The organism is Geotalea sp. SG265, assembly GCF_022808985.1.
Classification (GTDB): Bacteria; Desulfobacterota; Desulfuromonadia; order Geobacterales; family Geobacteraceae; genus Geotalea.
The window spans coordinates 114,281-166,648 of record NZ_JAKZFT010000008.1; the positions used below are offsets into that span (position 1 = coordinate 114,281).

Annotated in this window: 56 protein-coding genes and 1 pseudogene (1 of these 57 running past the window's edge); 12 read left to right on the forward strand and 45 right to left on the reverse strand. The window is 54.9% G+C overall.

Annotated features, from left to right (window positions below; translation table 11 throughout):
* The 16 genes from ML541_RS11515 to ML541_RS11590 form a co-directional block, all read right to left on the reverse strand.
* On the reverse strand, positions 1–1,441 hold the 5' portion of the coding sequence (locus ML541_RS11515; RefSeq protein WP_243373058.1) for a chemotaxis protein CheA. It extends 662 nt beyond the left edge of the window; 1,441 of the gene's 2,103 nt are visible here — the first part of the coding sequence; its start codon is at positions 1,439–1,441; its stop codon lies off the left edge, out of view.
* Complete coding sequence (locus ML541_RS11520; protein WP_243373059.1) at positions 1,438–1,803, reverse strand: response regulator; 366 nt, start codon at positions 1,801–1,803, stop codon at positions 1,438–1,440. The genes ML541_RS11515 and ML541_RS11520 overlap by 4 nt, the downstream gene beginning before the upstream one ends.
* Positions 1,803–2,165, reverse strand: coding sequence for an STAS domain-containing protein (locus tag ML541_RS11525; RefSeq protein WP_243373060.1), 363 nt, complete (start codon positions 2,163–2,165; stop codon positions 1,803–1,805). The genes ML541_RS11520 and ML541_RS11525 overlap by 1 nt, the downstream gene beginning before the upstream one ends.
* A gap of 32 nt (positions 2,166–2,197) precedes the next feature.
* A complete protein-coding gene (locus ML541_RS11530; protein ID WP_243373061.1) occupies positions 2,198–3,931 on the reverse strand; it encodes a methyl-accepting chemotaxis protein in 1,734 nt (577 codons plus the stop codon).
* Between the two features lie 253 nt (positions 3,932–4,184).
* The gene (locus ML541_RS11535; RefSeq protein ID WP_243373062.1) at positions 4,185–4,658 is read right to left on the reverse strand and encodes a cytochrome P460 family protein; all 474 of its coding nucleotides are present in this window, start codon (positions 4,656–4,658) and stop codon (positions 4,185–4,187) included.
* A gap of 170 nt (positions 4,659–4,828) precedes the next feature.
* Positions 4,829–5,473 (reverse strand): metal-dependent transcriptional regulator, encoded by a 645-nt coding sequence (locus tag ML541_RS11540; RefSeq protein WP_243373063.1) that lies wholly within the window; start codon positions 5,471–5,473, stop codon positions 4,829–4,831.
* A 29-nt stretch (positions 5,474–5,502) separates the two neighbouring features.
* A complete protein-coding gene (locus ML541_RS11545) occupies positions 5,503–5,685 on the reverse strand; it encodes a hypothetical protein (RefSeq protein WP_243373064.1) in 183 nt (60 codons plus the stop codon).
* Positions 5,686–5,697: 12 nt separating this feature from the next.
* Positions 5,698–7,689, reverse strand: coding sequence for a ferrous iron transport protein B (feoB, locus tag ML541_RS11550; protein WP_243373065.1), 1,992 nt, complete (start codon positions 7,687–7,689; stop codon positions 5,698–5,700).
* A gap of 64 nt (positions 7,690–7,753) precedes the next feature.
* Positions 7,754–8,185 carry a transcriptional repressor gene (locus tag ML541_RS11555; RefSeq protein WP_243373066.1) on the reverse strand — a complete coding sequence of 144 codons (432 nt, stop codon included), beginning with the start codon at positions 8,183–8,185 and terminating at the stop codon, positions 7,754–7,756.
* Between the two features lie 355 nt (positions 8,186–8,540).
* Positions 8,541–9,326, reverse strand: coding sequence for a DsbC family protein (locus ML541_RS11560; RefSeq protein WP_243373068.1), 786 nt, complete (start codon positions 9,324–9,326; stop codon positions 8,541–8,543).
* Positions 9,327–9,428: 102 nt separating this feature from the next.
* Positions 9,429–10,823 (reverse strand): adenosylhomocysteinase, encoded by a 1,395-nt coding sequence (ahcY, locus tag ML541_RS11565; RefSeq protein ID WP_243373069.1) that lies wholly within the window; start codon positions 10,821–10,823, stop codon positions 9,429–9,431.
* 32 nt (positions 10,824–10,855) lie between these two features.
* The gene (locus ML541_RS11570; RefSeq protein WP_243373070.1) at positions 10,856–11,773 is read right to left on the reverse strand and encodes a metalloregulator ArsR/SmtB family transcription factor; all 918 of its coding nucleotides are present in this window, start codon (positions 11,771–11,773) and stop codon (positions 10,856–10,858) included.
* A 147-nt stretch (positions 11,774–11,920) separates the two neighbouring features.
* On the reverse strand, positions 11,921–13,249 hold the full coding sequence (locus ML541_RS11575; RefSeq protein ID WP_243373071.1) for an anaerobic C4-dicarboxylate transporter: 1,329 nt from the start codon (positions 13,247–13,249) through the stop codon (positions 11,921–11,923).
* 259 nt (positions 13,250–13,508) lie between these two features.
* Positions 13,509–14,930 carry a sigma-54 dependent transcriptional regulator gene (locus ML541_RS11580; RefSeq protein WP_243373072.1) on the reverse strand — a complete coding sequence of 474 codons (1,422 nt, stop codon included), beginning with the start codon at positions 14,928–14,930 and terminating at the stop codon, positions 13,509–13,511.
* A complete protein-coding gene (locus tag ML541_RS11585; protein ID WP_243373073.1) occupies positions 14,927–16,678 on the reverse strand; it encodes a transporter substrate-binding domain-containing protein in 1,752 nt (583 codons plus the stop codon). The genes ML541_RS11580 and ML541_RS11585 overlap by 4 nt, the downstream gene beginning before the upstream one ends.
* Before the next feature lie 166 nt (positions 16,679–16,844).
* Complete coding sequence (locus ML541_RS11590; protein WP_243373074.1) at positions 16,845–17,930, reverse strand: nitronate monooxygenase family protein; 1,086 nt, start codon at positions 17,928–17,930, stop codon at positions 16,845–16,847.
* A 178-nt stretch (positions 17,931–18,108) separates the two neighbouring features.
* On the opposite strand from ML541_RS11590, the gene ML541_RS11595 reads away from it, so the two are divergent.
* Positions 18,109–19,071 (forward strand): HAMP domain-containing sensor histidine kinase, encoded by a 963-nt coding sequence (locus ML541_RS11595; RefSeq protein WP_243373075.1) that lies wholly within the window; start codon positions 18,109–18,111, stop codon positions 19,069–19,071.
* On the forward strand, positions 19,068–19,772 hold the full coding sequence (locus ML541_RS11600; RefSeq protein ID WP_243373076.1) for a response regulator transcription factor: 705 nt from the start codon (positions 19,068–19,070) through the stop codon (positions 19,770–19,772). The genes ML541_RS11595 and ML541_RS11600 overlap by 4 nt, the downstream gene beginning before the upstream one ends.
* Before the next feature lie 129 nt (positions 19,773–19,901).
* On the opposite strand, the gene metK is transcribed toward ML541_RS11600, so the two are convergent.
* The 8 genes from metK to ML541_RS11640 all read right to left on the reverse strand — a co-directional run bounded on the left by metK (position 19,902) and on the right by ML541_RS11640 (position 26,772).
* The gene (metK, locus tag ML541_RS11605; protein WP_243373077.1) at positions 19,902–21,071 is read right to left on the reverse strand and encodes a methionine adenosyltransferase; all 1,170 of its coding nucleotides are present in this window, start codon (positions 21,069–21,071) and stop codon (positions 19,902–19,904) included.
* A 111-nt stretch (positions 21,072–21,182) separates the two neighbouring features.
* Positions 21,183–22,457, reverse strand: coding sequence for a DUF6178 family protein (locus ML541_RS11610; RefSeq protein ID WP_243373078.1), 1,275 nt, complete (start codon positions 22,455–22,457; stop codon positions 21,183–21,185).
* A 34-nt stretch (positions 22,458–22,491) separates the two neighbouring features.
* Positions 22,492–22,797, reverse strand: coding sequence for a YcgN family cysteine cluster protein (locus tag ML541_RS11615; protein WP_243373080.1), 306 nt, complete (start codon positions 22,795–22,797; stop codon positions 22,492–22,494).
* A gap of 9 nt (positions 22,798–22,806) precedes the next feature.
* Positions 22,807–23,493: a general secretion pathway protein GspB gene (locus ML541_RS11620; protein WP_243373082.1), complete on the reverse strand. Its 687-nt coding sequence runs from the start codon at positions 23,491–23,493 to the stop codon at positions 22,807–22,809.
* Positions 23,494–23,520: 27 nt separating this feature from the next.
* On the reverse strand, positions 23,521–24,369 hold the full coding sequence (locus ML541_RS11625) for an AAA family ATPase (protein ID WP_243373084.1): 849 nt from the start codon (positions 24,367–24,369) through the stop codon (positions 23,521–23,523).
* A gap of 86 nt (positions 24,370–24,455) precedes the next feature.
* Positions 24,456–25,439, reverse strand: a complete 984-nt coding sequence (locus ML541_RS11630; RefSeq protein WP_243373086.1) for an FmdE family protein — start codon at positions 25,437–25,439, stop codon at positions 24,456–24,458.
* A gap of 85 nt (positions 25,440–25,524) precedes the next feature.
* The gene (locus tag ML541_RS11635) at positions 25,525–26,052 is read right to left on the reverse strand and encodes an HPP family protein (protein WP_243373088.1); all 528 of its coding nucleotides are present in this window, start codon (positions 26,050–26,052) and stop codon (positions 25,525–25,527) included.
* A gap of 168 nt (positions 26,053–26,220) precedes the next feature.
* On the reverse strand, positions 26,221–26,772 hold the full coding sequence (locus tag ML541_RS11640) for a DUF998 domain-containing protein (protein WP_243373089.1): 552 nt from the start codon (positions 26,770–26,772) through the stop codon (positions 26,221–26,223).
* A 621-nt stretch (positions 26,773–27,393) separates the two neighbouring features.
* Here ML541_RS11640 and ML541_RS11645 point away from each other — a divergent pair.
* Positions 27,394–27,780 carry a DUF1622 domain-containing protein gene (locus tag ML541_RS11645; protein ID WP_243373090.1) on the forward strand — a complete coding sequence of 129 codons (387 nt, stop codon included), beginning with the start codon at positions 27,394–27,396 and terminating at the stop codon, positions 27,778–27,780.
* 136 nt (positions 27,781–27,916) lie between these two features.
* Here the strand turns inward: ML541_RS11645 and ML541_RS11650 are convergent, their stop codons facing one another.
* Together ML541_RS11650 and pal are read right to left on the reverse strand one after the other, a co-directional pair.
* Complete coding sequence (locus tag ML541_RS11650; RefSeq protein ID WP_243373091.1) at positions 27,917–29,284, reverse strand: chloride channel protein; 1,368 nt, start codon at positions 29,282–29,284, stop codon at positions 27,917–27,919.
* A gap of 94 nt (positions 29,285–29,378) precedes the next feature.
* Complete coding sequence (pal, locus tag ML541_RS11655; protein WP_243373092.1) at positions 29,379–29,951, reverse strand: peptidoglycan-associated lipoprotein Pal; 573 nt, start codon at positions 29,949–29,951, stop codon at positions 29,379–29,381.
* A gap of 123 nt (positions 29,952–30,074) precedes the next feature.
* On the opposite strand from pal, the gene ML541_RS11660 reads away from it, so the two are divergent.
* Positions 30,075–30,536, forward strand: coding sequence for a MarR family transcriptional regulator (locus ML541_RS11660; RefSeq protein ID WP_243373093.1), 462 nt, complete (start codon positions 30,075–30,077; stop codon positions 30,534–30,536).
* Between the two features lie 85 nt (positions 30,537–30,621).
* On the opposite strand, the gene ML541_RS11665 is transcribed toward ML541_RS11660, so the two are convergent.
* Together ML541_RS11665 and ML541_RS11670 are read right to left on the reverse strand one after the other, a co-directional pair.
* Entirely contained in the window at positions 30,622–30,960 is a 339-nt protein-coding gene (locus ML541_RS11665; RefSeq protein WP_243373094.1) for a BON domain-containing protein, read from the reverse strand.
* A gap of 61 nt (positions 30,961–31,021) precedes the next feature.
* Positions 31,022–32,554, reverse strand: a complete 1,533-nt coding sequence (locus ML541_RS11670; protein ID WP_243373095.1) for a cytochrome B6 — start codon at positions 32,552–32,554, stop codon at positions 31,022–31,024.
* Positions 32,555–32,771: 217 nt separating this feature from the next.
* Here ML541_RS11670 and ric point away from each other — a divergent pair, with 217 nt between their 5' ends.
* Complete coding sequence (gene ric, locus ML541_RS11675) at positions 32,772–33,497, forward strand: iron-sulfur cluster repair di-iron protein (protein WP_243373096.1); 726 nt, start codon at positions 32,772–32,774, stop codon at positions 33,495–33,497.
* A 62-nt stretch (positions 33,498–33,559) separates the two neighbouring features.
* The gene (locus ML541_RS11680) at positions 33,560–34,048 is read left to right on the forward strand and encodes a universal stress protein (RefSeq protein ID WP_243373097.1); all 489 of its coding nucleotides are present in this window, start codon (positions 33,560–33,562) and stop codon (positions 34,046–34,048) included.
* Between the two features lie 7 nt (positions 34,049–34,055).
* Here the strand turns inward: ML541_RS11680 and ML541_RS11685 are convergent, their stop codons facing one another.
* Genes ML541_RS11685 through ML541_RS11695 form a run of 3 tightly spaced genes read right to left on the reverse strand, consistent with a single transcriptional unit; the run spans position 34,056 to position 36,691 of the window.
* Complete coding sequence (locus tag ML541_RS11685) at positions 34,056–34,733, reverse strand: metallophosphoesterase (RefSeq protein WP_243373099.1); 678 nt, start codon at positions 34,731–34,733, stop codon at positions 34,056–34,058.
* Positions 34,734–34,741: 8 nt separating this feature from the next.
* Positions 34,742–35,158 carry an HIT family protein gene (locus tag ML541_RS11690; RefSeq protein WP_243373101.1) on the reverse strand — a complete coding sequence of 139 codons (417 nt, stop codon included), beginning with the start codon at positions 35,156–35,158 and terminating at the stop codon, positions 34,742–34,744.
* A 9-nt stretch (positions 35,159–35,167) separates the two neighbouring features.
* Positions 35,168–36,691: a R3H domain-containing nucleic acid-binding protein gene (locus ML541_RS11695; protein ID WP_243373103.1), complete on the reverse strand. Its 1,524-nt coding sequence runs from the start codon at positions 36,689–36,691 to the stop codon at positions 35,168–35,170.
* A 141-nt stretch (positions 36,692–36,832) separates the two neighbouring features.
* Between ML541_RS11695 and ML541_RS11700 the strand changes: the two genes are divergently transcribed.
* From ML541_RS11700 to ML541_RS11710, 3 genes are read left to right on the forward strand one after another with little or no spacing between them, the layout of a single operon-like run.
* Entirely contained in the window at positions 36,833–37,573 is a 741-nt protein-coding gene (locus tag ML541_RS11700; protein ID WP_243373105.1) for a nucleotidyltransferase family protein, read from the forward strand.
* Complete coding sequence (locus tag ML541_RS11705) at positions 37,573–38,343, forward strand: sugar phosphate isomerase/epimerase family protein (RefSeq protein ID WP_243373107.1); 771 nt, start codon at positions 37,573–37,575, stop codon at positions 38,341–38,343. Before ML541_RS11700 ends, ML541_RS11705 begins: the two co-directional genes overlap by 1 nt.
* Positions 38,344–38,382: 39 nt before the next feature.
* Positions 38,383–39,783, forward strand: a complete 1,401-nt coding sequence (locus tag ML541_RS11710; RefSeq protein WP_243373109.1) for a sigma 54-interacting transcriptional regulator — start codon at positions 38,383–38,385, stop codon at positions 39,781–39,783.
* On the opposite strand, the gene ML541_RS11715 is transcribed toward ML541_RS11710, so the two are convergent.
* The 8 genes from ML541_RS11715 to ML541_RS18980 all read right to left on the reverse strand — a co-directional run bounded on the left by ML541_RS11715 (position 39,777) and on the right by ML541_RS18980 (position 47,075).
* Positions 39,777–40,505 (reverse strand): amidohydrolase family protein, encoded by a 729-nt coding sequence (locus ML541_RS11715; protein WP_243373110.1) that lies wholly within the window; start codon positions 40,503–40,505, stop codon positions 39,777–39,779. The genes ML541_RS11710 and ML541_RS11715 overlap by 7 nt on opposite strands.
* A 92-nt stretch (positions 40,506–40,597) precedes the next feature.
* Positions 40,598–41,203 (reverse strand): GIY-YIG nuclease family protein, encoded by a 606-nt coding sequence (locus ML541_RS11720; protein ID WP_243373111.1) that lies wholly within the window; start codon positions 41,201–41,203, stop codon positions 40,598–40,600.
* Positions 41,204–41,228: 25 nt separating this feature from the next.
* Complete coding sequence (locus ML541_RS11725) at positions 41,229–42,206, reverse strand: aminotransferase class I/II-fold pyridoxal phosphate-dependent enzyme (protein ID WP_243373112.1); 978 nt, start codon at positions 42,204–42,206, stop codon at positions 41,229–41,231.
* Between the two features lie 87 nt (positions 42,207–42,293).
* Positions 42,294–43,832: a hypothetical protein gene (locus ML541_RS11730; protein ID WP_243373113.1), complete on the reverse strand. Its 1,539-nt coding sequence runs from the start codon at positions 43,830–43,832 to the stop codon at positions 42,294–42,296.
* Positions 43,829–45,175, reverse strand: a complete 1,347-nt coding sequence (locus ML541_RS11735) for a hypothetical protein (protein ID WP_243373114.1) — start codon at positions 45,173–45,175, stop codon at positions 43,829–43,831. Before ML541_RS11735 ends, ML541_RS11730 begins: the two co-directional genes overlap by 4 nt.
* A gap of 22 nt (positions 45,176–45,197) precedes the next feature.
* A complete protein-coding gene (locus ML541_RS11740; RefSeq protein ID WP_243373115.1) occupies positions 45,198–45,890 on the reverse strand; it encodes a hypothetical protein in 693 nt (230 codons plus the stop codon).
* Between the two features lie 44 nt (positions 45,891–45,934).
* A complete protein-coding gene (locus tag ML541_RS11745; protein ID WP_243373116.1) occupies positions 45,935–46,582 on the reverse strand; it encodes a hypothetical protein in 648 nt (215 codons plus the stop codon).
* A 313-nt stretch (positions 46,583–46,895) separates the two neighbouring features.
* Entirely contained in the window at positions 46,896–47,075 is a 180-nt protein-coding gene (locus tag ML541_RS18980; RefSeq protein ID WP_347710804.1) for a maltose acetyltransferase domain-containing protein, read from the reverse strand.
* Positions 47,076–47,232: 157 nt separating this feature from the next.
* Between ML541_RS18980 and ML541_RS11750 the strand changes: the two genes are divergently transcribed.
* Together ML541_RS11750 and ML541_RS11755 are read left to right on the forward strand one after the other, a co-directional pair.
* Complete coding sequence (locus ML541_RS11750; RefSeq protein WP_243373117.1) at positions 47,233–47,571, forward strand: type II toxin-antitoxin system RelE/ParE family toxin; 339 nt, start codon at positions 47,233–47,235, stop codon at positions 47,569–47,571.
* Positions 47,558–47,869 carry a helix-turn-helix domain-containing protein gene (locus ML541_RS11755; protein WP_243373118.1) on the forward strand — a complete coding sequence of 104 codons (312 nt, stop codon included), beginning with the start codon at positions 47,558–47,560 and terminating at the stop codon, positions 47,867–47,869. Before ML541_RS11750 ends, ML541_RS11755 begins: the two co-directional genes overlap by 14 nt.
* A 288-nt stretch (positions 47,870–48,157) precedes the next feature.
* On the opposite strand, the gene ML541_RS11760 is transcribed toward ML541_RS11755, so the two are convergent.
* The 6 genes from ML541_RS11760 to ML541_RS11785 form a co-directional block, all read right to left on the reverse strand.
* Positions 48,158–48,814 (reverse strand): hypothetical protein, encoded by a 657-nt coding sequence (locus ML541_RS11760; RefSeq protein WP_243373130.1) that lies wholly within the window; start codon positions 48,812–48,814, stop codon positions 48,158–48,160.
* Positions 48,739–49,149 carry a transposase gene (locus ML541_RS11765; protein ID WP_243373120.1) on the reverse strand — a complete coding sequence of 137 codons (411 nt, stop codon included), beginning with the start codon at positions 49,147–49,149 and terminating at the stop codon, positions 48,739–48,741. The genes ML541_RS11760 and ML541_RS11765 overlap by 76 nt, the downstream gene beginning before the upstream one ends.
* Before the next feature lie 78 nt (positions 49,150–49,227).
* Complete coding sequence (locus tag ML541_RS11770) at positions 49,228–49,710, reverse strand: hypothetical protein (protein ID WP_243373122.1); 483 nt, start codon at positions 49,708–49,710, stop codon at positions 49,228–49,230.
* Positions 49,711–49,801: 91 nt separating this feature from the next.
* Positions 49,802–50,200, reverse strand: coding sequence for a DUF4279 domain-containing protein (locus tag ML541_RS11775; protein WP_243373123.1), 399 nt, complete (start codon positions 50,198–50,200; stop codon positions 49,802–49,804).
* Between the two features lie 93 nt (positions 50,201–50,293).
* Positions 50,294–50,770: a hypothetical protein gene (locus ML541_RS11780; RefSeq protein WP_243373125.1), complete on the reverse strand. Its 477-nt coding sequence runs from the start codon at positions 50,768–50,770 to the stop codon at positions 50,294–50,296.
* 310 nt (positions 50,771–51,080) lie between these two features.
* Positions 51,081–51,746, reverse strand: coding sequence for a hypothetical protein (locus tag ML541_RS11785; protein ID WP_243373126.1), 666 nt, complete (start codon positions 51,744–51,746; stop codon positions 51,081–51,083).
* A 175-nt stretch (positions 51,747–51,921) separates the two neighbouring features.
* On the opposite strand from ML541_RS11785, the pseudogene ML541_RS11790 reads away from it, so the two are divergent.
* Positions 51,922–52,368, forward strand: a pseudogene (locus tag ML541_RS11790) (transposase); the annotation flags it as partial.

The following is a 52,368-nucleotide window of genomic DNA, read 5'->3' on the forward strand; positions in this document are numbered from 1 at the left end:
CCTCCTTGTCCAGCCCTGCGCCGTCGTCGGTGATGGTGATGAAGACGCTGTCCCCCGAGTGGACTGCACCCAGATGTATGGTCCCCTGGGCCGGCTTGCCCGCCGCCGCCCGCTCCTCGGGCATCTCGATGCCGTGGTCGATGCTGTTGCGGATCAGGTGCACCAGCGGGTCGTTGAGCTTTTCGATAACCGTCTTGTCCAGTTCCGTCTCCGCACCTGATGTCTCCATTTCGATCTTTTTCCCCAATTCATTGGAGAGGTCGCGGACCAGGCGCTTGAACTTGCTGAATGTGGTGCCTATGGGGAGCATGCGGATATTGAGGGCGTTATCCCTCAGTTCCGCCGTCAAGCGTTCCACCTCTTCGGCAATGGACAAGAGCTCGGCATCCTTGCGCCCGGCGGAGGTCTGACTGAGGCGGGCCTGCACCGTGACCAGTTCTCCCACCAGGTTCACCAGCACATCCAGCTTTTCCGCCGGGACCCTAATGCTCGACGCCGATTCCTGTGATTGTCGTTCCTGGCGGACCTCCTTCACATGCTGCTGCTCCACCAGGGCTGAAACAATCTTCTCCGGTTCCACGAGCCCGTTTGCAACGGCAATTTCCCCGAACTTCTTCTGCTGGGACAGTATGCTCTTCAGCTCTTCAGGGCTCAGGTCTCCCCGCTCCATCAGTATCTCGCCAAGCCTCTTGCTTCCCGCTTCCCCGCCAAAAGCATCGCCACTGTCGATGGCATCGATTTTCAGTTCGCAGTCGTCCTCCACAAAGATGAATACGTCCCGAATAGCGTCGATCCCCTGTTTTGTCGTCAGGATCACATCCCAATAAACATAGCAGCTTTCAGCATCCATCTCCTCAAGCGGAAGCAGGTTCGCCAGCTGGGCAACCACCCTGCACGGGCCCAGTTCTCTGAGCTCCTTGATCAGGCTCAGTGGATTGATGCCGCGCATGAAAATCCCTCGGTCCGGCTCGAAACGGATGCGATAGGTTACTTCGAAGGATTCCTTCGGCTCTTTCGTTGCCTCTTTCGCCGGTTGCGGATCTTCCGGGCTGCTCGACTCCGCTTCGGGAAGCATCCCCTTTAACACCCCAATGATCTCCGCAGTTCGGAATTCGTCAACCATCCCCCCTTCTGCTGAAGCATCGAGCATGGCCTTTATCTGGTCCCGGGCGGCAAGGGTAATATTGACAAGGTTTTTCGTCACCGGAATCTTCCCGTTACGCACCAGATCGAAGACCGTCTCCACCTCGTGGGTGAAAGCGGCAATGTCCTCGAAACCGAACATGGCACCCGACCCTTTGATGGTGTGCATGGCCCGGAAGACCCGGCCGATTACTTCCTCATCCTCCGGCCTCTCTTCCAGTTCCAGAAGCGACGTTTCCAACTCCGCCAGAAGCTCATAGGCTTCTTCCTTGAATGCCTGTTGATGTTGGTCCATCATCCGAGCACCTTCTTCACCACCGCCATCAGCTGTTCAGGCTTGAAAGGCTTGACGATCCAGCCGGTGGCTCCGGCGGCCTTTCCTTCCTGTTTCTTGCTGTCCTGGGATTCCGTGGTTAACATAACTATAGGAATGAATTTGCATGACGGCAGGGCTCGTGCCCCCTTGATCAAGCCGATGCCGTCCAAATTGGGCATGTTAAGGTCGGTGATGAGCATGTCCACCTTCTGTCCTCCCAGTTTCTGCAGTGCATCTTTGCCGTCCACCGCCTCGACCACCTCGTACCCGTTCTGTTTCAGGGTAAAGCTGACCATCTGCCGGACACTGGCGGAATCGTCCGCCGTCATGATTATCTTTCCCATCAATCGTTCCCCCCCACCCAAAAGCAAGTTTTATCCCTGTCCTGGGCACACCCCACGTGGCGTTGAAAACCTGCTTCAATGCTGACCGCATGAATAAGATCGTTGTCGCCTGTGGCAATACTGAGCTGTTTGTTCAGCTGTAAGACACTGCGGTGGGTTGCGCAGAGCACTTGCAACCCTGCCAGGTCGATCTCCGTCACATCGGCCAGATTAATGAAGAGTTGCTCCGCTCCCGCCAATGCCTGCAAGAGGGCAGCCCTCAAATCCCCCACGTTCTGGACCGATACCGGTCCGCTGACGTTTACCGTCAACGCGGCTGGGGTACCTTCCCCTTTCGCCACCGTTACCTTCAATTCATCCATGCCGATTCTCCCTGCCAAACTGGCGCTGAACGTCAAAAAAGCTCCACATTATCCCCTAGGTCGTCCCCCGATGGCAGCACATAAACGTCGGCAGGCGGACCGGCAGACCCAGACTTCTCCATTGCACCCTCATCTTTTTGCATAATAGAATTATGGATCTTGCGTTCGCTGTCCATGGTGTAGCGATCGGCAAGCTGCATCAGTGTGTCTTCCCCTTTGGATGCAGGAGCAATGGTCAGCGCCTCACCAATGATGGCATTCAGTTCTTCCATTACCTGGTCTATCACCGATGACACCTGGTGGTGAGCAGTTATGCCGTTGGTTGCCGTGTCAATGTCTGAACACAATATCTGCACCGCACCCCGCATGCTGGCCAGACACCCGCTCAGGGAATCATTAACCCCCTGCAGGGACTGGAGCAGCGCCGGCAGAGAGTTCACCATCTCTTCGACTTCCACGTCCAGTTCGGTGACATCGGCCCGTGCGCTGGTACAAAGCCCTTCGGTAGCATCGGTGACCTGGGTCAACATTGCGGAAACAGCAGAGGTCTGGGCAATGGCATCCACAGACAGGCGTTGAATCGCCTCGGCAAGAACCCCCAGGGCTGCACCCTCTTCACCAGTCAATGCCGCCTTCACCTGGGCGTTGAGGGCAATAAGCTCGATCTCTTCGCCGATGAATTCGATATCGTTGACAAAATTTGTGATCTCCATCACCGTTTCGGCTACGGTGCCCATGGCCTTGGTTAACGTGCGGTTCAGCTGGGAGCTCTGGTCGAGAACGGCAGCAACCATGGTAAGATCGGCCTCAAGACCGGTCAGAAACGAGCTTCCCGTCTGATCGGCGACCCCAGCCATGGCACGTGTGTCCTCGGAAAGGCGCGATTGCTTTGCTGCAATGTTGTGGAGATTATCGACGATCCGCCCGACGGCGTTATTGAGTTCGTCCCGGGCGTGGGCCAGCTGGGCAGTCTGCAACTGGCAGATACCTGCAGCCTTCCGGGCCAGGTCCTGTACATCTTCCCGGTCGTCCGTCCCGGACTCCAGGCTATTTTGCAGGTCATCAAGCGCCTCAGCCACATGCTCGATCTGCTGGCGAACGATGTCGTGAAACTGCATGGACATGACCACTTCGCCAATATTCCGGGAAACCACTCCCGATGCTTCGGCAATGGCCGATGCCGATTTGGAGCAGCGGGAATTGACCTGGGTCAGGGCGGCGAGGCTGGTCTGGGTACGCTCCAGGGTTCCCTGGACTTGATGCCGCTGCTCCATGCCCAGATCGAGGACCTGGTTCAAAGTCTGTCGAATGACCGTGTTCAGCTGGTCCTTCTGCTCCAGTATGGTCCCCGCCTTTTCCAGCACCTGTATGGAGAGCTGTCCCACGTCATTCGCAAGGGTATCGAATCCGGCTGCGCTTTGGCCAAGGCGGGCGCTTTCGATTTTGGTGGAAATGCCCAGCATGCGCAGCGACTTGTTGATCTTTCGAAAGCCGGAAAGGGGGGTCGCGGTTTTATCGAGAAGCTCCAGAATGGAGCGCAAGGTCTTGGAACTCTGTTCAGTCTCCTTCTCGCCATGGACCAGGTACTCTTCCATCTGCTGCAGTATCTCCTGGAGTCGCTGAATGGTGCGGGAAATCTCCTCACCTGAAACCTGGCCTGCCATCTCCGAAGATTTTTCGGAAATCTGCCCCGCCCTGCCGTAGAAATCGTGCAGATTAGCCCCGGTGGCGAGAAATTCCTCCTCGGTGGCACCTGCTATTTCCATCAATTGATTTCGCGCACAGGCCAGTCTTTCTGACCAGGAAGAAGACAGGGAATGGGCATTTGCTGCAGGAACGGAATGATCCATGAACATAGGTTTTTGACCAGCTTGCAGGAGTATAGCCGCCAAGGCAGCCTCTTTTTGTTAACGTATCGTCATTTGAATTAATAGCTTGAGGGATAAATTGGGTTGGCAGGGACAAAAAAAAGCACCACGGGAATCCGTGATGCTTTCTGAGGCGCAGGAAAGGCAAGTTTTACTTGAAGTCTGCATACCTGGAGATCACATAATCCCGGTCCCTCGCCTCTTTCAAGTGGCATTCATAACAGTTCGTCACCGGGTCCAGTTTCGAAGGCTTACCCTCTGCGGTAAAGCCGGCGAATTGCCAGCCACCGGTCTCCTTGAATTTTTTGTCCTTTTTCATCAGGACGATCATGTTTTTCTTTCCTTTAACCGGCTTGCCGTTTTCTTCCTTCATCTTGTAATAATCCACGACGAAACGGCTCCCTTCGGGATATTTCCCTCCGGCCTTATAGGCAGGCATGGCCTTCTTGTCCACATAGATGTAATGAACGCCGTAAAAAAGGGAACTCTTGTCGGTGACGACCTTTTCCTTGCTCTTTTCCCATTTTTCGTAACCCTTCGGCAGTGCTGCATTGCCGGCGGCCCATGCCGAACCGGCGGCCAGCAGAAGGGAAACAGCCGTCAGCATGGCAGATTTTTTCTTCATAGATGTGTCCTCCAAAGATGATTTTTGCGCTGAGCCTTGGCGGCTCGGAGCCGGTGAAGGGTAATAAATTTGCACCCGTTATTCAAGAAAAACATCACATTGCCGGCAGGTACACATCTATAATTATACTTAGCCACGGGGAATCGGCACCCCTCAAAGGAATTGTTCGTCTATTTTCGGACAAATATCTCCCGTGCCATGGCCGAATCGATGGCAAACTCGGAAAACCCGACCCGGAAAATATAGGAAGGAAAGGTCTGGGAAAGGACGATACGGTTGCCGGGCAAAACCCCCATAGCCATCAATTTCTGCATCTTTTTGCTGTCTTCGGTCTGGATGTAGGCAATTTCTCCCTCTTCTCCAGACTTCAGCTCGGTGAGGGGAACCACCCCTAAATCGCCGCTCCTTCTCGCCTCTTCGCAGCAGTCTCCTGGTGGAATATGCTTGCCGTGGGGACAGGTGGTGGGGTGGTTGAGCATGGTGCAGACCTTGGCATCGACCCCTTCGTTGAGCAGGTGCTCGAACTGGCATGCCTTGTCGTCTCCCGCTTCTCCACGGACATTCAGCACATCCATGAGCAGCCGTTCCGCCAGCCGATGACGTCGGATCGTCCGGCGGCCTTCTTCTCTCCCCTCGGGGCGGAAGTAGACTCTCCCTTCCTTCACTTCGATCAGGGTCCGGGAAGCCAGCTCCTGATAGGCAGGGTCCCCAGCCGGGATACCCAGCTGGTCAATCTCGGCAAACCCCTTTCCTTCCTCCTCGACGGCGATCCACAGCGCCTCCAGAATCTCTTCCGCTTTATCCGATAACTTCATCATTTAACTCCTTGCCGTAATATCATCTGCTAGTGTTTATCGTTCTTTGTCAATATTTCCTTAATTTTCTTCACGACGGTCAGTTCGGGAGGGTTTTCATAGTAGCAACGGGGGCAGCGCACCATCCTGCATTTCATCGGTTTGCCGCATTTTCCGCAACCCGTGATGCCTTCTTCCTGGCTGAATTCGTGTCCGCAATAACCGCATTTCATGGAATACCTCTGTTATACCAATTTCGTAACGAGCAGGAACTGATTGAGCAGATAACCGCTGCCAAAGGCAAGGGTGCTGACGAAAACACCGATGGCCAATGCGACCTTCAATCCCCGCTCCCGCTTCATGACCAGGAATTGGGCCACGCAGGGAATGAAGAGGGTCAGGGTAACAGCCGCCACGGTCAATTGCCGTCCATCCAGTATACCCTTGGTCTGCAGGTCGTAAAGACCCGCAGCGCCGTAATCGCGACGGAAAAATCCAAAGATGAATGCCACTGCCACATCCTTGGGCAGCCCCATCATGCCCATCACCGGGCTCAACCATTCCACCGCCATTTCAAAGAAGTGGGTAAGCTTGCCGATCCAGAGCAGCACCGAAGCCAGGATAAAGAGTGGCAATATCTCCATGAAGTACCACTGCATCCTGGTATAAGTCTTGGTCAGGACATTGGATAACTGGGGCAACCGCATGGGGGGTAGCTCCATGTAGAACATGGGGGTCTCGCCCGGCATGAGGCGCGCGGCCAGGAAACCGATGAGGAGAAAAATGAGTATCAGACAGACCCCCCAGACCAGAAGCGCCCCGGGTGCCTTGGACAGCAGCGCCAGAATCACCCCGAGCTGGGCGGAACAGGGAATGGCCAGAGCCAGCAGCAGGGTGGCAAGGACCCGTTCCCGCACCGTCTCCAGGGTACGGGTAACCATGGTGGCCATGGTGTCGCACCCGAAACCGAGCACGATGGGGATGACGGCTCGACCGGTAAGACCGATCTTCTTGAAGACCCGGTCCACCAGGAGCGCCAGCCGGGGAAAATAGCCGCTATCCTCAAGTATGGAAAAAAAGAGGAAAAAGGTGGCGACGATAGGAAGAATAATGCCCACGGCATAGCGCAGTCCCAGCGTCAGGACGCCATACTCCCCCACGAACAGTTCCTGAATGGGTATCCATGGTATGATGCCCTTGACGAGCCCGGTTACCCACGGGTTGAAATATTGCTCGAAAAGGGTCCCTTCGAGAAAATCTACCAGCGTCCCGGCACCGAAATCGCCGACAAATTTATAGAGGCCATAGTAGAGCACCAACAGAAGCAATGGTATGCCGGTCAACGGCCGCACTGCCCAGCGGGAAAGACGTTCGCTGAAGGTGACCACCCGCTTGTCGGGCAGACTGAAGACCCCCGCCAACAATCCCTTGACGACCCCCTTCCGCTCCATGGAAAGGTCAAGATGAAAGGACTCACGGCGCTCAAAGGTCTTCTCGCGCACCTTTCCGGCGATGGCGGCAAAACCCTCCCCTTCCCGCTCTGCCACCAGGGCTGAAACTTCCTCATCCCGCTGCAGAAGCAGCAGGGCCACGGATTTCTTCGATAAGGCATAATCACCATTGATCAGCTGGGAGACACTGTCGATATCGGCCTCAAGCCTCTTGCTGTAAGCGAAAACAGCATGCTTCCGCCGGCTGTAGACGGCAATGGCCTTCCTGATCTCGTCCAGACCACGTTTTTTTGCCGTGGCAGCGCCGATCACCGGGATGCCCAGCTTTTCCTGCAAAAGCGGCAGATCGATGGAGAGGCCCATCCGCTCCGCCTCATCCATGATGTTGACCACCAGCACCACCGGCAACTGGGCATCGATCAGCTGCAGGGTCATGACCAGCATCCGCTCCAGGTTCCGTGCATCCAGCACATGCAGAACCACGTCGGGAGATTCCTTGAGCAGGATCTCCCGGGCCACCCGTTCCTCCTCGGTTATGGGCAACAGCGAGTACATTCCCGGAGTGTCGATAATTTCACAGGTTGTACCGTTAATGGCAGCAGAACCGCGGGCAACCTCCACGGAAGTGCCGGGATAATTGGAGACCGTCACATAGGCGCCGGTCAGGGCATTGAAAAGGACGCTTTTCCCCACATTCGGATTTCCCACGAGAGCGACCTTTTTGACAGCACCGGTTACGACACCTGCATTTGAGTGACAAGAGCTCTTTTTCTTGAATAAACCCATTTCCCTAGTTCCTTTTGTTGTAATTGATAATCATTTTCAAATATTTCGCAAAAAATTTTTGTGCCTATTTTCTGCATTTGGCACATAGGCCATACAGCTCCAACTTATGTGTTTTGATAAGAAAGCCGTAACTGTCAGCTATCTCATCCTGCAGCTTTTCGATGGTCGCGTTCTCGAATTCGGCAATTGCGCCGCAACGGGTGCAGACCAGGTGGTCATGGTGCTCCCCTTCGGTCACATGCTCGTAGCGGGTCTGCCCATCACCGAACTGTATTTCACGGGCAATGCCCGATTCGGCAAAAAGCTTCAGCGTCCGATAGACCGTTGCGTAGCCGATGGCTGGATGCTTGGCGCGAAGCTTGAGATATAGCTCTTCCAGGCTCATGTGTTCGGAGGTGGAAAGGAAGAAATCGAGAATAATGTCCCGCTGGCGTGTGGACTTGAGTCCCTTTTGGGCTATGAAGTCACTGAAGGTTTTTTTCTTGGCGCGCTTCACGGGGTTCTCCAAATTGAAAGTGATTTTCACTATACTGACAGGCGCGGCGGGTGTCAACTACTTTTTCAGCTGAAGAATATTTCCAAGTATGCAGTTATCGCAATATATGATACCTTATGTGTAAAAGGAGGTTCGTATGCAGGAGATATTGATGCTTCTCGGCTTTCTGGTCCTGTGGATCGCACTGCAGAAATTCATTCTTCCACGCTTAGGCGTCTCCACCTGAATGGCCGAGTCATGCTCCCCCGCGGGTCGGGGGAAAAAGGACGAAGAGCAACGCAGGAAAGAATCCGCACCATGAAGACAAGGCCTGTCATGGCGACAGGCCTCAATCACTTGCGTAGCAACCCAGCCGTCATCTGTTCGTTTTCTTACCGTTGAAGAGGGCCTGTATTTCCGCAGCAGTCCTTGCACCGGCCAAAAGCCTTCCGTCAGAAAAAATCAGCGTCGGAGTAGAGTTCACCCCCAGTTTGGCGGCAAGCCTGATATTTTCATCGACCCCTGCCCGCGGCGTATTGGGGCCGGGCGCCGGCAAAGCAACCTTGGCAAAAGCATCATCAAGGAGCTTGGCCGAAGGGCCCTGCATTATGACCCTGGATTTGTCATAGGCGGTGGGATGAATTTTCAGGGGAAAGAGCTTCACATAGACCGCCACCGACCTGTCCATGGCGACGAGCTTCTTCAGCTCCCCGTGCAGCTTGGCGCAAAAGGGACAATCGGGATCGGTAAAGACGAAGAGCCTCTTTTTCCCCTGGGGATTGCCGAGTATTATGGAGTTGCCGGGGGTGAGAAGAGCCGGATTCACCTTGGTCACCGCAGCCTGGGGAGCAGCACCGCCGCCGATGGGCTTTTTCGTCGCCAGGCTGAAGATGGGTCCCGGAATAATATGCTTCTTCCCGTAGTCAACGTAGGCGACCCCCTTTTTGCCGTCCTTTTCCATATCCAACTCCCAGACTCCGCGCATGGCCGGAAACTTCACCTGGGTCACCCTGCCCCCCAGCCCCTTCACCAGCGTATTGGCCTCTTTCACGGATAGGGAATGACAGCCGGCACAGTTGCCGCCGCAACCCTCCTTTGGCATGGCCGACGCGCTGCCGGCGAAAAGGACTGACATGATCAGGGCTGTTGCCAATTTGTTCATTGCATGCTCCTTTACCGCGTTTTCATGCGAAAGCCGCCGGGCTGCCCCGACGGCTTCGATGTTTTCGACTATACTCCAGATGGGCTGATAAAGTCCAGCCTGCTAATAACGGTAGTGCTCCGACTTGTATGGCCCATCAACACTGACACCGATGTAAGCAGCCTGCTTCTCCGTCAGCGTCGTTAATTGGGCGTTCAGCTTCTTCAGCTGCAGCCGTGCCACCTTCTCGTCCAGGTGCTTCGGCAGGGTATAGACCCCGACCACATATTTTCCAGGATTGGTAAAGATCTCGATCTGGGCAATAGTCTGGTTGGCGAAGGAAGAGGACATGACGTAGCTGGGGTGCCCCGTGGCGCAGCCCAGATTGACCAGTCGTCCCTTGGCCAGCAGAATGATTCTGTTGCCCGACGGCATGATGATGTGATCCACCTGGGGTTTGATCTCTTCCCACTGATATTTTTCGATGCTCGCCACGTCGATCTCGTTGTCGAAATGGCCGATGTTGCAGACGATGGCCTGGTCCTTCATCTTTATCATGTGCTCATGTGTAATGACATGGTAGTTGCCGGTACAGGTAACAAAGATATCGGCCTTGTCGGCGGCATAGTCCATGGTCACGACCCGGTAGCCTTCCATGGCCGCCTGCAGTGCACAGATGGGATCTACCTCCGTGACCCAGACCTGGGCGGAAAGAGCACGCAGCGCCTGGGCAGAACCTTTCCCCACATCACCATAACCGCAGACCAAGGCGATCTTGCCGGCAACCATGACGTCGGTGGCCCGCTTGATGCCATCCACCAGCGACTCACGACAGCCATAGAGGTTGTCGAATTTGGACTTGGTCACCGAATCATTGACGTTGATGGCCGGAAAACGGAGCTCCCCCCGCTCGTGCATCTGGTAGAGACGGTGAACGCCGGTGGTCGTCTCCTCGGTCACCCCTTTGATCTGGGCAATGCGGGTGGAGTACCAGGCGGGATCGGTGGCCAGCTTGTTCCTGATGGCGGCAAAAAGGACGGTCTCTTCCTCGGAACACGGCTTTTCGAGAACGGAAGCATCCTTCTCCGCCTTGGTGCCGAGATGCAGCAACAGAGTAGCATCGCCGCCATCATCCAGAATCATATTGGAGAAGCCACCGTCGGGCCACTCAAAGATACGGTGCGTATAATCCCAGTATTCCGTCAGGGATTCCCCCTTGTAAGCAAAGACCGGAATGCTCTGGGCAGCGATGGCAGCAGCCGCATGGTCCTGGGTGGAAAAGATGTTGCAGGAAGCCCAGCGAACTTCTGCCCCTAGGGCCTTCAGAGTCTCAATAAGGACGGCGGTCTGGATGGTCATGTGCAGCGAACCGGTGATACGTGCGCCCTTGAGTGGCTGTTTTCCGGCATATTCTTCCCGGATGGCCATGAGTCCAGGCATTTCGGTCTCGGCAATCCTGATTTCCTTCTTCCCCCATTCGGCCAGAGAGAGATCGGCGACTTTAAAATCCTGTGACATGGTGCTTTCTCCTTTTATTGATGTATTTCCATCTATTTTTTTGAAGCAGATGCCAACAAAATCGCCACCTGCCCAGCATGTCCATCCAGACGTCTGCACGTCACAGCGGTAAACCCTGCTGCCTCAAGCCACGAACAAAGTTCATGTTTTTCAAAGCCCAGCCACTGGTCTGCCAGCTGTTCCCGGGCTAGCTCCCGTTCATGTCGAGCCAGGTCGGCAATGAGCAATGCGCCACCGGCAGTGAGTACCCTCTTTATCTCTTGAAGCACCGCGACCGGGTCCGCGGCATGATGCAGCACCATGTTGGCAACCACACACCCAGCACCGCCGTCGGCGATCGGCAGGTGGGTCATTTCTCCCAGGCGTAGCTCGACTCCGGTAAGGCCTGCCTCGGCTACTCGACGACCGGCTTCTTCCAGCATGGCAGGAGAATGATCGACGCCGATAACCCGCGATGCCACGGCAGCAAGCTGAGGAAGCAGGCTACCGGTACCGACGCCTATCTCAACAACTTCTGCGTGCGAAGGGACCGATCGGACCAACTGCGGCAGGTATTCCGGTACCGGCAAAAGGGTCTGGGCCAACTCATCCCACTGGCGGGCATGGCGGTCGAAAAACTCCTGGCTGCGCCGGCGACGGCCTTCCAGCACCCTGGCCACGGCGGCCACATCCTCGGCACGATGAGGCAGTCCATCGGCCTGTTCTTTGAATACCGGATAAATGGCGCTGAAAAAGGCGTTACCGTCCCCGACCCGGTAGTAACTCCAGGTTCCTTGCCGCTTCACCGCGAGCACACCTGCCTCCGTCAAAATCTTCAGGTGCCTGGAAATGCGGGACTGTCCCATACCGAGAATTGCGGTCAATTCCTGGACGGTGAATTCACCTCCGCCTAGAATCGCCAGAAGCCGCAACCGGCAAGGATCTGCAAGGGCTTTGAAAGTTTCGAGCATGGCTATATCAAAAACATCGGATAAGATAAATCAACTTTTCTTGATATAGCATCTCACCCTCACCAGGTCAAGCCATTAATCCCTCACTCGGCAAAAAAAAAGGCTGCAGATCGCTGCAGCCCTTTCCGAATTGAAGTTACCTGTTAGTTACAGTATGGCGCTGGAGATAAGGTAGGCCGTTACCGTTGACACGCCGACACCAATCAGTCCAGGGATCATGAAGCTGTGGTTGAGCAGATACTTCCCGATGCGGGTGGTGCCGGTCCGGTCAAAGTTGATGGCGGCCAGGTCGCTGGGGTAGAAGGCAAAGAAGAAGTAGGCATAACTGGCTGGCATGAGCCCAAGCAGCAGGGGAATCGGCAGACCGAGGGCAAGGCCGAGCGGCAGGGTAATGGCCAAGGTCGCTGCCTGGCTCTTGACGAAGGCCGAGATGCAGAATGTGGCAATGGCAAATGTCCAGGGTGCGATCTTCACCATGATGCCGATATTGTCCACCAGGAACTTCTTGTTGGCTGAGATGAAGGTATCGCTCATCCAGGCAATGCCGAAGATGGAGACAACGGCGATCATCCCGGCGATGAAGACGCTGGAGTGGGCGATATCCTTGGCTTTGACATTGGCGGCAAACATGATGAAGGCTCCGTAGGCCAGCATGACGAATTGTACGACCGTGGTCATGGCAACGGGCTTTTTATCAGCCCCCATGGGCAGCAATTCAGGACAGACGGCGAAGAGGATGATGGTGGCAACGCCGGTAAAAAAGAGGGCAACGGACACCTTTGCAGTGGTAGAGATCTTCTTGTCCAGGGTCGTTACATCGGCATCGAGAGACTTACGGAAATCAGGATCCTGCAGACGGGCTTGAAACTCCTGATCCTTGTCCAGGTCCTTGCCCCGGTTGAAACTCCAGGCGGCAGCGGCAAGCACGCCGATGATCCCTGCGGGCATGGTTACGCAGATGATGTCGATCAGGGTCACCGGATGACCGGCTTTGGCGGCAAAGCCGAGGAAGAAGGTGACAGCGGCAGCGACAGGGCTTGCCGTTATGCCCATTTGGGAGGCCACGCTGGAAATAGCCATGGGACGTTCCGGCCTGATGCCGGTCTTGATTGCTACGTCGGAAATAACCGGGAGCAGCGCATATACCGCATGTCCGGTCCCGACGCAAACGGTGAGGAAGAAGGTGCTGAGTGGTGCCAGGATGGTCACGTATTTCGGATGGGCACGGAGCATCCGTTCCGTCAACTGCACCAGGTAGTCGAGCCCGCCTGCCACCTGCAAGGTTGCCGAAGCGGTAACGACAGCCAGGATGATCAGCATGACGGCGATGGGGGGCTCGGAAGGAGAACTGCGAAAGCCGATGGTCAGCACCGTCACGCCGAGACCACCGATCAGGCCGAGGGCTACCCCGCCCCTGCGGATACCGATGAGAACGGCACCGAGGACGAGCACGAATTGGATCCAGAACATTGCCATGGTACACCTCCATGTTTGGCTATGGGTGATGGAGCGAAGCTCCTTTCGAATCTAGACCCATATGAGCATGGAGGGTGCCAAGGGCCTGGCCACCCGCTATCTAGTTATAATAACAAGGTAAAAAGCAAAAAAGGACACAGGTGCGGAGAGTGAAGTCTCATGGCGTAAGGTTATAAAGATCCCTCTCACAGGAGGGTAAACCACAATAACATCATCAAGTTAGACATCAAATAGCCGGAAGCTATAGTATAACCCCAGGTTATACCAGTTCAGAACGCATCATCTTGAGGCGCTTGTTGAGGGCCGGCTGGGAAATACCGAGAAGGCGTGCTGCCATGGTCTGGTTGCCGTTGGCGCGATGCATCGCTTCCGACACCAGGAAGGCGGCGGCGTCACTGAAGGTGGGCAGATCGACAAAGCCGGCAAAGGGGTTCTGCCGAGGAGGAGCGGAAGACGGTTTGCCGGCAGGCTGCCCCTGCCCTACCGCCTTGACGAAAGACTCCATGGAGAGCATCCGGCCACGATGGATACTGACTCCGTCGTAAACCATCCCCTTCAATTCCCTCACATTACCTGGGAAACTGTAGGTCGTGAGGAACTGTGCCAGCTCTTTTGGGGGAGTCGGCTTTTTTCTCCCCAAGGCCTCTGCTGCCTCTCCAAGGAAATAATCCAAGAGCAGGGGTATGTCACCGGGGCGCTCCCGCAGTGGTGGAATATGCACCTGGTGGGTGCGCAGGCGGTAGAACAAGTCGCGGCGGAAGGTCCCGGCCCCTTCCTTTTCCGCAAGGTTTTGATGGGTGGCGACGATGGTCCGTGCTTTCAGGCGCCTCGGCTGGTCGCAGCCAAGAGGGAAGAACTCCCCCTCCTGCAAGAGGCGCAGCAGCTTCACCTGTGAAGGGATGCTGAGATCACCGATTTCGTCGAGAAAGAGTGTACCATCGGCCGCTTCCTCGACCATCCCCCGCCGCAGTTGATCGGCACCGGTGAAGGCACCACGGACGTGGCCAAAAAGGGTATCGGCAAAGACCGTGTCATCAAGACCGGCAACGTTGACCGTCACCAGTTTGCCGCGACAGCCGCTCAACCTATGGAGCGCCTGGGCGATCAGTTCCTTGCCGACGCCGCTTTCTCCGGTGATCAGAAGAGGCTGAGGGCTTTTGGCCACCGCTTCCACATAGGCAAAGACATTGAGCATGGCTCGATCGGCGGTGACGATATTGGCAAAGGCCTCAGGATGCTTCAACTCTCCGGACGCAAGCCTGGTGGACATTTCCAGGTAATCCCGCTGCATCTCCTTCATCCGCACCGCCCGCAAGACCCCGCTAACGATCCTATCCTCTTCATCGGTCTTGATGAAGTAATCGAAGGCGCCCAGCTTCATGCAGCGGACCGCCGTTTCCAGCTGATTAAGGCCGCTGACAACGATGGTGGTAATATCGGGATGCTGCTCGGCGATCTGCTGCAGCAGGTCTTCGCCAGACAGATGGGGCATGGTCAGGTCAAGGAGTACCAGCCCTATATTTGCTTCTGCCAGGATTCCCATAACTTCACGGCTTTCCTGGCAGGTTTTGATATTGCCGAGACCGGCACAGCTTCTCAAGGTAAGGGAAAGAGATTTCAGCCAGGCAGGCTCATCATCCACCAGCAGGATACCAAAGGCTGGATACACTTGGTCGTTCACGTCATCTGCTCCTCTCTGATAACAGGCAACGAAAGGGTAACGGTGGTACCGGTGCCGGGACTGGATTTGAAATGCAACTGGCCGCCATGATCTTTGATGATGCCGTCGGAAACGGACAAGCCCAGCCCGGTCCCGCCGCTCTCCCGCTTGGTGGTAAAGAAAGGGTCGGTAAGGCGTGACAGGTTTTCAGGAGCGATGCCGATCCCTTCATCGTGGACCGAGACAATGGCACTGGCGGTGGCCCGGTTATAGCGGGTCGTGATATAGATCCCTCGCTCCGGGTCAGGAAGAGCCTGGCAGGCATTCAGCACGAGATTAACCACCACCTGCTCGATCCGCTGGCTGTTAGCGAGAATCGGCGGAATCCAATCCGCATATTCGACTTGGAGGTGACGGGTCGCCTTGCGAATGGTGGGCTCCACAAGTCGTAATGCCGTCTCGACAACAGTGTTGAAATCCACTTGCTGCTTTTCCGCCACATCGTCACGTCGGGCAAAATCTTTGAGATCGTTGACAATCCGCTTGATCCGCTTGGCCCCATCCTGCATCTCATCCAGAACCCGCGGAATCTCCTGGCGCATTTCCGAATAGGGAAGTCCACCTACCATGAAGTCGCCATGGGCTTGGTAAAACTCCTCCAGAATGCCATCGATATCGCCGTGGGCACGCTTCAGGATCGGCACATCCAGGAGGATGAGCCCGGTGGGGTTGTTGATCTCATGGGCCACCCCCGAGACAAGGACGCCCAATGCGGCCAGTTTGTCCGCCTGAACAAGCTGCTGCTGATTGAGGCGTAGCTCCTCTTCCGCATGCTTCCGTTCGGCAATCTCACGGGTCAGGTCGGCAGTCCGCACCGCCACCTGCCTGTGGAGAGTCCGTGACCAGAGGGCAAAACCGCCCAAAAGCAGCACCAGGGGAATGACCACCACGGCCCCATACTTTGCGACCGTCTTCCAGTCCACATGCTCCGGTTCCAGCACCCCGAGCCACTTGTTGTAAATCACCTGATATTGGCCGGTCTTCCTGACAATGGCCAACCCTTCGTTGAACCGGGACAAGAGCTCGTCGTTCCCCTTTTTCACCGCAAAACAGTAGCGGTGGGTCGCCACGTTCCTGATAGTCGGGTGAATGTTCGATAGTTTCAACTCACGTATGATGTACATGCCCGGCAGGATTGCGACAATGGCATAATCGGTCTTCCCCGCAGCCAGAAGCCGCAAGGCGTCGGCAGGGGTATCGGTGAGTTCCAGCCTGCCCGAAAAGCCCTGCTGTCGCAGGATGTCGTGCATGATACCGCTCCGGTGCACGGCTACCGATCGGTTCCGCAGTTCTTCGACCGACGTTATCACCGGCGAATCACTGCGGGCAAAGACGGCGTGGTTGACCAGCGCGTGTGGGAGGGAAAAATCCACCTCACTGGCTCGTTCTTCCGAATAGGACATCCCTTCCAGAACGTCTACCCGGCCACTCTGCAGTGCCGAACGCATCTCGGCCCAGCCACCAAGCCTGAACTGCACCTTCATCCCCATAACTTCGGCAATGGCCCTGGTCAACTCGACGTTGAATCCTGCCGGTTGGCCATTCTTGTCGATAAACTCGTAGGGAGGGTAGTCACGGTCACCACCAACTATGACGGAAGCCGGTACACCCGACCCTTTGTCGGCAAAGGCAGGCGATGACCAGGTAAGAACCTGCAGCACGCAGACACAGAGGTACAGAGGCCATATGAAAAGCTTGTTTAAATGCAACAGTTTCTCCACTTGCTCCCTTTTCGTCAGGTGTGGATAAGCATAGCACAAATGTCCATTCCGTACAGGTGCTTGTGGAGCAACACGGGGAAGGAACAGAGCCGGAAATGAAAACGGCCCCGCGGAGATTCCGGAGGGCCGTCACAGGCGGTTGCTAAAATTGATTTTAAGCAGCTTGATCCTCGGCTGCAGACTCGGCAAACAATTCGTCGAAGATTTCCTGGACGGTGGTGATCCGATCCGCTTTCCAGGCATTGGTGCCGCAGAAAATAAGCCCCGTTGCCACATCTCCCCGCTGAGCCCGGTCCAGGGCCTTAACGATACAGAAGCGCTCGCCGCTCTCCTTGTAGGAACATTTCTTCAGGCATCCGGTGGTGCAGGCCGAGCTTCTCATTTGATCATAGAGAACGATGTCGTCCTGGTTCTTGAGGATGGCGCGACCGGGAAGGCCGGCCGGGCTCATGATCAGACCAATATCCTCCTTCTTGCAATCCAGATATGCCTGCTTGAAGGCATCATCCGCATCACACTCCACGGTCGGAACAAAGCGGCTGGCCATCTGCACCCCGTCAGCCCCCTGCTCCAGGGCGTTCATCAGGTCGGCGCGGTCCCAGATGCCGCCTGCGGCAATTATCGGTATATCAAGGTCATATTCGGTGCAGAAAAATTCCTTCACCCCTCGGACGGTTGCATACTGATCATAGTCGCCGGTGCCGATATTCTCCAGTTTCTCCCCCAGGTGCCCCCCCGCCGTATCGGGGTCTTCCACCACCACTGCGTCGGGAAGGCGGTTGTAGCTCTTCTCCCACTTCTTGGCAATCAGCTGTGCCGCCCGGACAGAGGAAACGATGGGAACCAGCGCCACATCAGGCGCATGGGCAGCCAAGCCCGGCAGGGTCATGGGAAGGCCGGCACCGCAGACAATGACCTTCGCCCCTCCCTCGATTGCAGCCCCTACCAGGTTCTCGTAATCGGAAAGAGCAACCATGACGTTGACGCCGATCACCCCGTCAGGAGCGATTTCGTATGCCCTGTTCAGTTCAGCCTTAAATGCCGCCAGATCAGCATCGAAATAGTTGGACCCATCATACAGGCCGCTGTTGAGAGCAATGCCCGGTGCAGCCACCAGCCCAACCCCGCCGCACTTGGCCACATGCCCTGCCAGCGAGCCGGCCGAAATACGGACCCCCATTCCACCCTGAATCAGGGGATATTTGGCCTCGTATTTTCCGATTTTCAAGGGCTTGCACATGATCGTCTCCTTCGGTGCCAACGCGGCGTATACGCTATCTTGCCCCTGAACCATAGCAGATTACGAATCTTTTTAATGTAATAGTATTGTAAAAGGGGAGACGGAAAGGGGCAGCAGGAACGCTTGACACAGGCTAAATCCCCTTGCAAATGAAAGATGCCGATGTTAAACAGGATGCATGAAATGGTATAAAAAAGTCTTTACGCCGCTCGCTGCCCTGATCGGTATCCAGCTGGTCTGGATCCTGCTGGTGGTCTTCTGGGTTTACTGGTTTCTTGGCCGGAACCGTGAATTTCGTGATCTGGCCCAGCGGTACAAGCCGGAGCTGATCGGCCACGGGCTCAACTGGGTCGTACTGGTTGAGGGACTGATCCTGCTGGTGGCGATTCTGGCGGGCGTCTATGTCATGTTTCTCTACTGGCGACGGCAGGCAAAGCTCTACCGGCAGCAGCGGAGCTTCATTTCCCAGCTTACCCACGAACTCAAATCGCCGCTGGCCTCCATACAGCTGCACCTGCAGACAATCAAGCTGCGCAAGCCCCCCCAGGAAAAGTTGGACATATTTCTCGACACCATGCTCTCGGACACGGGAAGGTTGAATAACCTCATCAGCAACCTTTTGATGGCGACCCGCATTGAGTATCGCCAGCTGGGAGTCGAGCAGAAGACGGTGGATTTTTCCGAGTTCGTAAAGGATTACATGGAGAAAAAACGGCCTGAACTGCCTGAGGGGGGCAGGCTGCATGTGGAGGTGGAGGAGGGACTGATGGCGCAGATCGACAGCGAAGGGATGGAGATGGCATTGCGCAACCTCTTCGAGAACGCCCTTCTCTATTCCCCGGTCTCACCGGACATCAGAGTTACCTTGCGAAAAAGCGGCAAGAACTGCCATCTCCAGTTTCAAGACCACGGCAAGGGCCTGGATAAAGGGGATCTGAAAAAAATCTTCGCCCTTTTCTACCGGGTGAGGACTCCGGGAGAGAATATTCGCGGCACAGGCTTGGGGCTCTATATAGTGAAATCGGTTGTAAACGCCCACGGCGGAAAAATTGGCGTCTCCAGCGAAGGTCTGGGGAAAGGTTGCACCTTCCATATCACCCTGCCCCTTGCTGATCCCGAGAACAGGAGGAAGCCGGCATGAGCAACGACAAGGCCCATATCCTGCTGGTGGAGGACGAAATTCATCTGGCACGGGGCATCTGTTTCAATCTGGAGCTTGAAGAGTTCCGGGTAAGCCATGTGGAGAGCGGCGAGGAAGCACTGGAACGGGTGAAGTTCGAGCGCTTCGACCTGATCATCCTGGACGTGATGCTGCCTGGAATAGACGGCTTTGCCGTCTGCAAGAAGATAAGGGAGTTGGATACACGGGTGCCGGTACTGATGCTGACAGCCCGTTCCGACGAACGGGATCGGATCGCCGGACTGGCCGGAGGCGCAGATGATTATCTGACCAAGCCGTTCAACCTGGACGAATTTCTGCTACGGGTGAGGGGCATGCTGCGCCGCTCGGCCTGGTACCGACCCGAGCCGGTGGAGGAAGGCTACCGCTTCGGTGAAAACCAGGTCTACCTCCTCTCCTACCGGGCAAAGACTCCCCAGGGGGAGATCGATCTGACCGACCTGGAGGTGAAGATGCTGTCGCTGTTCTTTCAGAAAGAGGGAGAGGCGATACCGCGGAAAGTGCTGCTTGAGAGTGTTTGGGGTTACGCTTCCGATGCAGAAACCAGAACCCTGGACAACTTCATAGTCCGGCTGCGAAAATACTTCGAGCCTGATCCCACGAAGCCCAGATATTTTCAGACCGTACGTGGTGTGGGGTACCGCTTTTCTCGCGGCGCGTGAAAAGCGGGGTTCGAGGTTCGAAGTTCGACGTTCTACGTTCCCCAAAAATCAGCTTAATAGAAAAGGCCGGAAGAAATCTCTCCCGGCCTTTTAAACACGTCACATATTACTAGTCACTCGTCACCGCCTTTAAAGCCCTGCTTTCTCCCTTATGATGGAGACCTTATCGGTCCTCTCCCAGGTGAATTCAGGCAACTCACGGCCGAAGTGGCCATAAGCGGCGGTTTTTTTGTAGATGGGGCGGAGCAGGTCCAGTTGTTCGATGATAGCCCGGGGGCGCAGGTCAAAGACCTCCCGGACGATCTGGGCGATCCTGGCGGAAGGGATTTTACCGGTGCCGGAGGTATCCACCATGACGGAGACCGGCTCGGCAACACCGATGGCGTAGGCCACCTGCACTTCGCATTTCTCGGCAAGGCCGGCAGCAACCAGGTTCTTGGCAACATAGCGCCCCATGTAGGCGGCGGAACGGTCAACCTTGGAGGGGTCTTTGCCGGAGAAGGCACCGCCGCCATGGGCACCATGGCCGCCGTAGCTGTCGACGATTATCTTCCGCCCGGTCAGGCCGCAGTCACCCATGGGGCCACCGATGACGAAACGGCCGGTTGGGTTGATGAGAAAGCGGGTGGATGCATCCATCAGCTCGGTGGGAATGATCTTCTTGACGACCTCTTCTATGATCCCTTCCTTGATGGTCTCGTAGGAGACTTCGGGAGTATGCTGGGAGGAGATAACCACCGTATCCACGTGAACCGGCTTGTCATTCTCGTATTTGATGGAAACCTGGGATTTGGAGTCGGGACGGAGGAAATCGAGAACGCCGGATTTACGCACGTCGGCGAGTTTTTTCACCAGCTTGTGGGAGAGAAGAATCGACATGGGCATCAGTTCAGGGGTTTCGTTGCAGGCATAGCCGAACATGAGCCCCTGGTCGCCGGCCCCCTGGTCCTTGAAAAGTCCGGCTCCTTCGTCCACACCCTGGGCGATGTCGGGAGACTGCTTATCGATGGAAGTAAGAACGGCGCAGGTTTCCCAATCGAAGCCCATGGCCGAATCGTTGTAGCCGATTTCCTTAATGGTCTCGCGGACAATTTTGGGATAGTCGACAATGGCATTGGTGGTGATCTCGCCGGCAATTACAGCCATACCGGTCGTGACTAGAGTTTCACAGGCAACCCGAGATCTGGGATCCTGGGCAAGAATAGCATCGAGAATGGCATCCGAAACCTGGTCGGCAACCTTGTCGGGATGCCCCTCGGAAACCGACTCGGAGGTAAAAATGTAATCCTTCATTTCCATCGTGCAAATCCTCCTCAACGATATTTATAAAATAGAAAAAGTCAGAAAAAGACTTTGAATTTTATAGCCACCAAAATTGTTTGTCAATCTTTAATAAAACAACCAGAATCCTCAAACCCCAAGACCACGCAGAAAAGCATCGACCCTCTCCACATCGGCCATGGAATGGAATTCCCGGTATCCATCGGCAGTATCGGCATCCAGACCGCGATAGAACCGAGGACGCTTATGTTTCAGGCCATTGAGGAGCTTATTGGCCGCGTAATCCTCCGTCGAAAAGTTTTCCGCGCGGCTCTTAAGATCGAGGAGGACGCTGTAGCCCAGCTGGAAGAGCCGCTTCAGGTATTCGCCCGTTAAAACCTCAGCGGCTTTTTTCACATCATCACCGCAGATGGTCTCAAGGGCGATATTAAGGTAGCCATACACGCGGTTGGCGATGATGCGCATGGACTCCGTATCGGCAAGGGCTGTCCCGTCTGCCACCAGCGCGCTGTTGATCAGGTAGTTAAGCTCCAAATAAATATCATCGGCATCAATAAGCGCAAGTGCCCGCTGCAGAAGAGCGTTTTCGGAACCGACCGCCACCGGCAGAGCGGCAACGGAACTGGTTGAAAGATGGCTTTTGTCACCGTCCAGGGTAAAGGAAGAAGGCTTCACCCGGGCATATATGGAAAGTGCTTCGTCAAGGGGAGGAAAACCCAGATCGGCTAGGCGGCCCGAGCGGAAGCGATAGCAGGTATCCTCAAGCTCCAGATCCACGTCGCTCTTCACCCCCTCCATGAGCGCCACATAGAGCTGATTGTCGATGCGGCGGATGCTCTCGATCAGCCTGCCGACCAGCTGGCTGTGTTTAGGATTTTTGAAGCTTATCATAAAGGTGTCGTCGAAGGTATGATCCCAGTCGGCAAGGCGTTCTTCGTCGTTGGACAGGTCGCCGATCCCGCCGCCGACGATCACCTCGCGGTTGAGGAAAAGCTGCAGCAGCTCGAAATCCAGGCTTGGCAGCAGTTCCCTGAGCTTTTCATCGCCCCCCTCCAACAGATAACCGAACCACTCCACTGCCTTATCTTGAGAAAAGGACCACTTTGACCACAGCTCCATATCCAGCAGGAACAGGGTCTGTTCAGGAGAGGCAAGCTGGACTAACTCCAGGGCGTCCGTCTCTCCCACATCCTTCACCATCCAGAAAAATTCCTGGGACTCCATCCCTCTGACCAGGCGCTCTCCATCGGCATCCCCGAGAATGAGATCCATCCGCTCCTTAGCGCCAAGCCTTTTCAAATGGCGAGCCTTCTCTTCGAATGTAAGACCGGCGAAGGGAAGGGAAGATGCGCGCCCCCCCTTTACCAGTTTCAGTATTGCAGTGTCATCGTTTTTTTTTGGCAATTCCAACTCCTCTTCACTCTTCACTCTTCACTCTTCACTCTTCACTCTTCACTCTTCTCTGCCTTTTAAGCCCCAGCGCCTTGCGATAGCCGCAGTCGTCATGAAGCCAGTTCAGCTCCCTGACCAGCTCCTCGGTCAACTGGATGCACTCCGGGCAGATTTCAAATCGCCGCTCGTAAATCTTGCACTCCCGGGTAACCACATCCAGATAGCGGCATGGGGTGGAGGTGAAAAAGATGGTTCCCGCCTCATCCTCGATCTTTTCGAAACAGCACAGGCCGCACTGTTCACAGAGGGACTCCCATTCTTCACGGTTCTTTGCCTGGCTTTCCTTTGTCATCTGAACCTTTCACCGGTATTGGTTGATCTTGCCCAGCAAAATCTCGAATGTCCGCCCCCCATGGGAAAGGCGGACCCTGTCAGGAAGAATTTCCACCACCTTCGCCCCATCCACCGTCGCCCCCTGGGTGACGGCAATGCCGTTGACCACAGCTAGACGGGATGAGCTCTCCTTCTGCCAGGCGATTCCGCTGACCTTGAAGCCGACGTGATCCTCCCCGATGGAAACAGCCCCAGTCGTCGTCCGAAGAAAGGGCTGCATGCCGCTTTTAACGGCCACTGCCGGGACAGCAACTGCAGATCCGGTCAGAGATGGAGCTGCTTTTGCGGCAGCCGGCGTCGATTGCTGAACGGGCTTGGCCTGCCCGTTCAGTCCCTGGGCCGAAACCGCAACAGCCTGGGCCGGCTGAACCTGAACTGCAGGTGATGACACGCCGGTCTTGATTGTGCTTTCAGCAGGATTGCCGGCAGGCCGCGGGGCGGTTCCCTGCTTGCCGACGGAGAAACCTCCCATTGCGGCATAAGTCGTCAGTACCGCCAGTACGGCAACGGCTGCCAGTGCTGCGAGGATCTTCCAGCGCGATTTCTGTTGCCGGCTGCGATACTTTCCCGCTACATCGCCGGCCAGGGGCGCCGTCGTGCGTTGAGCCGCCTTCTCCTCCTCGACTTTTTTCAGGGCCTTCAGAATAGAACTCATAACTGGTCCCCCATCACCCTACAGTAATCAGGCAAATCCAAACCTGCACCACAAGCGCCTCCACAACCCTTTTCTGCTTGTATCCAGTTCGGCAATGGCAGTCCCGGCCATCCGGCCGGTGATCTCTCGGCTTCCATCTCCAAAACCCACGAGCAGGGCCCTGTCGCAAACTATGTTTATAAGCCGCGGAATGCCCCGGGAATAGCGGAAAACCCGTTTCATTGCCTGGTTCGAAAAGATAACCCCACCGCTGGCCAGCTCCAGGCGATGCTCCGCATAGCCAAAGGTGTCATCGAAATCCATGGGAAGCAGATGATAACGGACAAGGATGCGCTGCTTCAGTTGCCGCAGCTCAGTCCGCCCCAGCAGTTTGTCAAGCTCCGGCTGCCCGGCGAGAACGATCTGGATCAGTTTCTCCGTCTCGGTCTCCAGGTTTGAAATCAACCGAATCTGTTCCAGCACCTCCGGGGCAAGGTTCTGTGCCTCGTCAATAACCAGGATGACTATGCGTCCCGCCTCCCGCTGTTCCAGAAGGAAAGCATTCAGCACCTCCAAAAGCTGCGCCCGGGTCAGGCCATCATGGGATATGGCGAAGTCGCGATTGATGGTGCGGAGCAACTCTTCGGACGACAGGCAGGGATTGAAGATGAGGGCAGTTCGATAGCCGTCCTCGTCCAGCCGGTTGAGGAAGGTTCGTAGAACCGTCGTCTTGCCGGTCCCCACCTCGCCGGTCAGCTGGATGAAACCGCAACGGCTGTTTACGCCGTACAGAAGATGGGCAAAGGCTTCCTGGTGGTTTTTGCTGAGGAAAATAAAGCGGGGATTGGGCGTTATGGAAAAAGGTTTCTCTCTGAAGCCGTAATATTCCAGATACATGTCTTACCTGCCCCCGGCACGGTTTTCAGCCAAGCGCATACCATACCATGACCGTGAGTTCACCGCAACCGCTACGTGATTAGAATTTAATGGGCAGTCTTTCCTTCTGCACAGGGAATGCAGAGGCGCTCCCCAGCCACTTCCCTCAGACGGGTTTCCATCACTTCCTCGCCACACCAGGCGCATAAAACAGAAGGGCGGCTTTGCGCTCGTTCCGGCTCAGCAATGGTCACCTCGGTAATGGACAGAATCAGCTCAGTTGGAGCACCGAGAATGAACGCTGTCCGGGCGGCGCGATCACCGGACAGCTCTGCCGGAATGCCCTCGCCACGGTACACGACCCGCACGCCCCTGCCGTCAGCACGGTTGAACAAGGTATAGACCTGCTTTCCGTAGTCGCGGAAGACAAGGTTCCCCTTGCCGAAGGTGCAGCCGCTTATGCACTGCAAGGCATCGACACCGCAGGCATCATTTTCCACTATGGCGACGATTTCCTCATCCCCGGCCCGCATCGCCTTGAGGGCTTCCATGGCTGCAGCAGCCATACGGTAGCCGATGGCAAGCCCCGGGCAGTCATGGCCGTGGAATCTGACGATATCCTCATACTTCATACACCCTCCCCTGTCGGCACTGTCGCTTCCCGGCTCCCACTCGCGGACCTCAAAGCCGCCGCTGCCATCCATGCGCACGTACCAAAGCTCGTCAAATCCCTCGTCAAGACTCGGCAGTTCCAGGCGGCCGGCAATGCCCCTCACCCCGCCATCGGGAATTCGCTCCCTGCCCTGCCGCTGGCGGTTAAGCTTGAGAGCCTCCTCCAGCCGAGAGGAAAAATAATAGCCGATAATGCGAAAACCGGCGGCCCTGGCAGGCTCCATGAAGCGGCGACGCACCTCCCTCGTGGCATTGGTGTCATCCACCACGAAGGATTGTCGAGCGTCTATACATGCCTGCAGCAGGAGCCTTTCCCGATGCCGGGTCCGCAGCATATCAAGGCTGATGCGCACATGGCTTTCGAAAAAATTAAGGCGGCAGAAGGTGCTCTTGCCTGCGGCCGGAATTCCTATTAGCATGATTCCCGTCATATGAGAGGGTCATACCACACTATGGCTGAAGTCAGGATGATACTGATCGGCCACGGCCAGAGCAAACCGCATATCATGGCTGTTTCTTGCCTTGTTGCAAGCCGGTGGCAATGAAAAGACGGTGCACTCCGTACATGATCAGGATGGCTGTCATGATGAAGATGGCATCGACAAGGGTAGACAGCAAGCCAAGCGAGACAATCATCGTCGTCGCACAGGCGGGTGCATGCTGCATACGTCCTGTCACCATCAGGACCGTAGTCAGTACTACCGAGACAATGCCGCTGGCAGCAAGGCGCAGCAGAGAGAGCGATAGTGCATCGGGAAAATGGCTGGCTGTAAAACCATGGGCAAGAGCATTAAAGGAAAGAAAGCCACAGATAGCGCCGATCAGGTGCCCCCCCAGCACGTGCCTGGCCGTGATCTCCCCCTGCCGGTCCATGACCAGGGCAAAGGCCGACGGGCCAAGACTAGGAAAGATAAATGGCCTGCCGGTAATCCAGGCAATCAGGGCAGGGACTGACAGCAGACAGCCCACTTTTACCCCTTCCCCAATAGCTGTCAGTGGCGATTTCGGTTTACCTCGAACCGTAGTGGCCATGGAACGGTGCTCTCAAGACGTATACATTGCAATGTATTAATCTTAACAATACAAGAAAAGTAGTCAACCAAGTGGCACCGTGAAATGTGCCCTCCTTATGGCCGTATTTTGGTCTGTCCCTGGGAAGGAACGTATCAACACATGTCTCTGACTGAGCCTGTGAATATATCAATTTCTTTTTCTGATTTTACTTATTCCTATCCATAAAAGCCATGCACCGACACAGACAGCTGCAGCCCTTTGACTGACCCCGTCCGGCACTGTTCCACTAAGAGCAATACTTACTGTTGCACATCCTGAAGACAGCCATGACGCCATCCGCGCAGATTTAGATGAAAACTGTCCTACGCAAACAGGTAAAAGATACATTGATATCACGAGCAGAGCAAATGCCAACGCAACCAGTGATACATGCAACTCTACTGCCTGATCCATGGTGAATATGCCGGCACCGACCATACTTATTGCCGCACATGACAACAGGGCTCTAAATCCTTTCGGTGCTGCAGAAGCCGCAAGGCCGACCTGAGCAGAGTAGATTGATATGCCGAGACCGCAGAAGCCTATCAGCAAGACTGCGCCGGAACGGCCCATGACCAGCTCGCTCATGTATTGATGAATCGGGTCGTACTGGGGTTGCACCAGTTGGAGCCACCCAATAGTGACGGCAAATACTATGACACCTCCTATGGTCACGGCTCCAGCCAGGAAATCTCTCATTTTTCGCCTGCCATCTCAGGGGCGACACAGTGATTCCGAGCTCAAGCTCGGTTTTATGCCGAAGCATTATCAGGAGAATTCCAGACGAGCCGCTTGTCAAAGACGATTGAAGCAGAAATGGTGAGGACGACAAAAGCGGCGTAGCAGAAAAGACCTGGCCCCGGTTGGACCGTTGCAACTTGGCGCTTGTCGTTGCCATTCCTTCATGACTTTGAGATGGCAACGAGCCTAAAACGCCGAGGATCACGGACGATCTTCCCTGGCGATCGCGGTCAGGCATGTTCCCTCTACAACGAGAAGTTATCACGATTATGGAATACGTTACGCTTCCACTGCTTGTCCTGTTCATCATTCCCACATAGGAATAAGACATAACCAAAACTGAGACCTGCAATACCTATTAAAATTTTAGTTGTTGTTAAAGCAAAAGCAATTGCTGAGGCAGCAGCATCCCTTAAACTTTAAGAAAGAAGGTTGGAACATTACCTCCCCCACCCGCAGCAATGGCTCTTCGACCCGTGCGGCTGGTTTCAGGTCTCTTTCGTGTTGAGCAAGATACGGGGGTGATTCTAATGACAAAGCAGCGGACGACATCATGAGTTACCTGGAAGAGGAGCGATAATGGAGAACGTACAGCCACTGATACAGGTGACAGCTACAAGCCTTGAAGCCTCAGGAATTGCTGTCATCGCCATGGGAGCACTATTTTCAACGATTCATGCCGCTCTTGGTTACTTTAGGAAAACTGCGACAGTTGATCTCTACTCGGCCTATCGTCGGCAACTCAGCAGAGCCATCTTGTTGGGCCTGGAATTTCTGGTCGCCGCCGACATCATCCGCACCGTGGCAATCGAGCCAACCTTTACCAGCGTCGGCATCCTCGGCGCCATTGTCGTCATAAGGACCTTCCTCAGTTTTACGCTTGAGGTGGAAGTAACAGGCCGATGGCCATGGAGCCATCCTGCGGCGGCTCAGGAAAAGCCCATCGAGGAGCGGAAGGGATCATGATTCCATTGAACGAAAGTCATCGTTCCGTCCGGAAGGTAGAATTTTGGATGCCTGTTTCAGTATTGTCAGCGCATCGTCCAGATTTGCTTTCTTTGCGTATAGGACCAGGACCGGCAGCAGCGATGAAATTTTTCGCTTACCCATTCTTTTTCCCTTGTCTATGGTTCCTCAGGGAACGATAGATGTCCCTGGCAGTGCCCATGAGTGTGTGTTCCCGTGGTGTCAGCTTCGCGTGACGAAGTTCTCCTACAGGTACCCCCGTTGGTGCTGTGAGCGAAGCGCTCTTCTGTATTCCGAGAAGTTGGCTGGGATAAATGCTTCGATAACCAGAGATGAGAAAACTGACCATGCAGGCAACGGCTGCATAGGGGGCGATCGCCGGGCCGAACAGTTCCATGGCCATTATGGAAGCGGCTATAGGCGTATTGGCCGCTCCGGCAAGAACGGCGGCCATACCTATGGCCGAAAATGCGGCAATAAAAGGTTCATGGAAGAGTTGGGCAAAAATGTTTCCTGCTGCCGTACCGATAAAGAATATGGGTGTAACGACGCCGCCACTTCCGCCACAGCCCAGAGTGATTGCCGTAGCGATGCTCTTCCAGGCAAAGGCACCGGCAGGCAGCGGGTTTCCTTTAAGGCCGGAGGCAATGGTGTCAAGGCCGAGCCCCAGGTAGGAATCGGAGACAAACAGGCCGATCAGTATGAGCAGGAGGCCTCCCAGTATGGCCTTGAAGGCATAATGGCAACGCAGCCGGCTGAAAAGATGATGGGTGAGCTTCATGACCTCGATAAGCAGTAATGCCACCAGCCCACACCAGATACCGAGAAGGAGCATCTCAAACAGGCTCCATTCGGTCAGTTTCGGCAGGAAACATGCTGACTGGGGAGGGTAGATAACCCCCAGGGAAGCGGCCACATGATAACCGACAATGCCGGCAACGAAGGAAGGGAAGAGCACCTCGTACATCATCTGACCAAGCACAAGCACTTCGATGCCGAAGAGTGCCCCAGCTATGGGGGTACCGAAGACTGAGGCAAAGCCGGCACTGATCCCGCAGATGACCAACTTTCTGCGGTCGACGTCCTCCAATCGTAGAAGATCCGCAAAACCAGAAGCCAATCCAGCACCGATCTGGGCACAAGGACCCTCCTTGCCCGCAGAGCCGCCGCTGGCCAGAGTAATCACCGTAGCCACTAATTTTACCGGCACCACCTTGAGGGCAATTTTCCCCATCCGCTGATGAACGGCCTCAATGACTTTCTCGGTGCCATGGCCGGCAGCATCGGGGGCGAGCCACCTGACGATCATGGTACTGACAAGGAGTGTAAGAGGAAGAAAATAAACATAATTAGGAAAGGAAGAAAACACTGCAGAAGTATGGTTCAGGCACCATAAAAAAATAGCGGTTCCAGATCCGACCAGGATGCCGACCACAGTGGCATAAAAAGCCCATTTGGTAACACTGGCAAAAAGAGTTAGTTCTTCGGTAAGTTTTGACTTCATCAGGGCATCCTTGCAAGGCTGGCGTAAAACGAATGAAAACTAAAAAAGGCCCGCGCGGTGAAGGAAGCCGTGCGGGCCACCAAAAGAGGCGGAGTTATCGGACAATGACGAAATCGTCGCGCCGGTTCTGCGACCACGCTGCTTCGTTATGTTCTGGGTCAGCAGGCTTTTCTTTCCCGTAGCTGATGGTGGAAAGGCGTTCGGCTGGGATACCCATTGTTATCAGATACTGTTTCGCAGCCTGGGCTCGCTTTTCCCCCAAGGCCAGGTTATACTCATCGGCACCCCGCTCGTCACAGTTGCCTGCAATCAATATTTTCATGGCGGCATCACCTTTCAAGATCTCGGCATTTTTGGCCAGGGCTTGCCGGGCATCGCCCGAAAGAACGAAGGAGTCAAAGGCAAAGAAAACTTTTTCCAGAGCGGCTTTTATCTCAGAGGCTTGCGGCAAAGGCTGTATGGCCGGCTGCTTCGCTTCATGCTTTTGCTGAGGCTGTTTTGCCGGTTCTTGAGGCAGTGCTGCTTTCACTTGGTTGCCGGCATCGCTTGTTGGTGCTGCTTGAAGGACCGGCTCGTCTTTTTTGACCACCCCTTGTTTTGCGCAACCGTTGAAAACGACCGCAGCGAGCCCCAAAAACACGCATCCGATTGCCACTTGCTTCTTCATTTGCTTTCTCCTTTTGTTACTTGTTGAATAAATCTTTACGAATCAAACAACCCGTAATATGATTTGGGATATAAATTATTTGTATAGCAAATAATTTGTCAATAAAATTTTTTGGAGTGAATTATGGATAGAGCAGAAGTAATACAAGAAATTCTTGATAATCTGCGGCGGATATTCCAGGCAATAAACGAGTATTCCCGAAATGCCGAGAAAGAAACGGGTTTAACAGGGCCCCAACTCTGGGCAATAAAACTTCTTGATGAGACTGCCCCGATGCGTGTTTCGCAACTGGCCGAAGCGATGTTCCTGCATCCTGCCACGGTCGTGGGCATTATTGATCGGTTGGAAAACAAAGGTCTGGTAACCCGAATCCGTTCTCAGGAAGATCGGCGAGCAGTCGATCTGCATCTTACTCAGGCAGGGGAAGATATGGCTGCCCAGGCTCCCGAGGTTGCCCAGAGCATGCTTATTCATGGACTGAATCTTTTACCGGCAGCAGAATTTCACTGTGTTGGGGAAGGAATGAAGCACATGGTGAGGCTACTGGGAGTGGAGCACCTGACTCCACGGCCATTGCGCGGCTAAGACTATTGCCTTGATAACCGCTGACGCTTGTCCGGATGTTATGATAATGGAGGTGGGCGGCTTTTGAGGCCTGCCCACCTTCAAGTTATTGGACAGGCACTACAGCGATGTCGTTAATTACTCTTTTCACACCTTTTACTTTTTTGGCGACTTCGGTCGCCAGTTTTTTTTCCGATACCGTTTTTGCCTTACCGGTGAGGGTAACCACGCCATTGGTGGTGTCCACATCCGTATGCAAAGCGCTGGTGCCCTTATTCGCCATCAGCTCCATCTTCACCTTGGAAGTGATGGTGGCGTCGTCGATTTTTTCGCCCATGGTCTCCTTGGAACCGCTATGGTCCGAAGTTGCAGCGTACAAAGGAACCGATGGGATTGTCAGTGCTGAAGCCGCGACCAGGATGCCGAGATATTTTTTCGCTTTCATGGGTTCTCCTTTCTCATGTGGTTGAATGGATACTGTTAGCTCTGCCCGAACCCTAGCATCCCTAGAGGGCATACATGAATGCCACGAGATTCTTCTTCTCCTCACCCGTCAGCTTCAGCCCCAGGACCAGGTTGAAAAACTCCACCGTGTCCTCCAGTGTCAGACAACGGCCGTCGTGCATGTAGGGGGGGCTTTCCTTGATACCCCGCAGGGTGAAGGTCTTGATCGGCCCGTCTCCCGGCTCCTGAGTGAAGCGCTCCAGCTTCAGGTCGTGCATCTGCTGATCCATATAGAATGGCGGCATGTGACAGTTGCCGCATTTCCCCTTCTCGAAAAAGATCTTCTCCCCAGCTAGTTCTGCCTGGGTCGCCCTGGCCGGGTCCAGCCGTCCCGTCACATCCAGTTTCGGTGCTGGAGGGACATCGAACATGTTCTGCATCTGGGCCATGTGGGAGACTTGGACGCGGCTGATGATATTCATCCCCTTTTTAGCTGCCCGGATCTCATCCCCATTGAAATAGGCGGTACGCTGTTCGAATTCCGTGAAATCCTCCACGGAGCGCAGGCTGCGTTTGGATGAATGGATCTGCTGATTGAACAAGCCGCGCAGGCTGGTCGTATCCAGCCGGAATCTGCGCTCCTCCGGGCGGATATCGGGATTGAGATGGAATTGAGCAGTCGTATGACCATTCACATGACAGTCTAGACAGGCGACGCCAAGGCTTGCCTCAGCTGACTTGCGGTCGTCGGTCGGGTTGAACTCCTCCTGGGGAAACGGCGTCACCAGCATCCGCAGGCCATCCAACTGCACCGGCGTCAACAGGTCCTTGAATAACCGGTAATAGTTGTTGATGGAAACCACCTCGCCACGGGAGACATCCCCCAACTCCGGCCTGTTCTGCAGAAAGATTGCCGGCGGAAATTCCGGCAGGAAGGCATCGGGAAGGTCGAAATCCACGTCAAAGCGCTGCAGCCTGGGAAACATATCGATCTGTATTTTGGGAAAAACCTGTCCCCCGGTCGCCTGCTTTGGATGAGGCAATGGCGGATAGGGAAAGACATTTTTGGCGCGAATATCCGCAGCATTCATGGCCGCCAGGCTGTCCCAGGTGTCACCATCCTGTAATCTTGCCGTCGGGCCGATGGCAATCGGTTTACCCCTGGTCATTTTTACAGCGGAAGATAGATTCGGTTTCAGGTTGTAACGTTTCTCCAGTAGCTGCTTCTGTTTTTCCATGACCTTCGGCTTTTCCTCCACATCAGCCTTGTACACCTCGTCAAAAGTCATCAACGGTTTTTTGGCATTGAATGGGTCCCGATAGAAGTCAAATCCGAGAACCTTTCCCTCATCGGGCTGTTCCTTGAAGGCTGCCGAAGACGATTCGGACTTTGTCGCTGCAAATATATCCTTCAGATCATGCTCGTTCTTCTTCTGTTCCGGGCGGGTTATGGGCACATTCCTGGGGGACTGGGCTTCCTGAACCGCATCGGCCGGCATCTGCTTGGTGGTCTGGGTCCAGGATTCGGTGGAAATCAGGACCAAGCCGGTGACGGCAAGGAGTGAAAATATAGCGGTACCTTTTTTCGTATTCATCCAGCACGCTCCTTTCTGGTTTTTAATTTAATATTATTAATAATGACATGGAGGTAGGCAAAGTCAACGAAGCTCCATAGGCTGATCAAATTGAGGCTCATCCGTCTCTACCCTCCATACCTGGCAAGAGTCGGCGGCTGTGTTACCATTGTAGGTAGTGTCCATCCGGAAACTCCGGATGAGCCACTAGCTGTTTCGTAAACAGGAGAGGGTCACCATGGAAAATACAAGAGAAGGGCTGGAGTCGGCGGAGAAAACCATCGGCGATTTCGTGGCTGAAGACTACCGGACAGCGAAAGTCTTCGAAAAGTACGGCATTGATTTCTGCTGCGGAGGCGGGGTCCCGCTCACCACAGCCTGCCGCGAAAAGGGGCTCGACCCGGCAACTCTGTTGCAGGAAATCGAGGCGGCTAAGGCCGAGCCGCTGGAGAGAAGCCGTAATTACGCGGCATGGGACCTGCCGTTTCTTGCCGATTACATCGTCAACACCCATCACGGCTACATCAGGGAAGAGGCAAAGGGCATAGCTGCCTATGCCCGCAAGATAGCCGAGGTTCACGGAGCCAGACACCCCGAAGTTATCGAAATCGCAAATATTTTTGCCGCTATTATCCAGGATCTCATGGCCCATCTCCGCGAAGAGGAAGAGGTGCTCTTTCCAGCAGTGAAAAGGATCGATACGGCGCAGAAGGGGGGGATGGATCCGGCGCCGGCAGACCGAGAACTGATCAAGCAAACACTGGACCGGCTGAACCGGGACCATCTGGAGGTGGGGGACGCAGTCCATCGTATCCGGCACCTGGCCGCAGATTACGCAATCCCTGATGATGTCTGCAATACCTTCGTCCTGACATACAAGAAACTGAGGGAATTCGAGGACGATCTGCACAAGCATGTCCACCTGGAGAACAATATCCTCTTCCCGAAGGTCGGCAAGCCGTAAGGAAGGGGGTATAATTATCAGCGGGAGCGGCTGGAGACGGCCCGACAAGAAAGGAGAGCACCATGGAGGACATTAAACATATTCTTATCCTCATCCGCATGATCGAGAGCAGCGGAGATATTTTGCACGAGGCGATCAACTTGGCGAAGCGGTTCGGGGCGGCCCTGAGCGTACTGCGCCCAATCCCGACGGCGGTAGATTTTGGAGCGGCAGTGAACGCGCCAAGCCTTTTATTCAAGGGGGAGGAATACAAGAATTACCTGTCGCGGCGGGAACAGTACAAGGAGGAGTTGGATCAGGCGATCAGCCGGGTGACCAGAGGGGGATTTCCCATCAGGGAGTATCTGACTGGCGAAGATCCCGTCAAGGAAGCGGTCCGGCTGGTCAAAGGGGAAAAGATTGACTTGATCATGCTTCCGGCCCACGAGGAGGGGCGTCTGGAACATCTCCTTTTCGGAGGGGAGAACGACGCGCTGGTGCGACGGCTCCCCTGCTCCGTACTGCTGGTGAAGCATGAGCCGACGCCGGTGAAGTGGGAGGAACCAGAGTAATCCCATTTCAGTAAGGAATCTGCACCGCCTGTCCGCTGGTAGTCTCGAAAATCCAGCATTCGGAAGAGTTGACCGTGTCGATGCAGGCCCAGCGCTCTGCCACATGGGGCTTCTTCCGTTCCGTATGACCGAAGACCTGCCTTCCCACTCTGCTGCTGGGCTCGATACCCTCGCGGAAAGGGTCGAACCAGAATATGCCACCGAAGGGATCGGTGCCGCCACGTGCCGCAGCCACATAGAAGAGCGGCCCACCGCCGGAGTTCAGCTGCTCGGGGAAAGCGGCATTAAGGCAGGCCGCCGCCTCATCGGCCGTCATCTCCCTGTCCATAAGGGCAGGGTGGACCCCGGCATGGGTACAGAGCCAGCCATCGACTGCACAGGCCGCAGTGATGCGCCCGATCTCCAGCGCCCGGACGAAGATATCCCGGTAGAGGGGAGCCATGACCGGCTGGTAGCCGTTGCAACGCCACAGGGGGCGGGGCAGGTAGTGAAGGTCGTGGTTGCCCCATAAGAGCAGCGCCTCGGAGGCTACCAGCAGTTCCAGGCACTGCAGTTGCCGTCCCCCCGGCTCGTTGAATGAATCCACATAATCGCCGACGCAGACGTGGGTCTCTTCGGGCTTATGGGTAAGAAAGGCCCTTGCCTTGGCAAGGTTGCCGTGCAGATCGCCACTGATAATCGCCACAGTTTCTCCTATTTCATATTCGCCAACGCCTGCCGTATCCGTAGCGCCGTTTCCTCCATCTCCCCTTCCCCGTATTTTTGCCGCGGCCAGAAAAATCCTTTAAGACCGTCCTTTTTCCGCCTGGGAACGATATGGATATGGAGATGGGGCACGCTCTGGCTCACCCGGTTGTTCATGGCGACAAAGCTGCCGTCGCTGCCACAGGCAAGCTCCACCGCCCGTGCCAGGAGCCTGACATTGGAGAAGAGCGGGCCGACCAGTTCCTGGGGGAGATCGGTGAGCGTCTCCACATGCAATCGGGGAATGAGTAAGGTATGCCCCGCAAAAAGGGGGCGATGGTCGAGAAAGGCCAGGGAGACCTCATTTTCCAGGACCTTAGGCGCATCGACCGCTCCGGCGGAAATGTCGCAAAAAAGGCAAACCATATGGATTCCCTAGGGGGGGTGGATGACCAGATGCCGCTCCGGCTCGCTCCCGGTGCTCTGGGCGATGAGGTTGGAACGGATCGCCAGCCGGTGCTGCATCTTGCGCAAAACGGGGCGGCGCGGACTCAATGCCACCGGCACCCCTTCGGCAAGCACCTTTTCGATTGCCTGCTCCGTCTCCCGGACCGTCTCCTGCACCTCCTCCTCGTCCACCCCTTGTATGATATTGAAATAGTTCTGCAACAGCCGCCGCATGTCCGAAGCGGAATTCCGCTTGATCAGCTGCAGAGAGGCTTCGCCGGCATCGAGAATCTTTTTCAGCCGCATATCATCGGAGCGGGAACGAAGGGCAATGACCAGATCGGCCTGCTCGGGACTTCCCACCGTGCGGGCTTCCAGGCGCAGGTCCCTGATGACCCTTTCCAGCAGATCCCGGCTCAACGCGTAGGGATAGAGGCGTGCGGGTCCTTCCCGGGGCCGGGCAGGAGCCGGCGGGAGAAGAGCCTCCGGTGCGGGGATTTCCGCCACATGGACTTGGCCGTTCGTCCAGCGTTCCCGCCGCTCGCCCCGGGTCCCCCTTCCCCGCAGCAGGCTGTCCACCGCCACCGCCGTATTCCGGTGTATCACCACCTCGTCCCGGTCCACCAGCTCGACGACGATATCGAAGGTGGGAGGGCTCTTACGCTCGGTGATCGTTTTCATAGTCCCACGGTGCCGGGCTTCCTCGTCGCTCAAGGTCACAGTCTGCACCCCGCCGATGAGGTCGGAGAGGGTGGGATTGACAATGAGATTCTCCAAGGTGTTGCCGTGGGCTGTACCCACCAGCTGCACCCCGCGCTCGGCGATGGTGCGCGCCGCAGCCGCTTCCTCCTGAGTGCCTATCTCATCGACAATGATCACCTCGGGCATGTGGTTCTCAACCGCCTCGATCATGACCGCGTGCTGCCGCTCCGGCCGCGGCACCTGCATGCGGCGGGCGCCGCCGATGCCGGGATGGGGAATATCTCCATCGCCGCCGATCTCATTGGAGGTATCAATGACGATGACCCGTTTGTGCAGCTCATCGGCCAGGACCCGTGCCATTTCCCGCAATTTAGTCGTCTTGCCGACCCCGGGTGGACCGAGAAGGAGGATGTTCTGACTGTCGTTCAACAGGTCCCGCAGAAGCTCGATAGTGCCCAATACCGCCCGCCCCACCCGGAGCGTCAGTCCAATGATCTGCCCCTTGCGGTTTCTGATTCCCGAAATGCGATGTAGCGTCCGCTCGATGCCCGCCCGGTTCTCGCCGGTGAATTCACCTGTCAGAGCCACGACGTGGGCGATGTCCTCGTGGGCCACCGGACGCTCGCCCAAGGCAACCACCTTCTCTGGAAAACGCGCCTGAGGGATTCTTCCCAGATCCATCACCACCTCGATCAGCTGCTCCAGGGGCTGCTCGCGCAGATGCGCCTGGAAATCAGCCGGCAGCGTCATAATCAGAAGCTGGATATCATCCACGTCTCTGGAGCCGTTACCCCCCTTTTTTGTCGCCACTGTCCCCTCCCCGTCCTGAATCCTCAGGAAAAAGTGTATCTTCTCCTGAACCAATGACAATAAAAAGCGCGTCCGGTTTCCCGCAGCCATCCCCTGTGTTACTATTAAGCAAGACTCATTTTCCGCCGAACGGAGAAAGCCATGGTTTTCCCCAAAACCAGCGGGGAGGCGATCCTTGCAGCCATGCTAGCCCATGACCAGTTGGCGGTCTACGGCCAGCTCCTTGAGGCGGCAGAAAGATTTGGCCTGAGGCTCGCCATCGGCGGCGGGCTTGCCCTCTCCGCCTATTCGGGATACGTGCGGAACACTAAGGACATGGATCTGTACGTGGTGGAGCCCGATCAAAAAAAACTGATCAAACTCATGGCGGACCAGGGCTTCGCCGAGTACAACGCAGTTGATTACGATCCCACCTGGAGCTACCGTGGCACCCGGCGTGGGTTCGTGGTTGACCTCCTCTGGAAGATGCTTAACGGACGGGGGGCGGTGGATGAAGTCTGGACATCGCGGGGCTGGGAGTTGACGGTACGCGGGGTCAAACTGCGGCTGATCCCGCCGGAAGAGCTGGCTTGGTCGAAACTCTATATCCTGCGCCGGGAGCGGGCCGACTGGCCCGATATCCTCAACATCATCTTTGCCCAGGGGCCGGAGATGGACTGGGAGCGACTGTTTGCCAGGGTCGGTGAAGACATGCCGGTGCTGACCTCGCTGATGAGCCTCTTCTGCTGGATGTGCCCCGGCCGGGCGGCCGCTCTGCCCCGCTTCATCTGGGCGAGGCTCGGCATGGAGCAGAGGCCGCCTGAGCACGACGGACCGTTGATTGCGAGGGGACGGACGACCCTTTTCAAGGCTGATGACTGGTTTACAGCGGAGGTGCGCTAATGCGGATCGGCGCCATGAATCACCCGAGACACCGGGTCGAGGATGAAATATTGTGGATGGCAGAGATGGGGCTCGATTTCATCGACCTTACCCTGGAGCCCCCTGCCGCCGGCCACTGGCAGATCGACGTGGGTTCCGTCCAGGAACTCCTGAAGGAAACAGGGCTGGGGGTCATCGGTCATACCGCATATTATCTACCCCTGGGGCATCCCTTTGAAGAGGTCCGCGAAGGTGCGGTGGAGGCCTTTGCCAGCACCCTTCAGACACTGGCCCGCCTGGGGGCGTGCTGTATGAACATCCATCCCGATTTCAAGGCCCCCATGCACGACGCGAGCTTCTCCGTGGAGCAGAACCTGAAGAGCATCCGTGAGCTGCTCCCCCTGGCCCGCCGCCTGGATATGGAGCTGATGATCGAGAACCTGCCGAGAGACATTAACAATGTGCAGCAGTTGGGGCGTTTCCTGGACCCCGTTCCCGAACTGGGCCTGCATCTGGACATCGGCCATACGAACCTGCGGGTGCATCAGAACACCACGGCCGCCATCATGGAGCGCTACGGTCACCGGGTCCGGCACGTGCACCTCCACGACAACCGTGGAGACGACGATCTGCATCTGCCTTTGGGAGCAGGTACCCTGGACCTGGAAAGCTGCATCGGGAGCCTGAAGGCAGCCGGCTATGACGGGACGATCACCCTGGAGGTCTTTTCCCCGGACCGTGATTTGCTACGCTTCAGCGCCGACAAGCTGCGGCGTGTGTGGGAGGGGTAGCTTAAAATTGAATAGTGCCGCAGTTCGGAGTGTGACCCTATGGCAAAAGTGTGGCTGCATTTCAGGGGGGAATTTGACCGCAGGCAGCAGGAGCAGATCGTCACCCGGTTCGCTGCCGCTGGTGTTGCAACGGTCCCCTTTGAAGATGTCGCCGAGGGTGCCGGCATCATCTTTTTCGACGGAAAGTACGGTGACATCTGCGATTTTATTCGCATGACAAGCCACCGGGGGCGTGAAAGAGTCATTGCCATATCTGCAGTCCAGCCACAGAACAGCTGGCAGCTCCTTGAGGCGGGGGCCTCGGATGTGCTGACCTGGGATGATCAAGGTACCGGCATTGAAGAAGTGGCTGACCGATTTGCCAGATGGCAGGAGGTGGATGACCTCCTGGAATCGTCGCTGATTACCGATAACCTGGTGGGTAAAAGCCACATCTGGAAGAACATTCTGCGGCAAGTCATCGAGGTGGCACGGTTTACCGACGCATCGGTACTGGTGACCGGCGAGTCGGGAACAGGAAAGGAGTTGGTTGCCCGGCTGGTGCATACCCTGGATGGGCGTGAGCGGAAACGGGACCTGATTGTGGTTGACGCCACAACCATCGTAGAAGGGCTTTGCGGCAGCGAGTTCTTCGGACACGAGAGGGGTGCTTTTACCGGCGCAGCAACTGCCCGTGACGGAGCCTTCGCCCTTGCCGATGGGGGTACACTGTTTTTGGATGAGATCGGTGAGCTCCCCCTGGAACTCCAGGCGCAACTTCTGCGGGTGGTGCAGGAGCGGTGTTACAAAAGGATCGGAGGAAACAGCTGGCAAAAAACCCGGTTTCGCCTGGTCTGCGCCACCAACCGTGATCTTCTGGAGGAGGTTAAAAAAGGCCGTTTCCGCCACGACCTCTACTACCGCATTGCCGGCTGGGAATGTCGGCTGCCTCCACTGCGAGAACGTATGGAAGACATCCTTCCCCTGGCCAGGCACTTCATTGCCCTTTTCGACCGGAGTGTGCAGCCGCCACGACTGGACAGTGGAGTTGAAGAGTACCTGGTAGGACGCCAATACCCGGGAAATGTTCGGGACCTCAAGCTCCTCGTAAACCGGATCATGTACCGGCATGTGGGCAAAGGAGCCATCACCATCGGCCATATACCGGAAGATGAGCGTCCTCCCCTCGACCCTGTCACCTCTGGCTGGTGCGATGCGTCATTCGAGCGGGCCATTCACCATGCTCTGCTCTTCGGAGTCGGCCTGAAAGAGATCGGTCGGGTCGCCGAAGACACGGCCGTCAACATAGCAGTAACCGCAGAGGAAGGAAACCTGCAGCGCGCAGCGAAAAGGCTGGGAGTGACCGACAGGGCATTGCAGCTGCGGCGGGCGGCACGGCACAATGGGCTGTTGCAGGCAGGGCAGGATACAACCTTGCCGGCCGTGCCAATCTATCAATGATGGGAGATGAGGCGGCAAAGATTCCCCGCCAGGATGAGCCGTTCCTTTTCCGGTGGCAGCCCCAGGAGGCGCACCTTGGCCAGTTCAAGGCCAGGATGCAGCCATGGTCCATCGCTGCCGAACAGTATCTTTTCCGCTCCACCCCGTCTGACCGCCTCCTGGAGCAGGTCGAATCGGCGTACTCCGGAGGTATCGGCATAAATATTGGGATGTCGCGCCAAATGGTCGATCAATGCCAGCTGGGCCTGCCATTGGTCGGCAAAGCTCCCGAGATGGGGAATGATGAAATTCACGTCGGGATACTCCCGCGCCAGGAGCTCCACCACTGAGACCTCCCCCATCAGATCGTACAGAATCGGAATATGATAATGCCGTGCCCCTTCGCAGATCTCGCGGCTGATCCGTCCGTCATGGCGGTGCACCTTGATGCCGCGAAAGCCGCACTGTTCCACTGCCTCCTGCAAGAGGATGCCGACGCGGCCGCGGTCATTAACGGGATGTATGCAGGCGAAGCCGGCGAAACGACCGGGAGCACGCGAAACGATGTCGGCGACGCCGCGATTGGCAACCCGATAATCGGAGTGAAAGACAGAGAACAGGATGGTTTTGGAAACTCCGGCGTTGCTTGCCCGTCTCAGATACCTATCCAAAGGAGCGGCTGTGTCATAAGGTCCGGTGAGTCCATCTCCTTTACCTGCGTGGCAATGGCAATCGATGATCATGAAGCTTCCCCCCGGCGGTCTGCCCAGCTCGTTCACAGATGAGGATGGTGATTTTCGCACAGAGAAGGTTTTACCGCTCCGTTCCCGTCACCTTATCCGCAGAAGATCGGTCCGCTGACGGTTTCAACGCTGCCGTTGCCATAGATGATCTTGATTGAACCGGATCCCTCGGTCCTGAGACACTCTCTCGCCTTGTTGCCTTCCGGCTCCCTGTTTTTCTTGATGAAATGCAGCTCCAGGGCACGCAGCAGCCCCTGCGATGCCGGTATTGGCCGCCACGGCTCATTCGGTCCCCGCGTCCGTACCTTGATCGATGCCCTAGGCGGTACCTTAATGCGTTTGATCTCGTACCAGGCCACTTCGATGGGACGCAGCCAGCTGGAGAAGACCTCCGGTTTTATTTTGAAGTCATGGAACGTTTTTAGCCTGTTCTTGAACCTGGCATGTATGTTTTCTGCTTTCCCCACGTACCACAGCCTGCCGTTGCTGAAAATGAAATATATTCCGGGCCCGGCAGGCAGCCCGTCCGCCCACCCGGGGTAGGCCCGCTTCTTCAGAGGAGCCAATGCCACTTCAAAAGGAGAGGAGAGCAGCACTTCCCGGTCGGGCAGATGCTCCTTTTCCCAAAGGGATGTTTCCCCCTGCCACTCCCATTGGTGGCTGTGCTCACCTGGAAACCCATAGCCGTTCCCAATCATTGCCCCCTCCTTCTGCTATTAGACCTTAGCAGGTTGCCCGTCGCAATGCGGCCAAGGCCTGATCGACCATCAATGGCTGATGAAGTGCAGTAAGTATGAAGGTCAGCGCTGCGCCCGGACCGTTGCGCGACTGCTGCAAAACTGTTTTCACCCCATTGTCTGTAAGCCTTTCATGCAGGATTGTCCCCTCCGCCACACTCATCCCGCTCAGCGTCTGCATGGGGAAAAGGCCCGCAGTAGCATTAAAACCGGACCTTGCCGCTCCCTGACGAAACCTCTTTACCAGGTCAGCCAGCCGCAAGCGCAATGCATCCCCCCGCTGCCGGTTTATGGCAAGCGCCCGTTGGGCAGCGTGCACAGCGGCAACGGAGGGAGGGCTGCAGTGGACCCGCGTCTCGCTCCTCTCCTCGAATCGTCCGATCATGGCGCTGCTGCCGCTCAATACCGCCAGCGGCGCGCCGAAGCCCTTGGCGAGCGAGGCAACGACGACAACATCCGGCCCGTTGACGCCAGACCAGCGCAGTACGCCCCCCCCGCCGCGCCCGTAAGGAGCGGCAGGCCCCGGTGATCGGCCAAAGATGCCAAGGGCCTGGGTATCGTCTATGACCAGTAACCCGCCGTAGTCCCTGGCACAGGAAAGATAATCATTCACCGGTGCAATTCGGCCGCAGGCAGGACAGAAGCCATCGGTGAGGATAATCGGCCTTGTCCCCCTTTGACAGCTGTCGAGCAGTCGGCGCAGAGCCTTGGGGCTGTAGTGGGCAAACATCTGCGATATAGCGCCCCGCCCTGCCGCCCGCTCTACCCCCCATCGGGCAACCGGGTAGATGCCCGCATCCCAGAAAACCATGACCCCTTTTCCGCCAAAGATGCCGAACAGGTCCCAGAAGAGATGGAGGGTCGAGGAGCCCAGGATTCCCTCCTCGCAGCCCTGCAGCCGGGCAAGCGCCGCAGCCACTGCTTTGAAGCTTTCCGGTTCGGCAAGCGCCGCAGGTGATCCCAAGGTCAACGTTTTCCATTGTTTCAGGGCACAAGATGGGTGCCGAAGCCCCAGATATTGGGAAGAAGTAAAATTCAGCACAGAGTCACCCTAAAAGCGCCCAGCGAACTTCATCTCCTCCTGGCGCTTCAAGTACACCCACGGTGGTGTGGCATCAACCGGCTCGGTAGTCAGATCGACACCGGTAACCGCCCGATAGGCATGGATATAACTCTGAATTTCCGGCTTCCAGTAACGGGCCCAGTTTTTGGCCTGCTGTTCAATGTTGGTGTTGACCCAGTCGCCATAGCGGATCGAGAGGAGGATCTGCTCGCCAAATGTGGCCAGGTCGTGGAAGTGGGTTATGGTCACATCATTCCAGCCCTGCAGCTTCTTCATGGAATCAACCGGCCCCATCCAAGGCTCGTTGTAGGGGACCATCATCCTTCCCCGCAGGAACTGCTGGGTCTCCGTGCGGGCCAGCAGCCACTTTTCGATCAGCATCTCCACCCGCGCCGTCCAGGGAAGATCGCCGAACTGGTTGTGGGCCCCCTCGGCCAGAATGAGATGAACCTCGCGTATGGCCTTCAGCAGAGGAAACGCGTCGGCTATGACGGTGGTATCTGCATCTTCCTTGTAAAAGATCGAAGTCCTGTGGAGCAGGTTGTGGAACGCCTCCAGGAACTTTGACCGGCTGTCGGCAGTGCGCAGCTTCGGCACCGCCTTTCCGTAAATGGTCAATCCATAATGGTGATCGTATTCGTAGGCCCTGCGTGCCACCGTCAGTCGGTTGTGCTCGTTCTGTATATATCCCCAGAGCAGGTTGTTCAGCGGTCTGAGTGGATCTATTTCCAGTTCGGCAAGAGGGTCCCGGTCGGAAAAGCCTCGCTTGTTCTGGAATCGCATGGCGATGGCGTTCATGGTCTGCACAAGCATCCCCTCTTCGAGCCAGTACGACCAGATCAGCTCGAGAAGGCTCGGGCAGGTGGCCCTGAAATCCAGTATGCCGCCGCAGTAGGGACTTTTCTTCTCCTCCGATTGCCAGTTATCCATCAACGCATTGAGAATGCGATCCAGGTAGGGAAGGTAGGTGGTATTACCCAGGTACTGTTGCAGGCGATCCTTAATTTCATTGAGACCGTCGGCCTCCTCAAAATTGATATAGCGGATTTTTTCCTCGTCCTCATCGAACAGCGGGTCGCCGACCTTATCAATGACAACACCGCATTCCATGATGAGATAGATCTCGGTGGCAAACCGCAGCACGTTGTAAGAATCAATGGAATTGATGCTGAGGCGTGCATCGAAATTCTTGAGATCCTTAAGCGGGTCGGCGCCTGGGGATTTGAAGAATTTCTTCTGCTCGTTGGGCAGATTGTCGCAAAAGACGTTATTGATGAAGTTCCTGTACCTTTCGAAACTGATTGCCGTCGTCCTGTTACGGATGGTGACCCACAGCGCCTGATCGTCGGTGCGGAATTCCTCCGGACGGGTCAGTGTAACCTCTTTCGGTTCTGCCACAGCCTTCCGCAACAGATCAGCTGCATCACCTGTGATCTTTATTCCCTCTTCAAGGGTCCGTTGGGCGCCCCTGGTGTCGGATCGTTTCCGAGTTATCTTGACATCAGCATCGATCTCGTCTTTTTTCATAATATCCTCCGGTTTTTATTGCTAAACCACTCATGCTGGGGCATTCGACCGAAACTCGCTTTACCATCCCTGGCAGGTGGTGGAATTCCGGCACATACCGATGAAGTATCCAGCGTGCTCTTCAGAGCCCAGTGTCTGAGCATTTCCGCCAGGGTCCGGCTCTCTTCCACTGCCGTGAGAAGACCATCCATTTTCGCCTGTCCCATGGATGCAAAAACCAGTGTGGGCGAAGCAGCTAACATCTCCTTGGGAGACTGCTTCCATGACTGGTACAGGTTTGCCAGACGCCCCGGCTGAAGGGCAGGTACAGCAAGTACCTCCCGCAGCGTCTTGCCCCGCAGGGCTTTCGGTCGAAATTTGATAAGACCGGCCATAAATGCAGGCATGGTCTTCTCCAGCATGGCAAAGAGCCGCAACTGGTCTGGTTTTAGACCCTGCCGCGGGTAGTAGGCCTCCCATGTTCTTGCCAGCAGCTGCCACTGGGGATGGGGATACAGGACCTGCCCGAACGCGCTGGACAGCATGACCCTGATCCAGGGTGCCGGGTGGGGGTCCTCGAAATCCACCCGGAAAACGAACGGCCGGGGCAGCCCGACGACGGTCATCAAACCGGCTGTGGCGGTGACGCCTAACTTTGCTACAGCCCAAAAGTCGGCAACTATTTCCGATGTCCACCGGTCCCAGCACCGCCAGGCAATCTGGTCCTGACCCGCCGTCTTTGCCTTCTTCTGCAATTCAAGGCGGAGCGGCGTCACCAGATCCAGCAAAGCAGCGCCCTGATGCCCCACTTCATGGACCAGTGACGACGCTATGCCACCTCCGATCATCCGTTCCCGTGGGATCTGAATCACGGCAACCGGATTGTCGTCTCCTCCGGGAAGCCTGGTCCGTGCCCGGCGGATGGCCGCGCCCGGGCTTCTTTCCAGAAAACAGATAACGGGTGGTGCCTCATAGTACCCGCCAGGCAGGCTCAGAGCATCCGCGGCAAAGACATCGAGCCCCGAGAGCCAGATTCCCGTGTCGTGTTCGCTCCGTTGATTGAAGACGATGGCAAAAATATCCAGCTGGGCAAGTATGGCAATGAATCGCAAGCGCAGAAACGAGAAGCGCCGCTGGGCGACCGCAGGTGACGCCGATTTTCCCTCGGGACTGTCAAGCCACTTGAGATAACCGTCCATCATGGCCCGCATGTTACGTCGCCTTCCCGTCAGATGGCGTTCTATGGCGACTTGTGCCCGCAGCGGCACGGCAGCGGCAAGAACCATCGGCATCCGCAGGGCAAAGGGGTCCATCCGATCGATCCGCGTCAACAGGCTCTGGGCCTCCCCCCTCAGTATTTGCAATGCCGCTCCGTTCATGGCCTTTTCATACTCCAAATATGATGATATTTCGCCCGCGCCGGATCCAACGGCCACTCCTGCGTTCGCCCTGATCCTGCTGCTGAAAATCGGAGCTCCCTGAATCATTCCAACCGTTCCAGGGTTCTGCGGACTGTTGATTCTGGTACATCACCAGACCGGGAGCGTATCTTCGGGCAGCATAGCTTACCGCCTGTTTGGCGATCTGATAGGGTGACAGCCGTGGTGGTGCGCTCGCAGCTCTTCTCGCCGCCGCCGAAGCAAACCGTACATACCGTCGGGCCACTTCGAATTCCTTGTCTTCGTTGCTCATCCCTTCAAGCTCAAGGCCGAACATCTTCCCTGCCGCCGATCCCAGCGAGGAACCAATGGCGGTTCCGACCCCCGGTGCGACGAAACTGCCGATGGCACCGCCGACGATGGGTAAAGCCTTTTTGGCAATTCCCTTGAGCACACCTCCTAACGCCTGACCAATGGGGCCTTTGACGAACCCAGCCGCCTTTTTTATCAGGCTGCCGAGGAACTGCTCCAGTTCCCTATCACTGCCTAGTGTCAGGAGCTCTGCGGCCAGCTCCATCTCCTGCATCTCGCTCAGGGGCATTTCTCCCTGGTACTCACCACTCATTTCCGGCAGCTCGCCAAAAAGCTCGTAATTCTCCCCTTGCTCCTGCATTTCCGTGCCGAATTCCTGTTCCCACATTGATGCCTCCTTTTCCCAAAGGTGATTTATGCCCTTAAAGGTGATTACAGACCCACGAGAATTACCTTATTGCCACGGCGGTACCACCTGCCACCTCTGCCACAGCTATGTGCAGGAGTGGCACCTCCAATCAGTCCAGGCAGATATTGTTGCGCTGCTGCCACTGCTGCCCGGTTGACGGCCTGCGGACTGAAGGCCGATGTCTGCAGAACTTTCTTGACGGTCGCTCCCCCAAACCTGACAAAGTGGCGGGCAACTTCAAATTCCCGGTCTTCCTGGCTCATCCCTTCCAATTCAAGGCCGAGTGCCTTGCCGGCTGATGAAGCCAGCTTGCCGCCTATGTTTGCACCGGTGGACCCGCCGAAGTACCCGCCAATGGCACTGCCGACAACCGGCAACGCCTTTTTTGCCGCCTGTTTCAGGATCCCCCCCAGAGCCTGGCCAGCAGGCGAGGAAATGAAACTTCCCACCGCACTGCCCGCTTTCCTGATCAGGGAGCCGAGAAAGTTGTTAAGCTCCGACTCATTGTTGACCGAGAGAAGTTCCGCGGCCAGCTCCATTTCCTGCATTTCAGAAAAGGGACTGGACGTTTCTCCACTTTGGCCGATCTCCTGGCCGAACTCAAAACCTGTTTCCCCCATCTCCATCTCGCCTGAACCAAATTCGTTCCATGTCCTGTCAATATCGTGCATTGAGACCTCCTGTGGGCCAGCATGATTGAAGAGACAACATGATACCTATGGCAAGGGATGTGCCAGCCATAACTTGTTGAATTTACAGGAACATATGCGAAATGGATTTCGGAAAAGGAGAAAAGGAGAATCTTTCGGCGAAATATCTTTCGGGGGGAAAATATAAAAAAGCCCGCAGGAGGTACGGGCTCAGATTAGTACAGAAATCACAAATGTAAGGCTGATCAAAAAGATCCGGTGTAAAAACCCCGAAACAGAGGAGTGAAGTATAATTATCGGTACGCCGTTGACCAGACGCCGTAATCTGGCACCATCACCGCTGTCGCAAGTGTGATGTTCGACCCATAGTCGCAGTAGAATGGCACTGCAACCAAAGGTCTGCGCCTGCATTGGGAATAAGTTCCTTGAGTATGCGAGCTCGTTCGGCAGGCTCATCTTCGCCCGTCCCATTCAAGGCCTTGCACAACAGACGTGCACGACATCGCTCATCCACAAGACTGCGAGGTGGCGAGCTGTACGATCCGCTCGACGGAAGAATGGCAAAAAATTCGACTGCCCGTCCTGATCGCGAACTTCATAGCCCACACCGGCTTGGCCAGTGTTGCGCATAATTGAACTCTTCCTGAATTTTAAATTGACTTTATACGTCAATGCCGTATATTAAGTTCATGGTCACATTTGTCGAATCGCCACTTTTCACCAAACAAGTTCATGATTATCTGACTGACGACGAATATCGTGTTTTTCAGGCATTTCTTGCTACCTCTCCTGATGCAGGTGACGTGGTCCGCGGTTCCGGCGGAGTCCGCAAAGTTCGCTGGAACCGTCGCGGTACCGGCAAAAGTGGTGGCGTCAGAGTCCTATATTTTGCCCGAACAGAAGCCGGTGAGATCTGGCTGCTACTGATTTATGCCAAAAGCGCAGTTGATAGCATTCCCGGTCACATTCTCAAAGCCCTTAAAGAGGAGATGGAACATGCCACTCGATGAAAAAGAACTCCTTGCACGTGATGCAAAAAGAAATATTGGCGAAGAACTGCTTCAAGCAGTGCGGGACATCAAGGCCGGCAAGGTTGGGCGTGTCTCTTCCCTTGAAATTTCTCCTATAGCGGCAGCCCGTCAAAAGATTGGTCTTTCCCAGAGAGAGTTTGCCAAAATGCTCGGTGTGTCGCTCCGCACTCTCCAGGAGTGGGAACAGGGCCGCCGAACCCCATCCGGTGCCGCAAAGTCCCTCATCACTATTGCCATTAAGAAGCCAGAGGTTATTAAGGAATTGCTCGCCGCTTAAATTTTCATTTTTCGCCTTCTTTCGAATTTTAAGGAATAAAGGGGACGTTGTTTGCTGGTTTGCTAGCACCCCACTATCCTCTCCCCATCTCCTACTCTTCCTTCACTGTCTTGCCACTCTTGCCGTCTGGTACCCCGGATCTCTTCATATTAAGAACTGAACCTACCTCTGCCCTGCTCATGCCTGTACAGTTACGTGTGCAATACTCCTGGGCCAGCTAATCTCTACTGACGTGGCATATCATTTTATCAGTATCAAAAGATTAAGCAAAAGATTAAGGGGTCAGACCTACACATTTGACAGATTCAATCCTTTTGCTACTTCCTGTATCTTTCCCTTGAGCTGCTTATCGCCGTCCAGATCCTGTTTAAAGCGCTTGCTTGCCTGAGCGACCCCGGATTCGGACAACTGGAACAGATCTCCTAGTTCTTTCAATTTCGCCCCGCTGTGACGATGACATAGATAGAGGGCCATTTTTTTCGCCAGACGTTCATCTGCCGGGTAAGCTTTGTGCACTGCTTTCACGATGTTTTCCGGTAACGGCCTGTCGGTGAGTTTCCTCAGGCCAGGCAGTTCCCGGTCTGCATGTTTGTCTTTCAAATGGCAGTTCTGTATCTCACAGACGAATTCCTCTCTCCCCAGTATTGTTGATGCTACAGTTGCCAACAGTGGGCTGGAATACTCCTGGTCGATGAGATCATTCACGAACTGCCGGTACTTCTTTTGAGCGGTTTCTTTTTTGTTGCCGAAATAGCCAAGAATAAAATCTGTTTTGAGCCAACTCGGCACCGCCTTATAACCTGTGTAACAGCCACAACTCGACCAGCGGTAGTCTTTGGGATTATCAACATTTCCAACCCTGACCGGGTTCAGGTGAATGTATCGTGATAATTCCAGGGCATATTCGTCAGCGTCCACGATGATTGCTTTGTAGCGTCCTTGCAACAAATGTCCGGCCCGCTTCCGTTTGACATGTAATAGGTAGTGTAGGCGCTGTTGATATGCTTCATTATCTGGGATAGGTTTCCGTGCGGCGTTTCCAGCAACAGATGATAGTGGTTGTTCATCAGGCAATACGCGTGAATGACTGCGCCGTATCGTGCAGCGGCAGATTCCAGGTAAGATAGGAATTTTTCCCGGTCCCTTAGGCTTTTGAAAATATCTTTTTGCTCGTTCCCCCTGGCGGTCACATGGTAAAACGCCCCTGGGTATTCAATTCTCAACGGTAGTGCCAGGCGGTTCTCCCCTGATCCATCGCGTATTGCACCAAAGATTGGCATAGTGTCAATTGTGTAGGTCTGACCCCTTTATGACCTCCCGACTCCTTGGCCTCTATCAGGTGACAGAAATTGTTTTTGTTATCTCTGTGTTGACCCTTGTGGTTTCGATAATTGATTTCTCACACAGTCCTGCGGCTGTAGCTGCTTTGCGTTCACTGTTTCATTCCATGTTTTGAAACCATTGAGTCCAAGGGTGAAAAGAGAAATGATCAAGGCCGCAATGCTGAAATACATGGAAATGTTTATTCGGTTTCTTTCTTCTTTCAATCCGGCAAGAACTGAGGCGAGAAGTGGAAAATGAATAGCATGGGTGTCTTTTCCGACCTTCATGCTGAAAAGCGGAGATTCTTCATTTCCTTCGTATTTCTTGTTCATGTGGTTGTACAGGCGACCAAATAGAATGTATTCATCGGTTTTTAAATTTGCTGCCACCGCTCTTATGTCAATTGGTACGTAAACTTTGCTTTCTCTAGTTGGTTCTTCACGGCTGAATTTTTTGAACTCCTCATAGTACCGTTCATATATTTCGTTCAGTATTTTGAGGTCGGATGGCAATTGCATTTTTCGCCTCCATTTTCTTGGGGGTATAACGGGCCGGGCCTTGACCCGCGCCGGGGCGCTTCTCAGCCCCGGTCGGCGTCCAAGGCCCTGGTTAGCTCTCGCCTCTGTAAGTATCAATGTCAATGGTAGCGCCAACCTTGTGAAGGAAAGCAATCACCTCAGATTCAAATCCGATTGCTGGAGTCGATTTTGTGTCATCAGGGGTCACTGTAAGAACCACCTCCAGTATTGCTTGCAACCCAAATCTTTCTTTTGCTTGGATGATTTTGTCTACATGAGGCGCTAATGTGGCAATCAAAGAAGAAGACATTTCGTAAACATCAACTACTTCATCTTCAATCTTTCCTGTGGAATACTCCCAAAAGGTGTTCCTTGGAATTGGATCACCTTTGCGCCGGGTTTCCGTTGGTTCGATTCCTATGAGTTTTGTCACTTCGTCAGGGTCGAACTCATCCGCAAAAAGCGCAAAATAGACTTCTCCTTCATTCATCTTCTTTCCCTTCTTTATTCGAGCTAACGGGGCCGAGGCGCACCAGCGGCGCAGGTTTATCGCGCAGACTGTGTGCCGCCGAGTGGTTGGGAATCATTTTTGTGACGACAGGCATGCCATAGGCTGGCGGACTTTCATGTTGTCAGCCATTCGCAGAATGCTTGCCTCCGAACAATCTTTCATCTCTGCTTGTTTGCATGCACTGGCTGCTGCCTTTAATTGCTTGTCTGCCTCTATCGAATTACCCTCATGCCGTTCGACCAAAAACAGTCTCAAGTAACCTAGAAATTTGTCAGCGTTGTATGTGTGATTTGGCATTATCAGTTCATTCTTGCCCTTGTATTTGTCCATTAAAACAAAATGTGCCTTAATCGTCTTCTTTACGGTATCGCACGATCCTTCATTCATCTGAAGGGACATACCGTCGCGTGATAGTTGAAGTTCTGCCATGCTTGCAGAGAATCCACCTGCCACAACGCCTTCCCGGTATCCCAAGATGAATCCGAGTCCGAGCAGGCAAATTCCACCAACGACGTAGCCAAGGCTTTTTAGAATTTTTTGTTTGTTCATTTTTTCCTTCTTCCCAACGGTAGTGAGGCGCAGCAGCGTAGCGACAGCGGAGACTGTCTGCCGCTGATTGTTATGCTCTCGACTCGCTCCATCTAAGGGGAGAGACATGATAGACGAGCACACAGGTAATACAAACAGAAGTCAGTTCGATTTTCTATCAATTTGGTGTTTTATTAAATTATATCTAGTCGTTTTATTATGTGTCGCTACAATAGGCAGTATTTTCCGTCTCTATGATAGATATTTTATTAGTAAAGTTGAGGCTGGGTTTACATAAAAGCAATTGTTGCTAATGTCGTAGAGATCCTGCTCAATGAATTGTTTTCTCTATCCCTAAAAGAGAACGGAATTTACTAGTTAGTTTGTATTGCATATTTTTTAATTCATTAGCGTGTATTTTCTCGATGGTTAGTCGGCCATGCTCTATTTGCTCAAGCAAATCATCAGAGCAAACGCCTTCTGCTATGCTTTGACGCAAAATTTTTAAAAAATCAGCTATTGCAAAGGCAGAAACAGAACTGAAGTCAGATATTTGTTTGTATGTTGATTCATCAAAATATATTGCATGATTTACCAGCAAAGATGCTAATTCACAAGATGCACTATGGCCTTTTTCTGCCCAGTCATTATAGAAATTGATATGTGTTTCTTTATTGTCGGAGACAAAGTGAGACCCTGCAATTATTCTTGATATTGGTCTCGCAACTTGCACAACTCCTGAATATATCTGGTGGATCGCATTTGCTTTTTGGTTATCTATTCTTTGGTTAGCAATATTTTGTTCTTCTGCGTAAATAGACAAAGATGTTTTCAGCAATGTTGTCTTCTCCTGCAATTGGGTTTTGTATTCCTCGAACTCCTTTTGCATAAGTTGATTTATCAGTTTGTTGCTGAGAAATTTTAAAATGATGATAGCCAATCCGGAACTTACTAGTGTGGGGATGGCCATGTCTTTTAAGAAATTTATGAATTCCATGATTAAATTTTCTCGATTGTACGTTGGATTTTAGTTCTGCATAACTACTTATTGACCAGTTAGAGTAAGTTCCTTATAACAGGTCTTTGAAAAACTAGTACTATTTGAGCCCTACCAGATACAGTTTTATGCTATGATGCAACGCATAATTCTTTGATATTACTGGAGAAATAGTATGCGCGGGTTTGAAGAACAATCTGATGCTCTGTTTATTTATGTATCCACTGAATCATTTGTTCCTAAGGATCATCCGCTACGACCAACCAGACAGATGGTTGATACGGCACTGGAGAACATGTCGCCGGTATTCAGTCAGATGTATTCCCACACCGGTCGTCCTTCTATTCCTCCTGAGCGGCTACTGAAAGCGATGTTGCTTCAGGTGTTGTACTCAATTCCCAGCAACGTCAAGCTTGTGGAGCAAATTCACTTCAGTATTCTGTTTCGTTGGTTCCTTGGGCTGGGTCTTGATGAGTCTGTCTGGGATAATTCAAGCTTTACCACGAACCAGGAGCGCCTCATTGAAACGATGTTGCTGCGAGGTTTCTTGAGGAGGTCCTTGAACAGGCGAAACGCAGGAAGCTGCTGTCAAAGGATCATTTCAGCGTTGACGGCACTTTGA

Coding starts and splice junctions, on each gene's coding strand:
- ML541_RS11625 (WP_243373084.1), bottom strand. CDS start 24,369: ATGTATCTGGAATATTACGGCTTCAGAGAGAAACCTTTTTCCATAACG.
- feoB (WP_243373065.1), bottom strand. CDS start 7,689: ATGGGTTTATTCAAGAAAAAGAGCTCTTGTCACTCAAATGCAGGTGTC.
- ML541_RS11525 (WP_243373060.1), bottom strand. CDS start 2,165: ATGGATGAATTGAAGGTAACGGTGGCGAAAGGGGAAGGTACCCCAGCC.
- ML541_RS11545 (WP_243373064.1), bottom strand. CDS start 5,685: ATGAAATGCGGTTATTGCGGACACGAATTCAGCCAGGAAGAAGGCATC.
- ML541_RS11720 (WP_243373111.1), bottom strand. CDS start 41,203: ATGATTGGGAACGGCTATGGGTTTCCAGGTGAGCACAGCCACCAATGG.
- metK (WP_243373077.1), bottom strand. CDS start 21,071: ATGGAAATGAAGGATTACATTTTTACCTCCGAGTCGGTTTCCGAGGGG.
- ML541_RS11770 (WP_243373122.1), bottom strand. CDS start 49,710: ATGCAATTGCCATCCGACCTCAAAATACTGAACGAAATATATGAACGG.
- ML541_RS11575 (WP_243373071.1), bottom strand. CDS start 13,249: ATGGCAATGTTCTGGATCCAATTCGTGCTCGTCCTCGGTGCCGTTCTC.
- ML541_RS11775 (WP_243373123.1), bottom strand. CDS start 50,200: ATGAATGAAGGAGAAGTCTATTTTGCGCTTTTTGCGGATGAGTTCGAC.
- ML541_RS11745 (WP_243373116.1), bottom strand. CDS start 46,582: ATGCACGATATTGACAGGACATGGAACGAATTTGGTTCAGGCGAGATG.
- ahcY (WP_243373069.1), bottom strand. CDS start 10,823: ATGTCACAGGATTTTAAAGTCGCCGATCTCTCTCTGGCCGAATGGGGG.
- ML541_RS11690 (WP_243373101.1), bottom strand. CDS start 35,158: ATGGTTTGCCTTTTTTGCGACATTTCCGCCGGAGCGGTCGATGCGCCT.
- ML541_RS11750 (WP_243373117.1), top strand. CDS start 47,233: ATGCCGTATATTAAGTTCATGGTCACATTTGTCGAATCGCCACTTTTC.
- ML541_RS11630 (WP_243373086.1), bottom strand. CDS start 25,439: ATGCTAATAGGAATTCCGGCCGCAGGCAAGAGCACCTTCTGCCGCCTT.
- ML541_RS11520 (WP_243373059.1), bottom strand. CDS start 1,803: ATGGGAAAGATAATCATGACGGCGGACGATTCCGCCAGTGTCCGGCAG.
- ML541_RS11530 (WP_243373061.1), bottom strand. CDS start 3,931: ATGGAAATAGCAGGTGCCACCGAGGAGGAATTTCTCGCCACCGGGGCT.
- ML541_RS11540 (WP_243373063.1), bottom strand. CDS start 5,473: ATGAAGTTATCGGATAAAGCGGAAGAGATTCTGGAGGCGCTGTGGATC.
- ML541_RS11570 (WP_243373070.1), bottom strand. CDS start 11,773: ATGCTCGAAACTTTCAAAGCCCTTGCAGATCCTTGCCGGTTGCGGCTT.
- ML541_RS11650 (WP_243373091.1), bottom strand. CDS start 29,284: ATGAAGTCAAAACTTACCGAAGAACTAACTCTTTTTGCCAGTGTTACC.
- ML541_RS11730 (WP_243373113.1), bottom strand. CDS start 43,832: ATGAAAAAAGACGAGATCGATGCTGATGTCAAGATAACTCGGAAACGA.
- ML541_RS11665 (WP_243373094.1), bottom strand. CDS start 30,960: ATGAAAGCGAAAAAATATCTCGGCATCCTGGTCGCGGCTTCAGCACTG.
- ML541_RS11595 (WP_243373075.1), top strand. CDS start 18,109: ATGAAATGGTATAAAAAAGTCTTTACGCCGCTCGCTGCCCTGATCGGT.
- ML541_RS11705 (WP_243373107.1), top strand. CDS start 37,573: ATGCGGATCGGCGCCATGAATCACCCGAGACACCGGGTCGAGGATGAA.
- pal (WP_243373092.1), bottom strand. CDS start 29,951: ATGAAGAAGCAAGTGGCAATCGGATGCGTGTTTTTGGGGCTCGCTGCG.
- ML541_RS11780 (WP_243373125.1), bottom strand. CDS start 50,770: ATGAACAAACAAAAAATTCTAAAAAGCCTTGGCTACGTCGTTGGTGGA.
- ML541_RS11535 (WP_243373062.1), bottom strand. CDS start 4,658: ATGAAGAAAAAATCTGCCATGCTGACGGCTGTTTCCCTTCTGCTGGCC.
- ML541_RS11660 (WP_243373093.1), top strand. CDS start 30,075: ATGGATAGAGCAGAAGTAATACAAGAAATTCTTGATAATCTGCGGCGG.
- ric (WP_243373096.1), top strand. CDS start 32,772: ATGGAAAATACAAGAGAAGGGCTGGAGTCGGCGGAGAAAACCATCGGC.
- ML541_RS11680 (WP_243373097.1), top strand. CDS start 33,560: ATGGAGGACATTAAACATATTCTTATCCTCATCCGCATGATCGAGAGC.
- ML541_RS11740 (WP_243373115.1), bottom strand. CDS start 45,890: ATGTGGGAACAGGAATTCGGCACGGAAATGCAGGAGCAAGGGGAGAAT.
- ML541_RS11710 (WP_243373109.1), top strand. CDS start 38,383: ATGGCAAAAGTGTGGCTGCATTTCAGGGGGGAATTTGACCGCAGGCAG.
- ML541_RS11700 (WP_243373105.1), top strand. CDS start 36,833: ATGGTTTTCCCCAAAACCAGCGGGGAGGCGATCCTTGCAGCCATGCTA.
- ML541_RS11620 (WP_243373082.1), bottom strand. CDS start 23,493: ATGAGTTCTATTCTGAAGGCCCTGAAAAAAGTCGAGGAGGAGAAGGCG.
- ML541_RS11600 (WP_243373076.1), top strand. CDS start 19,068: ATGAGCAACGACAAGGCCCATATCCTGCTGGTGGAGGACGAAATTCAT.
- ML541_RS11590 (WP_243373074.1), bottom strand. CDS start 17,930: ATGTGCAAGCCCTTGAAAATCGGAAAATACGAGGCCAAATATCCCCTG.
- ML541_RS11755 (WP_243373118.1), top strand. CDS start 47,558: ATGCCACTCGATGAAAAAGAACTCCTTGCACGTGATGCAAAAAGAAAT.
- ML541_RS11645 (WP_243373090.1), top strand. CDS start 27,394: ATGGAGAACGTACAGCCACTGATACAGGTGACAGCTACAAGCCTTGAA.
- ML541_RS11785 (WP_243373126.1), bottom strand. CDS start 51,746: ATGGAATTCATAAATTTCTTAAAAGACATGGCCATCCCCACACTAGTA.
- ML541_RS11560 (WP_243373068.1), bottom strand. CDS start 9,326: ATGAACAAATTGGCAACAGCCCTGATCATGTCAGTCCTTTTCGCCGGC.
- ML541_RS11615 (WP_243373080.1), bottom strand. CDS start 22,797: ATGACAAAGGAAAGCCAGGCAAAGAACCGTGAAGAATGGGAGTCCCTC.
- ML541_RS11670 (WP_243373095.1), bottom strand. CDS start 32,554: ATGAATACGAAAAAAGGTACCGCTATATTTTCACTCCTTGCCGTCACC.
- ML541_RS11640 (WP_243373089.1), bottom strand. CDS start 26,772: ATGAGAGATTTCCTGGCTGGAGCCGTGACCATAGGAGGTGTCATAGTA.
- ML541_RS11765 (WP_243373120.1), bottom strand. CDS start 49,149: ATGCCAATCTTTGGTGCAATACGCGATGGATCAGGGGAGAACCGCCTG.
- ML541_RS11635 (WP_243373088.1), bottom strand. CDS start 26,052: ATGGCCACTACGGTTCGAGGTAAACCGAAATCGCCACTGACAGCTATT.
- ML541_RS11715 (WP_243373110.1), bottom strand. CDS start 40,505: ATGATCATCGATTGCCATTGCCACGCAGGTAAAGGAGATGGACTCACC.